Genomic DNA, 57,671 nt, shown 5'->3' with positions numbered 1-57,671 from the left:
CGAGATTCGTCGCCCGGCGCCGCGACTGGGCGAACACACGGACGAGGTCTTCGCGGAGATCGCCGACGAGCAGACGACGCTGGACGAGTGGCGGGCGGGCGGCGCGTTCGGAGGGAGTTCCGGCGATGAGTGACGGGAACCCGGAACGCCCCGACCTCGACCCGCTGTTCGCCCCCGAATCGGTGGCCGTGGTCGGGGCCAGCCCCGACTCGTGGTACTCCTCGCAGTTGATGGACAACCTGCTCGACTACGGCTACGACGGGACGGTGTACCCCGTCAACCCGAGCCGCGAGACGGCGTGGGGGCGCACCTATTACGACACCATCGCCGACGTTCCCGAGGTCGTCGACCTGGCGGTCGTCAGCGTGCCGCGCGACCACGCGGTCGACGTGGTCGCCGCGGCGGGCGAGCGGGGGACTCCGGCCGCGCTCGTCATCACGGCGGGGTTCGCGGAGGCCGACGACGAGGGTGCGCGACTGCAGGACGAACTGGCGACCGCGGCCGCGGAACACGGCGTGCGGGTCTGCGGCCCCAACTGTATCGGACTGGCGAACGCCCGCGAGGGGACCGTGCTGACAAGCACGTGTTCGCGGCACCCCGAACCGGGAGCCGTCGGACTGGTCAGCCACTCCGGAGCGCTGGCGTTCACCACCTTCTTCGAGCGCGCCGCCGACGAGAACCTCTCGTTCTCGCACGTCGTCTCGACCGGCAACGAGGCCGACCAGACGCTGACCGACTACGTCGAGTACATGGCGGCCGATCCGGCGGTCGAGGTCATCTGTGCGTACGTGGAGGGACTCGCCGACCCCCGCCGATTCGTGGAGGTGGCCGAGGCCGCCGTCCGGGAGGGGACGCCGGTGCTCGCGGTCAAGATAGGCGGCTCGACGGCGGCCGAGAGCGCGGCCATGTCGCACACGGGGTCGCTGGTCGGCAACGATCACGCCGCGGCCGCGGCGTTCGAGCAGGCCGGCGTCCAACGGGTTCCGGACATCCCCGATTTGCTCGCGCGGGCGAGCGCCCACGCGGCGTTCGACCCGCCGGCCTCGAATCGAGTGTGCATCGCGTCCACCAGCGGTGGGTTGGCGAGCCTCCTCGCGGACATGGCGAGCGAACGCGGCCTCGCGGTTCCGCCGTTAGAGGGCGAGACGGAGCGCGCGCTGGTGGACATGGAGGGGCTGTTGACCTTCGGCGAACTCCACAACCCCGTCGACATCAGGGGGTACGGCGCGGACCACCTCCCCGAAATCGCTGACGTCCTGTTCCGGGACGACGAGTACGACGCCTACGTGTTCGCGATCGGTCTCTCGGCCGTCGACGAACGCGCCGCCGACATCGCCGACGACCTGCTCGCGGTCGCCGACGCCGCGACCGAACCGGTGTTGTTCCTCTGGACCGGCCGCAAAGAGCCCGGCGAACTCGACGACCCGCAGCCCTACGAACGGGTTCGGGAGGAGGTACCGCTGTTCTACGACCCCGGTCGGTGCGTGGACGCCCTCGCTTCGCTGGTGGAGTTCGGCGCGACCCGGGAGCGACTCGCGAACCGGCGGCCGCGGAGCGACCGACGGACGGCGGGCGTCCGACCGGTCGACGCGCCGTCGGGGCGGGCGTTGTCGTGGCGGGAAGCGGCCGATCTCCTCTCGGAGTTCGGCATCGAAACCGTCCCGACGCGGCTGGTCGACGGCCCGGACGAGGCGGCAGCGGTCGCGGCGGAGTTCGGATTCCCGACCGTCCTCAAGGTCGACTCGGTCGACGTCCCGCACCGCACTCGGGTCGGCGGGGTGAAGACCGACATCCGCACGGCGGCGGACGCCCGCGAGGCCCACGAGGAGATTCTCTCGAACGTTCGGAACGAGGCCCCGGACGCCGAAATCGAGGGCGTGCTGGTGCAACCGCAGGTCGAGGGCGGCGTCGAGGCGTTCGCGGGCGTTTCCACGGACCCCGAGTTCGGCCCGGTCGTGGCCGCGGGAACCGGCGGAACGCTGGTCGAGGAGTTCGACGAGCGCGCGGTGCGGATTCCGCCGCTCACGACCGTGGAAGCGGCGGACGCGATAGCCGACACCCGTCTCGGCGCGCTCCTCGGAGAGTCGGGCGGCGACGCGGCGGCGCTGGCCGACCTCCTCGTCAGCGTCGGCGACCTCGCGGTCGGGGTCCGGTCGCTCGCCGAACTCGACCTCAACCCCGTTCTCGTTCGCGACGAGGGGGTCGCGGTCGTCGACGCCTTGGTTCGCACCCGGTGACCCGGCAACTATACTTCGGCGCGCCGCGTACGCGGAACCGATGGTTCACCGTTTCAGGGACACCGTCCCGCTATCCGAACAGCAGCGGCTGGTGCGTCGAAGTATCAGGGACATCTGCGAGAACTTCGACCGCGCGTACTGGCGCGACCGGGCGCGGGAGGGGGAGTACCCCCGCGAGTTCGTGGACGAACTGGCCGACAACGGTTGGATGGGGGCGCTCATCCCGGAGGAGTACGGCGGCGCGGGCATGGAGACGAGCGAGGTCGTGGTCATGATGGAGGAGATAGCGGCCAACGGCGGCGGGTTCAGCGCCGCGCAGGCGATCCACGGCGGCATCTACAACACGGTTCCGCTCGTGGAGTACGGCAGCGAATCGCTGAAATCTGAGCTGTTGCCCCGGGTGGCCGACGGACGGGCCTCGATACAGGCGTTCGGGCTGACGGAACCGAACGCGGGTTCGGACTCCACGTCGATTCGTACCCGCGCCGAGAAGGACGGCGACGAGTACGTCATCAACGGGCAGAAGATATGGACCTCGCGGGTCGACCAGAGCGATTATCTCGTCCTCGTCGCCCGCACCAGTCCCAAATCCGACGTCGAGAAGGACACGCGCGGTATCTCGATGTTCCTGGTCGACCTCGACGACGCGCTATCGCAGGGCGCGCTGGACATGGAGCAGATTCCCAAGTCGGTCAGCGAGTTCGTCCACTCCTACGAACTGTGGTTCGAGAACCTCCGCGTTACGGACGACCACCTCATCGGCGAGGAGGGGTCGGGTTTCTACCAGGTTCTGGACGGGCTGAACGAGGAACGACTCGTCATCGCCGCCGAGTGCGTCGGACTCGGCGAACTGGCCGTCGAGCGCGCCGTCGAGTACGCCACCGAGCGCGAGGTGTTCGACCGACCCATCGGGGAGAATCAGGCCGTACAACACCCGATAGCGGACGCCCACGCCCGCGTGCAGGCCGCCAAACAGATGACGTACGACGCCGCCGCTGCGACCGGCGAGTCGAGCGCCGAACTCGGGGCCCGCGCCAACATGTCCAAGTACCTCGCCGCGGAGGCGTGTTTCGAGGCCGCCGACGCCGCGGTCCAGACGCACGGCGGGTTCGGCGTCGCGACGGAGTACGACGTCGAGCGATACTTCCGGGAGGCGCGACTCACGCGGTTAGTTCCGATAACCCAACAGCTCGCCCTGAACTACATCGGGGAGAAGGTACTCGGACTGCCGCGCTCTTACTGATTTTCCGCGAAAGGTTTAGTATCGTCTCGGTCAGTTTTGCACCCGATACGATGGTCGACACCGACGACATCGACGACGGGGACGAATCGACCCGGAACGACGGAAACTCCCGACGGCTCGTCCGGGGATGGCAAGGCCGCTACTACGAGGACTTCGAAGTCGGGGATATCTACAAACACCCCTACGGGCGAACCGTGACCGAAACCGACAACGTCTGGTTCACGAACGTCAGCATGAACCTCAATCCGATGCACTTCAACGAGGCGTACGCCGCCGAGACCGAGTTCGGCGAGCGACTCGTCGACGGGACGTACGTCATCGCGCTCGCCGTCGGCATGAGCGTCATCGACGTCTCCCAGAACGCGACGGCGAACCTCGGGTACGACGACGTTCGACACCACGCGCCGGTGTTTCACGGCGACACCATCTTCGCGGAGAGCGAGGTCGTGGACAAACGCGAGAGCGAGTCCAGAGAACACGTCGGCATCGTGACGACCGAACTACGGGCGTACAATCAGCGCGACGAACTGGTGCTGTCGCTCGAACGAACCCCGATGGTGCTGAAACGCGAGCACGCCCGACCGAGCGCCGCGACGCCGCCCGGGTGGGTCGAAGGGGTCGGGACGCAACCAGAGGACCTCGACTGAGAGCTCCATTCGCCGATGCCGAATCGCGGTCACACCGTGCGATTCGGCACAGTCGGCGAGAAATCGCCCCGTACGGCTCCTTCTCCCGATTTTCCGGAACGACGTCGCGTCGAAACGTCGGCGATGGGTCGAATACGATTTATCATGAACGAATCGGCGGAGAGAGCAGTTGAAACGCCCTTTCGACCTATTTTTCACACCACCCATACAGAAACGATCGGGGAATCACCCGTTTCCGCGTTCCTGTCGATTCACGAGAAGTGAATTATAAGTGGGTGGGGCCAGAAGCGTGATATAGGCATGTCACAGCATGGCAAAGGGGGACGAACGGTCAAGGCGACTGAAACGACGTTCGCAATCATCGAAGGGCTCGAAGAGTTAGACGGGGCGCGAGTGACGGAACTGGCCGAGCACTTGGGGCTGGCCGCCAGTACGGTACACAGCCACCTCTCGACGCTGTACGAGATGCGATACGTGGTACGGGAGGGCGATAAGTATCAGATAGGGTCGCGCTTTCTCAAGTTGGGCGAGGCCGCGAAGGAGCGCAAAGAGGCGTTCGACCTGATCGAACCGAAGGTCGAGGAGCTAGCCGAGGAGACGGAGGAGCGATGTCAGTTCATCGTCATCGAACACGGGCGCGGCGTCTACCTCCACAGAGAGACCGGTAGTCGAGCGGTCTGGACGGACTCCGGCCTCGGAAAGCGGATTTACCTGCACGCGACGGCCGCCGGAAAATCGGTGCTCGCTAGCCTCCCCGAGGAACGCGTCGAACGAATCCTCGACCAGTGGGGTCTGCCCGCGCTAACGGAGAACACGATTACGGACAGAGCGGTACTTTTCGAAGAACTAGACGCCATCCGCAAGCAAGGGTTCGCGGTCAACAAAGAGGAGAGTACGGTGGGCCTTCGAGCGGTCGGCGTCCCCATCACGGACAGTTCCGGCAGGATGGTCGGAGCGCTGAGCGTCTCCGGCCCGACTCATCGGATGAAAGGCGAGTGGTTCGAGCGAGAAATCCCGAACCTGCTTCTCGGAACGGCGAACGAACTCGAGTTGAACCTGAAGTACTCCTGAACCGCGTCGGCTTTCCTTCGACGACGCCGCCGAATCGGACCCGTATCCGCGGGCGAGGAGCGAAACGTCGGCGATAGTTTCCGTCGACGTCAAAATTACCGGCCGACGATTCTCGTTACAGGTGTAGTCGTGTAAAGCATAGCCGGTTCCGCGTTCGGACCCTCGCGCTACCCGCCGAACTGCGCGCGAAGCGGGCTTCCGGGCGTAACGCGCCGATTCTACACGATACCTCGCGGTCGCGGACGCGGAAAGCGGGATTCGAAAATCCCCCTCCATTCGTTCAAAATTATTTACTCGATATTTCCACCGTTTCCGTCGATGGCCCGTCGTGGAGAGCGTCTCCCGACCAAACCGCGGGACTGCTCGAGGAGGTCGCTGAGCCCGAAGCGACGAGGCGGCTCGCCGTTGCCGTCGCGTCCGGAGGAGGGCATCGCGCGGACGTAGCCACCGGTGCGGGCTTCTTCGTAAGCCCTCCACGACCGGTTCCGGCGCTTCGGGGCGAACGGCGTTCGAAAGAGAGTCGGCGATACGTCGCATTCCGGTCGACCTCCGATACTCTTTCGGGGGAACGGACGGTAGTCGGTCGCGAGCGTCGCCCGAAAGCGCCGGAGACGATGCTGCGCGCCGGCGTTTCCCGCTCGTTCGACGCTTGCGATGAGGATAGGTCGACGTCGATCGCTCGTCCGCGACCATTTCCACGACTGATCGGGTAATCAGTTTCGTAACCGGTTGGAGCTTCGAGGGTGAGAAAGCCGACTCGATAGCGCGACCGTTCTCGCGTCACGTCCGCCGGAAGGTTCGCGAGGAAAACCGCGACGAGTCGCCGAGAGGACGCTTCGATCGGTCGCCTCTCACCACGCTTCCCGGAGCACCGCCTCGACTTCCTCGGCGGTCGGGTTCAGTCCCGCCGGCGCGCGAGCCATCGGGTGGTCGTCGACGATGAACTCGGCGATAGCCAGCAGATCCGCCCTCCGCGTTTCGGGAAGCTCCCGGAGACGCGTCGGCGCGTCGAGCGCGTCGCGCACCTCGGCGACCGCGTCGACTACCGCGTCGGCCAACTCGGCGTCGGAGTGGTTGGCCGGGTCGATTCCGAACCCCTCCGCCAGCGCGGCCCGGTTCGCGTCGACTCCTTCGAAGAGATACCGGAGCACGTGCGGGACGACGACCGCGTGCGCCGCCCCCTGTTGAACGGCGTATCGACGGGCGAACCCGTGGCCGAACGCGTGGACGACGGAGATTTTGCGGTCGAGTTGGACGAGCAGCAAACCGACCACCGCCCGCTCCGTCGCCGCGGCGTCGGCGGGTTCCTCGTCGCCGGCGACCCGCGGAAGCGCCTCGCTCAGCAGGCGGAGGCCGTGAACCGCCGTCGCGTCGCTGACGGGGTCCGCATCGCGGGCGTACGGCGTCTCGATCCCCTTATCGAATCCGTTCATCGCCGACCCGGCCAGCGCGCCGACGGGGGTCGTCTCGAACAGGGACGGGTCGGCGAAGTCCGATATCGGCATCGCGGACCCGCCGACGCTCACCGGCTGCGCCGTCGGGGACTCCGCCGCGGAGAGTATCTCGACCGACCCGCCGCTCGACACGTCCGCCCCCGCGAACGTCGTCGGAACGACGATCACCGGCGGTTTCTCGCCGTTCGAGTCGAACGAACCGATTTCCCCGTCGCGCGCCTCGTCGCGGAGTTCCGCGAGCGAGCGGTCGTCCGCAGCGAGGACGCTCGCCTGTCGGGCGACGTCGAGACTGCTGCCGCCTCCGACACCGACGAGGACGTCCGCGTCCGTCTCGCGCAACGCGTCGACGACCTCGAACGCGGTTTCGGCCCGTTTCTCCGACGTCGTCCGGTCGAAGACGCCCGTCAGACGTTCGCCGAGTCCTCCTTCGACCGGGTTCATCAGGTCGTCGTTGGCTCCGACGTTCGACCCGCAGACGACGAGGGCGCGGTCGAGGCCGCGCTCCGCGAGGTAGTCCCCCAATCGACCCACGCATCCGCGGCCGTATATCAGGTCGCAGTCGCGGTACTCGTACTCGAACGCATCGACCATCCGGAACATCGTCCGTCGGTTGGAGTGGCTCCGCCATGAAGGTAGCCGTCACGACGCTCTCGGAGCCGAGCAAAAAAGTCGACCGCTACTCGAGACCGCCGTCCGCGACCGTTATCCGACCTCCATGGCGCGGTCCACGACCTCCTCGCCGTACGTGTCTTCGAGTTCGTCCCGCTGATCGGGCCGGGCCTCGTACACCTCCTGGAACAGCGTTATCGGGGTCTGTGCCGCCTGATACGTGGCTTCGTCCCACATCCGGTCCCGCGTCACTTCGACCTCGGTACCGTCGAGAATCAGTCTCGCCGTTCGCGTCATCGAGATGGCACCCTTCCCCGCGGCCTTGGCCTCCTCGAACTCCTCCATCGAGTCGACGTAGTCGTCCATGGCCATGACGTACTGCGTTCGGTCGCGGAGTTCCTTCTGCAGTTCGTCTTCGTCGAGTTCGCGCTCCTCGCCGCCCGCTTTCAGTCGGTATCGCCCGTCCCCCAGGGCTTCGAGTTCGACGTCGTCACCGTCGTACGCGTGACCTCCGTCCTCGGTTCGGTCGAGTTCGACGGTCTCCCCGTCGATTTCCAGCAGGTAGCTACCCGCTTCGGGCGGTAAGGGGGCCGTGTTCGCCTCCACCACCTGTCCGGGCGTCAGCGACCAGATTCCGAGCATCCCCTTCGCCCGGTTGTCGGTCATCCGCTCGTGGTAGCCCTCCACGTCCCTGATGTCGTCGTAGGGCCCGTCGACGGCGATCAGCCCGTTCGCGCTCGCGGCGCGGGAGGTGTTGTGCCGCAGCTCCGGCCACGGAGGGAGGTCGCCCGTCGGGGTCATGGCGCGCATGTCCTTGGTGTAGTCGACCTCGCCGTCGACGAGGAGGAAGAGCCGTTCCAGGTTGTTCGATCGCTTCCCGATCTCCTCGTCGATTCGGGACATTGCCAGTTCGGCTTCCCCGCTCTCGATGATCGGCGACATGGAGAGCGAGCCCTCTTCGAGACCGTGTTCGGCCTCCACGATGGTGATGAACTCGTCGGCCTTCTTCCAGTCGTCGATAGCGCCGACTTCGGGAATCACGAACCCGTCGATGTGCTGAACCGCCCCCTCGTCGGGGTCGGCGAGGCGCATCATGTGCTCGAATCCGCGTCGTCTGGTCTCGGGGTCGTCCCTGTGCCAGACGACGCGGGGATGGATTTCGCCGGGGAAATCTTCGCCGTGCTCCGAAATCACGTCAAGGATGTTCTCGACGCCCTCGTCGCGCATGCTCGGTGCCGTCGCGTCTTCGTTGTCCGGCACCCAAACGTCGGGGGCCTGCATCCCTCGAAGCTGCGAGGCCTTGCGCAACATCTTCGCGGTGTCGTCCTGTTCGACGGCGGTCGGTGACGTGAAAAAAGATCGCACGAACGCTCGTTTGCGCTTCTCCGTTGCCATATGCGTGTGAACCGTCAACCCAGAGCGTGATAAAAATTCACGTATTGGCTAAATTTTCGTGTACGTAATCGCGGAATCGCGCGACTCGAATCGAAGATGCGGGCGCTAGCGGATCTCCTCGACGGCGGTCGTCTCCATTCGGTCGTCCTCGGCTTCGCGGGTCACGCGCAGTCGGATGCCCTCCTCCTTCTCGGTCGCCTCCACGGAATCGACGACTTGCCGCGTGGCTTCCGGGTCGAGCATCACGAGTCGGTCGTCGTCGGTGACGATACCGTACCCGCTCTCGATGCAGTGTCCCATCAGCGCGCAGTCTCGGGTGTGCGTCCGGGCGTTTTCGAGGAGTTCGTCGCGCGCGTTCTTCCGTATGCAACCACCGTCCATGACGTATCCCTCGACCGTTTCGGTGTGCTCTCCCATCGTGATTCCCTTACGGAATCGTGCCGCTTGTGCGTTATCCCCGCCACCTGACGTTCGGGTGACGGGGTGGGCAGGGACCGCGCGGCCGACGGTGCATATCGGAAACGGTCTCGACCGGAGAGGAGATCCCACCCTTATCACCGGAGAACCGGCGTCAGGGAGCGGATTCGGGCGCGGGCGGACTCGTCCGTTAGCGATGGGCGTAGCTCCTCGGTCGATAAATGGAAGCGGGCCTCAAAGTGATACCGACCCACACATCCTTCGTTGGTGAGACCGTACGGTAGCGCACGGGGATAATCCATGGACGAGCACGGAGATTCGAGCGATAGGGAGGAATCGTCCGACCGTCGCGCCGGCCGCGACGGACGCCACGAGCACGGAGAGAGTGGGGACGCGTCCGACGGTGAGCGCGAGGAGCCGCGGGTGGAACGGTCGATGCTCGAGGCGGAAGCGGAGGACGCGGACGAGGCCGAACGCGACGTCCACGAGCGGTACGCGCGCGACGCGGGCCACGGGGGTGGCGACCACGGGGATGGCGGCCGCGGCGGTCACGACCACGGCGACGGCGGCGGGATGCACGCCGGCCACGAACAACTGTTCCGGCGGCGATTTTTCGTCTCGACGCTCCTCTCGGTACCGGTTCTCCTCTACAGCGAGGCGCTCCAAGAGTGGCTCGGATTCTCGGTCCCGTCGTTCCCCGGCAGCGAGTGGATCAATCCGGTGTTCGCGGTGATCGTCTTCGGATACGGCGGCGTGCCGTTCCTCCGGATGGCGGTTCCGGAACTCCGGGAGCGCGCGCCGGGGATGATGACGCTCATCTCGATGGCGATCAGCGTCGCGTTCGTCTACAGTCTGGCGAGCGTCGTCGTCCCGACGACGGCGGCGTTCTTCTGGGAACTCGTGACGCTCATCGACATCATGCTCCTCGGGCACTGGATCGAGATGCGGAGCGTCCGGCGCGCGTCCGGGGCGCTCGACGAACTCGCGCGGCTGATTCCGGACACCGCCGAGCGCCTCGCGTCCGACGGCGAGACCGAAGAAGTACCCGTCGGCGAACTCCGAGAGGGCGACCTCGTGCTCGTGCGCCCCGGAGCGAACGTGCCCGCCGACGGCGTGGTCGAGGCGGGCGACTCCGACGTGAACGAGGCGATGATTACGGGCGAATCCCGGGCCGTTCCCAAGGAGCCGGGGGACGAGGTCGTCGGCGGCACCGTCAACGGCGACGGAAGCCTCCGCGTCCGCGTCACCGCCACGGGCGACGAGACGGCGCTCGCCGGAATCATGCGACTCGTCGAAGAGGCGCAGGGAAGTCGCTCCCGAACCCAGATGCTGGCCGACCGCGCGGCGGGGTGGCTGTTCTACGTCGCCGTGGCGTCGGCGGCGGTGACCGCCGTCGCGTGGACGGTCGCGACGTCGTTCGACGCGGCGGTCATCGAACGCGCCGTGACCGTGCTCGTCATCTCGTGTCCGCACGCGCTCGGACTCGCCATCCCGCTCGTCGTCGCCATCAACACGTCGCTCGCCGCGCGCAACGGGATGCTCGTGCGGGACCGAATCGCCATGGAGCAGGCTCGCAACGTCGATACGGTGATGTTCGACAAGACGGGAACCCTCACGGAGGGCGAGCAGGGCGTCGTGGACGTCGACACCGTCGACGGCGTCACCGAGGAGGAGGCGGTCGCGCTCGCCGCCGCCGTCGAGGGCGACTCCGAGCACATGATCGCGGAGGCGATCCGCGACGCGGCCGACGAACGCGGCGTCGCGACCCCGACGGCGACGGGATTCGAGGCGCTCAAGGGACGCGGCGTCCGAGCGACCGTGAACGACGAGACGGTGTACGTCGGCGGGCCGAACCTCCTCTCGCAGTTCGAGGGCGACGTACCGCCCCGACTCGAGGACTTCGCGGAGCGCGCCGGGGAGAACGCGCAGACCGTCGTGTACCTCGTGCGCGGCGACGAGGTGCTCGCAGCGTTCGCGCTCGCCGACGTCGTTCGCGAGTCGAGCTATCGGGTCGTCGACGCGCTCCACGAACTGGACATCGAGGTTGCGATGCTGACCGGCGACAGCGAGGACGTCGCGACCGCGGTCGCGGACGAACTCGGCATCGACACCGTCTTCGCCGAGGTACTGCCGGAAGACAAGGACAAGAAGGTCGCGGAACTCCAGTCGCGGGGAGCGCTCGTGGCGATGGTCGGCGACGGGGTCAACGACGCCCCCGCGCTCACCCGGGCGGACATCGGTATCGCCATCGGAAGCGGAACGGACGTGGCCGTGCAGTCGGCGGATATCGTCCTCGTGCAGAACGACCCGCTCGACGTGGTGCGACTCGTCAAACTGAGTCGGGCGAGCTATCGGAAGATGCAACAGAATCTGGTGTGGGCCGCGGGCTACAACGTGGTCGCCATCCCGCTGGCGGCGGGCGTGCTCGCGCCGATCGGCGTCCTCCTCTCGCCGGCGGTCGGCGCGCTCCTGATGTCGCTTAGCACGGTCATCGTCGCCATCAACGCCCAGTTCCTCCGGCGGGTCGACCTCGACCTGCCCTCGCTCCCGGGCGTCCCCGCGCGCGCGACCCCCCGACCGGCGGACTAACGCCCGCTTGGACTCGTCCCGGAAGAGCGACGACCGCTCCGCTCGAAAGGGATTGAATCCACCCCACGAATTCAGACAGTATTTCCTAAGTGATGTGAAATTTATGCGAATGGTGTCGATTACCCTTAATGCCATCGCGAAGAATCGTCCACTTCGGCCGGTGGTCGACGCCGACGGAACGCCGGCACGGTTCCCTCGGCCGTAGCGCCCCGCACCGCCGCGTACACCCCCGGGTAGCGTCGGGTCTTCCGATGAGGTTTCGGGGTCGGCATTCGCCGCGACGAGGAGCGCGGTGTCGAGGAAATTCGAGGGGGAGTGCGGGTCCGTCTCGTCGGTTCTCGGCCGTCTCCTCCGCTCGTCTCGTCCTCTCGGCGAACCGATTCACGTATCGAAACACGAGACGGCCGTAGATGGCTTCCGCCATTTCGGTAAAATCATTGCCATTTTATCGTTCGTATCTGCTACAATTCTCTCCTACCGTCGGTCCCGGAGACCACGGGCGCGAGAAGCCGGTGCTTTACCGCCGGCGGCGGTCAGCCGTCGAGATTTCCCTTCGCGTCCCAGATGGCCGTCACGAGGTCGGCGAAGAGCTCGGCCCGTTTGGGGTGACCGGATTCGCCGGACTCGTCGACCGGACAGCGCATCAGGTTCTCGACGAAATCCGCCGAGTACGCGAATTCCACGACGGTTTCGCGAACGTTGAAGGAGATGGCGTCGTCCTCGTCGGTGTTAAGCCAGGACGCCGCCGCCGCTCGATCGTCGTACTCCAGCGTGTAGGTTTCCCCGCCGATCAACTCGACCACGTCGTCCATCGGTGCAATCTTCAGCCATCCGCCGTCGCATTCGACGTGGAGGACGTCCTCTTCGAGTTTCGCCTCGTACCTCGCCCTGGAACGCATCGTGCAGGAGACGTGTGACTGCGAGGGGATAAAACGTTCGGCGCGGTCGCCCCGATTCGTCCGAGCGGTCCCGTCCGGGCGATACCGCTCGGAGAACGCGATCACCGCACGTCGACACAATCTATATTACACGCCTTTGCAAACTGTGGGGCATGGATTTGACGGTGATGCTGCCGCCGCGTCCGGATCGGCGGTGGCGGATAGCTCGACAGCTCGGCCTCTCCAGCGCGGTCGTCCGGTTCTGGGGCGAGGAGGAGTGGTGGACACTCGACTCGCTCCGCGAAACGCGAAACCGCTTCGAAGACCACGGACTCTCGCTCGACGTGGTGGAAGACCGCCCGCCGATGGAGCGGACGGTTCTCGGCGAGGAAGGGCGCGACGAGGAGATAGCGACCGTCAAGCGACTGCTCCGGAACATGGGTCGGGTCGGCGTCGGCGTCTACTGCTGGGTGTGGACGGAGAACCCGGTAGGCGTCCTCCGGACGTCCGACTCGGTTCCGCTCAGAGGGGAGTCGCTCACGACGGCGTACGACCACGACCAATCCGAGCGAGCGCCCGAGCACGAGGCCGCCGGTATCACCGAGGAGGAACTCTGGGAAAACCTCGAGTACTTCCTCGACGAGGTCGTTCCAGTCGCGGAGGAGGCGGGGGTCAAGCTCGCGCTCCACCCCGACGATCCGCCGATTTCGCCGGTTCGCGGCGTCCCGCGACTCGTCACGTCCGCGGAGAACGTCGAACGCATCCTCAACCTCCACGACAGCCCGAACCACGGGCTGACCTTCTGTCAGGGAAACTTCTCGGCCATGGGTGCCGACGTGCCCCAGACGATCCGTCGATTCGGCGACCGCATCCACTTCGTCCACTTCCGCGACGTGGAGGGGACGGCGGACTCCTTCGTCGAGACGTGGCACGAGGCGGGACAAACGGATATGCTCGCCGCGATGGAGGCCTACCGCGACGTCGGGTTCGACGGGCCGATTCGACCCGACCACGTTCCGAAGATGGTCGGCGAGGAAGACCGAGAGGAGGCGATGGCCGGGTACACCGACATGGGGCGGCTGTACGCCGTCGGCTACATGCGAGGGCTGCTGGAGAGAACGGACGCGGTGCAGTAACCGCCGCGGAACGACGGCGCGACGAGTCACCGACGATCCGACCGTCGCGCTGCCCCGTACCGAAGTTTTATTGGCGGCGTCCGAGCAGAAGGAGCCATGGGATTCCTCGACGAGCGGTACCTGTTGGACACCGACACGGCGTACCGGCTCTACCGAAGTATCGCCGACCTCCCTGTCGTCGACCCGCACAACCACATCGATCTCGCCGAAGTCGTCGAGAACGAACCGTGGAACGACGTCTGGGAGGTCGAGGGCGCGACGGATCACTACGTCTGGCAACTCATGCGCAAGCGGGGCGTTTCGGAGGCGAAGATAACCGGCGACGCCGGGAACAGAGAGAAGTGGAACGCCCTCGCCTCGGTGTTTCCGGATTTCGCGGGTAATCCCACCTACGAGTGGGTTCACCTCGACCTGAAGCGTCGCTTCGGCATCGAGACGCCCATTAGCGCCGACACGGCCGATGAGATTTGGGAGGAGACGGCGCGGCAACTTTCAGAACCGCGGATGCGCCCCCAACGGGTGCTCCGAGACATGAACGTCGAGGTGCTGTGCAGCAGCGACGATCCGACCTCCCGACTGAGGTACCACGAGCGCGCGAAGGACGAGGTCGAGGGCGTCGACGTCAGGCCCACGTGGCGACCGGATCGCGCGATGAAGATCGACCGCGAGGAGTGGTCGACGTTCGTCTCGGAACTGGACGACGCGACCGAGAGCCCCGTCGACGATTTCGCCGGATTCCTCGGCGCGCTCGAAGAGACGCACGACTACTTCGCCGATCACGGCTGCGTCGCATGCGATATCGGCACGGGAACCGACCCCGTCTCGAAACCGGTGCGCCGCGAGCGGGCGGGGGAGGTGTACGAGAAGGCTCGACGTGGACGGAGTCCGTCTTCGGCGGAGGTGCGGGACTTCAAGGCGTACGTGCTCGATTTCATCGGCGAACTGAACGCCGAGGCGGGGTGGGTGACCCAACTGCACATCGGGGCCGTCCGCGACTATCGGGAGTCGGTGTTCGAGGAGGTCGGGCCGGACGCCGGCGGCGACGTTTCGACGCAGAACGTAGACTTGGTCGGGGGACTCGACCACTTCCTCGACGCCTTCGACGGCCAGACGGACGTCGTGCTCTACGTGCTCGATCCGACGCACTATCCGAGCGCGACGGTCGTGTCCCGCGCGTATCCCAACGTGAGCATCGGCCCCGCGTGGTGGTTCAACGACAGCCCGTTCGGGATGGCGAATCAACTCGAACGCGTCGCCGCCGTGGATCTACTCGCGAACTTCGCCGGGATGGTCAGCGATTCGCGGAAGATAGTCTCCTACGGGTCGCGCTTCGAGATGTTCCGGCGGACGCTCGCCGCCGTCGTCGGCAAGATGGTCGAACGCGGGCAGATTCCGTTCGAGAACGCCCGACGCCTCGTCGAACGCGTCGCCTACGACCGGCCGAAAGAGCTGTACGGTCTCTGACGGGCCAAAACCCACCCCCGACACCGACAGAATGAAGTGCCGATCGTCGGTGGTATTCGACACGCATGGCAGAGAAACTCAGCGGCCAGACCGCGATCGTCACGGGCTCTAGCCGAGGAATCGGGAACGGAATCGCCGAGCGGTTCGCCGAGGAGGGGGCGAACGTCGTCGTCAACTCGCGGTCGCAGGAGCGCGCCGAGGAGGTCGCGAAAGCCATCGAATCCGCCGGCGGCACCGCCGTCGGCGTCGAAGCCGACGTGACCGATCCGAACTCGATGGAGGCGCTCGTCCGAACCACGGTCGAGACGTTCGGTGGACTCGACGTTCTGGTGAACAACGCCGGCGTCACGACGCTCGACCGAGCGGAGGAGTTCGATCTCGAGGAGTGGCGAACCGTCGTCGACGTCGACCTGACCGGCACGTTCATCGGGTGTCAGGTGGCGGGCCGACAGATGATAAAAGAGGGGGGCGGCGGCGCGATTCTCAACATGTCCTCGCTGATGGGTGGTCGAGGCCTCCAGATGCGCTCGCCCTACTGCGCGTCGAAGGCCGGAGTGAATAACCTCACGCGGACGCTCGCGGTCGAGTGGGCGGAACACGATATACACGTCAACGCGCTCGCGCCGGGGTTCATCTGGACCGAAATCACGGATCAAACGCAGAGTGCAGCGAGCTACACCGACGACGATATCCGCGACCGGACTCCCCTGAACCGGTTCGGGACGGTCGAAGAAATGGCGGAGTGCGCGCTCTTTTTGGTTGGGCGGGACAACTTCGTCACCGGCGAAGTCCTGTACGCCGACGGCGGATGGCAGGCCTACGGGTGGGGTTGCGGCGATCAGTAGTCTCACGGGGCTCGGGTATCGGTTCGCGTACTGACGCTCCGACAGACGCCAGGAGACGATACCTCCACTGCGCCGTGTTGCGGCGTTCGGTGGAACGCCGATTTCGACCACCGTCGGTACCGAGTGAAATCCGTCCGATAGAGTCGACCGAGTCCGGGAGACGAACGGGGGTCGGAGGTCGCGAGGACGGTCGCCGACCGACGGATCAGTCGTTTAGGTCACGACGTCACCAACTTGTTCCGAAATAGAGAACCGGAGGGGGAGAATTGGTGGCAACCCCCTTACCCATTACAGTCTTATACCTGTAAAGCAGAGAAAGAGGTACTGATAACCAATACCAACCTCGTTCCGATTACGTCGACAGCGGATGCCGTTCTCAAATACAGAACAACCCGCGCTCAGTAGTTGATGTTGAGTTCGATGACGTTCGCCGCGTTGAGCACCCGCTTCGGTAGTCCTCCGTGGAGGTCTTCGTCGCTGACCCGGCTCGCTGGGGCCGAGACGCTGATCGCTCCGAGGACGTCGTTCGAGGACGTCTTCACCGGGGCCGCGATGCAGCGGAGACCCTCGAGACGTTCCCCGTCGTCGATGGCGTACCCGCGCTCTCGGACGTCCGCTAGCGTGTCGAACAGTTCCTCTCGCGTTCCGATGCTCTGGGGCGTCTTCCGCTTGAGTCCGTGTCGGTCGATTATCTCCTCGACCCGCTCCTCGGGAAGATGCGCTAGTACAGCCTTTCCAAGCGCCGTCGTGTGGAGGTACGTCCGGAGACCCGCGTACGTGTCGAGGTCGACGGCCTTCGCTCCCTTGGCTCGCATCAGATAGACTCCTTTGCCTTGTTCTTCCACGAGTAGATTCGCGAGCTCTCCGGTTTCGTCGGCGAGTGACTTTACCTCGGGTTCCGCCACCTCGTAGAGTTCCATGGACTTCCGGATGTGCCCGCCGATATCGAGGAACTTTAAGCCGAGTTGATACTCATCGCCGACCTTCAGTGCGTACCCGTGCTTCTGGAGCGTGGTCAGGTGATTGTGAACCATGCTCTTTCCCATTCCGAGACTATCCGCGAGTTCCGTCACCCCGCAGGAACCCCGTATCTTCAACTCCTCGACCAGCATGAGCGTCTTTTCGGTGGTTTGTACCGGGTGTTTTGCGTCCATGATTGAGTTCCTTGAAGGCGGTGATGATAAATGTTCTGCTGCCCAGAACGCTCATTCATCGAGGCGGTAACGCGAAACCGAACGCTACCCGTTCGATCGGTGGAACAGTGGCGCGAGATTCAGCCGACTCCAGACCGAAAACCTCCACCGAGGAGTGAAGAACGACCGTTCGCCGAAGTGGCGGCCGTTGCGGAGCCCCTCCAGGATTGAAACGTCGCTGACGCGGACGTGTTCGGGAAGTCCAACGCGTTCCGACGGACGACTCGGCCCGGGTTCGTGCGAACGCTAAGTTGGTTACTGGTCACGTCTCCAGACGAACAGCCGTGATCGAGATCGGCGTATCCCGTTCCTCCCCGTTCGGCGATCGTTAAATCACCGTGACAGTGATACACAACCAAAAAATATATACGTTATGTATCCACACGGTAGTATGGATACCATATCACATGGATCGAGATAACTATCCTGGTTCCCCAGGGAACCGACACGGTAGTGGCCGGCTTAGCCGGCGTAAGATGCTTCAGGGGGCCGGAGCGGCCGCCGCCGTCTTCGTCGCAGGCTGTTCCAACGGCAGCGAGGCTGACGGTGATACGACGCCGGTCGGCGGAGGAAAGAATCAGGAGTTCCACACGTTCATTCCTGGAGCGATAGAATCGCAGTCCCAGATTCAGAACCCGTGGGGAAACTCGTCGAACTATCACGAGTTCGCGTGGATGATACACCCCCACATCGCTCGCTGGTCGACCAGCGTCGAGTTCAATCAGGGAGAACGACATCAGTACAACCGATTCGTCACCACGGGCGTCGAGAGTCTCGACATCAACGAAAAGAACGGAACGATCACCATCGGGCTGTACGACGATTGGCAGTGGACGTCGGGCGACGAGGTAACCGCCGACGACCTACTCTTGAACCTCAAGATAAACAAGTACGTCGCGCTCGGTGGTTCGGTGCTCTGGGACAACATATCGAAGCTGACCAAAAAGGACGATAAGACGGTCGTCATCGAACTCGGTAAGGTGAACGTTGATTACGCGACGAAACAGCTGTTCACGCAGGATTTCCACCTCAACCCACCGTCCACCATCGACGGGAAGAAAACGGTCTTCGTGGAGTATCTAAACCGCCTGGAGAAGGCGTCAAGCGACAAGGAGATCCAGAAGATCGACCAAGAGTTGAGCAACGACGAAGACTGGCCCATAGCCGAAACGGTGACGTGCGGTCCGTGGAAGATCGCCGACTCCACCGGAACCGTCGTAACCCTGGTTCCGAACGAGGGGTTCCACTCGCCGATCGAGTTCTCCGGAAGAGTCGAGAACTTCGACGCCGCCGGCGGTCGCTCCCAGCCGATATCGGCGGCCCTATCCGGGAAGATCGAGGCCGGTCCGCTTCCGCAACCGGAGCACCTCGCGCAGATCGAGAAGAAGAACAACATGGAGGTCGTCATCCGGAAGGGAACCTCGGTCCAAGGGCTCGCGCTTAACTGGAACACCGACGCCAAAGGGGTTCCGGACGTGTACACCGAACCGAAGTTCCGGCAAGCTATCGCCTACATCCTCGACAACGAGAAGATATCCCGCGCGCATCCGACCCGGACGACCAAGGTCACCCGCGCCGACGGCGTCTTCTTCGATGTAAAGAAGGTTCTGCCGAACGTTCACGACCGTCTGCAGTCGTACGAGACCAACCACAAGAAAGCCGAACGGTTGTTGAAGGAGGTGGGACTGACGAAGAAGGGCGGAACGTGGCACTACGACGGGAGCCCCCTCGTCATCAAGCACATCTCTCCGAATTACCACCACTGGCCGACGACCGGGCAGGCCACCATGAGCCAACTTAACCAATTTGGCTTCAAAACCGAGTTCCGGGTCAACGAGCAGTTCGGCAGCATTCTCTGGGGTCGCTCCGACGATACGTGGAACTCGCTTCGAACCCACTCCAGCGCCCTCTCGCCGGTTTCCTACATGACGGAGATGTTCGGCGAGGAAAGCATGGTTTACTTCCCGAAGACCATCGAAGTTCCCATGCCGGTCGGCGACCAGAACGGCTCCCTGGAGGAAGTAAACGTCCGAAAGGCCATCGACGGGCTTGCGACACTCTCCGGCCGGCAATACACGAAGAAGCTCGAAGAACTCGCGTGGGTGCACAATTACACCTTACCGTCCATCCCGACAAACGTCGAAAATTGGGGTATGATGTACTACACCGACGAGTGGAAGTGGCCGGCCAAAGACGACCCGTTGTGGGGTCTTGACTTCACCAATAGGTCGTTCATGTCGGTTCCCGCAATGAGTTCAAAGTAGGTGTCATGGTCACCGAGCGAGAACGGTTTCGACGTACTCGCGGACGTGAACTGATGCCGATTTCTGGGGACGGAAACGACGAACCGGTGACAATAGAAATATGAGGTATGAGTCAACTATGATAACTACCGTTTCAGCATGAACAACACATGTCTCAGCAAGTAATCAAGCAAGACAACGTCCTCGAAGTCCGCGGAGTCGACGTCACGTTCGACATGGATCGCGGCACTTCGAGGGTACTTGACGACATCTCGTTGGATATCCGACGCGGAGAGGTGCTCGGCGTCGTCGGCGAGAGCGGATCCGGAAAATCGATGCTCGCTTCCGCACTGCTCGACGCCGTCGTTAACCCCGGCGTCGTCGACGGCGAGATCACGTACCGTAACGAGGAGGGCGAGACGGTCAACATCCTCGCCCTCGACGACGACGAACTCAAATCGCTCCGCTGGGAGGAGATCGCCATGGTCTTCCAAGGGGCGATGAGCTTCTTCAACCCGACGCTCAAGATACGCGGTCACTTCCTCGAAACGTTGAAGGCGCACGGTCGGAACGTCGAGCGCGGGATGGAGCACGCTCGCGATTTACTGACCGATCTCCACCTCGAACCAGACCGCGTCCTCGATACGTACCCGCACGAACTCAGCGGCGGGATGAAACAGAGGGTGTTAATCGCGCTGAGTTTGGTCCTCGATCCGGAGGTGCTGGTGATGGACGAGCCGACGGCGGCGCTCGACCTCCTCATGCAGCGGTCCATCCTGACGCTGCTAGACGACATACAGAAGAAGTATAACCTGACGATAGTCTTCATCACGCACGACCTACCGCTCATCAAGAATCTCTGCGACCGAATCGCCGTGATGTACGCATTCGGGGTGATGGAAGTGTTCCCGGCGGACGACCTCGGGAAGTCGAAACACCCCTATACGCGGTCGCTGCTCAACACCGTGCCGAACCTCACGACGTCGCTGGACGACCTCCAGTCCATCGAGGGGTCGAGCCCCGACCCGGTCGACGTTCCGCCGGGGTGTTCGTACCACCCACGGTGTCCGCTGGCCACCGACGAATGTCGACGCCGCGACCCTGAATTGGAGCGGGTCGCCGACAGCCAGGAGGTGGCCTGTTTCCACCACGAGAGCGTCGACGAGGAACTGCCGTTAATTCTGGAGAAAGGGACCGCCGAGGTTCGAGACCGACAGGGGAACCAGTCGAACGAACCCGTGGTGGTCATGGACGACGTCGAAGTCCACTTCGAGCAGTCCAACGGGGGACTCTTAAATCTCTTCGATGATCCGGACGTCGTCCGAGCCGTCGACGGGGTCGACCTCGAAATCTACGACAACGACGTCGTCGCAGTCGTGGGCGAGAGCGGCTGCGGCAAGACGACGCTCGGCAAAACGGCCGTCGGACTACAAAAGCCGACCGGCGGTAGCGTGAAGTATCGAGACTACGACATCTGGGAGGTGAAGGACGGCACGGATAACACGATCGAATTCGGCGAGATTAGGCGGTCGCTGCAGATCATTCACCAAGATCCCGGTAGCTCGCTAAATCCCAACCGGAAGGTGGAGAAGATCATCCAGACACCCATGAAACGGTGGCAGTCGGATCTCGACGCGAACGACCGAAGGGCGCGCGTTCTGGCGATGCTGGAGGCCGCTGGGATGACACCGCCCGAGGACTACGCCGGGCGCTACCCCCACCAGCTCTCCGGCGGCGAGAAACAACGCGTGACGCTCATCCGAGCCTTATTGATGAACCCCGAGCTCATCCTCGCCGACGAAGCGGTCAGCGCGCTGGACGTGTCGATGCGCGTCGACATGATGGACCTGATGATCACGCTCCAGGAGCTGTTCGACACGTCGTACCTGTTCATCTCGCACAACCTCACGAACGCCCGGTACCTGACCGGGCGCGCGGGGGGACGAATCGCCGTCATGTATCTCGGCGAGATCATCGAGATCGGTCCAACCGAGGAAATCGTCCAGAACCCGCGCCACCCGTACACGCAGGCGCTCCACTGGGCGACGACCGACATTCAAGACGAGGACGACGAACTCGACGAGGCACCCATCCGAACCATCGACGTGCCGGATCCGATCAACCCGCCCTCGGGGTGCCGATTCCACCCCCGGTGTCCGGAAGCCCGCGAAATCTGCGCGTCGCAAAAGCCGACGCTTGACGAGGACGCGACACACCGCACGGCCTGCTTCCGCGAACGCCCGGCGGAACATCCCTACTGGGAGAGCGAACCGCTCGACGACGAAACCGTACGTTCGGAGGGCGTCTCCCGATGAACTGGCGCTGGGTGCTACGGCGAATCGGAATGGGACTGTTGGTGCTCTGGACCACGATCACCATCACCTTCGGGATGATCCGGCTAATGCCGGGCAGTCCCATCGATAGGCTGCGCGCGGAGCTGTACCGGAAGTACGGCGCCACGATGTCGGACGCGGCAATAGACCGTCAGGTGCGCCTGTATCTGAACGTCAAGCCCGACGAACCGCTGTGGCAGCAGTACGTCGATTACCTCATCACGGCGCTCCAAGGCGACCTCGGATACTCGTACCTCCAAGGTGCCGAGGTGAGCACGCTGATGGCAGACGTTCTTCCGTGGACCGTGTTTCTCCTCTCGGTCGCGATCACGCTCCAGTACGTCATCGGCATACTACTGGGTGCGATGATGGCTTACACCGAGGGGAGTCGCTTCGATCTATTCTCGTCGACCGTCAGCACGCTCGCCGTCTCGATTCCCTTCTACGCGCTCGCCTTCCTCTTCATCTTCCTGTTCGTGTTCCAGTGGGACGTATTTCCGCAGGGCGGGAAGTACGCGCCCGGTCTCGAACCCGGATCGCTGGCCTACTACAGGAGCGTCCTGTACTACGCGACCCTGCCGATACTGTCTGTCGTGTTGACCTCCTTCGGCGGTATCGCGTTGAGCATGCGCGCGAACAGCATCCAGACGCTCGGATCGGATTACATCCGCGGTGCGCGACTGCGCGGGCTGTCCGACTTCCGCATCTCCTACCGGTACGTGGCCCGGAACGCTATCCTCCCTCTGTACACCGGGCTATTGATCCAAATCGGCTTCATGTTCGGTGGCTCCGTCATCTTAGAACAGATCTTCTCCTACCGGGGCGTCGGCTACCTCATGTTGGACGCGACGCTGCGCCGCGACTATCCGGTCATGATGGGCGCGTTCATGATAATCACGGTCGCGGTCGTCGTCGGCGTGTTCGTGGCCGACCTGACCTACAGTCGACTCGACCCGCGGATCAAAACGGCGGGTGAGAACCGATGAGCGACGCATCGATCGAAGCCGAGGACATCCCCCTCGAAGTGGTATCGGACGTGGAACAGACGTGGCAAGGCACAGCGAGCGACCTCCTGAACGCGTACGTCGTCGTCCCAGGGAAGATACTGCTCGATGATAAGCGCGCGATACTCGGGTTCGGAATCGTCCTGACGTACGTTCTGATAGGAACCGTCGGCGTGTGGCTCCTCGAGCCGACGCAAATGTGGGCGGGCGACAGGCTAGAACAGCCCTTCCAGTCGATGGAGCACCCGCTCGGCACCGACACACAGGGCCGCGATCTGATGAAACTGCTCGTGTTCGGCACCCCTCCGATGCTGCTGCTGATGCTCAGCGGCGGCCTCTTCGTCGTCACCGTCGGCACGCTCGTCGGAACCGTCGCCGGGTTCTCCGGCGGGCGACTCGACGAGGCGCTTTCGACGATGACCGACGTGGCGTTGACGATCCCCGGCCTCCCCCTGATTATCGTCCTCACGGTGACGCTCAAGCCGGAGAACCCGGTACTCATCGGCGTTCTCCTCGGAATTAACGGATGGGGAGGACTGGCGCGCAACCTCCGGTCGCAGGTGCTCGGCATCCGCGAAGAGGACTACGTCGAGGCGTCCACCGCGATGGGCGTCTCCACCGGAGAGATCCTGCTCAAGGACGTCCTCCCGAACGTGATGCCGTACGTCCTCTACAACTTCATGAGTTCGATGCGGGGCGTGCTGTTCACTTACGTCGGCCTGTCCTACCTCTCAGTTCTGCCGTGGTCGGTGGAAAACTGGGGTATCATGATGGATATGGCCTACTCCAACGGCGCGCTGACTAGCGCTGCGATGGTTCACTGGATAATCTGGCCAATCGTAATGGTCGCGGTACTCTCCCTCGGCCTCATCCTGCTCTCCCAGTCGACCGACAAGCTGTTCAACCCGCGAGTGCGCGCTCGCCACCAGGACTGATCGGTCGCCCGACTCCGCAGTCGGGATTCGTTTCTCGCTGAAGGTTCTCGGACGAGGCCTCGTTCACAGATCGCGAGACTGACAGCGACGAATGATCGCGTACAACACGACGATGTTGACCGACAGTATCGCCACGGTGAGCGGAATGAGGGCTCTGGTGCCCGGCGAGGGCGAGTTGAACCACGCGTAGACGGAGAAGAAAAACAGCGCGACCGACACCGCGAGGAACACGTACGCCTGCGATGAGAAGACGCAGATGAAATCCCAGAACCGATCTCGTCGCGCGCTCATACTGCACCGTACCGAAAGCGCCCTTTAGATTGTTACGATACCGACTCCGTCCGGCGGCCCGTCGACCGCATGTTAACGACCGGCACTGTTTTAATCGCGCCCGAGAAACCCCTCGTCACATGCTCACGGACGAGTACGACGACTGTTGGCTCCGGTATGACCGCGTGAGTGACGCCGAACTTCGGTCGTCCTACCGCAAGCGCTGTGCGCACGTCTTCGCCTCCACCGAGGGGCCAGAACTGGACGTGGCTCGCGAGGAACTTCGCATCGGACTCGAAGGACTGCTCGGTCGCGAACCGCATCTGTGGATGCACCCGCCGCGGACGGTCGATGGATTCCTCGCCGTCGGCCGACGCGAGCGGATGGCGGTCGTTCGCGCCGCCGTCGACGAAACCGAAGTTGAGAACCTCCACGACGAGGGGTACATCCTGCGGTCGGTCGAGTGGGAGGACAAGGACTGTTTGGTCGTCACCGGCTCGACCGACAAGGGGATGCTCTACGGTACGTACCACCTACTCCGCCTCCTCGCGACGCACCGACCCGTCGACGATCTGGATCTCATCGAGGAACCGCGAACCGAGGAGCGCATCGTCAACCATTGGGACAACCCTTTCCGCGCCTCCGTCGAACGGGGGTACGCGGGTGCATCCATCTTCGACTGGGAACGGCTCCCCGACCTCCGACCGCGGTACCGCGACTACGCCCGCCTCCTCGCTTCCGTCGGCGTCAACGGTATCGTCCTCAACAACGTCAACACGCAGAAGCCCGACCGGCCGGGCGCGAATGAGGCCGTCGCAGGGATGGAGGGGTGGCAATTGCTCCGGTCGGAGAACCTGGAGAAGGTCGAGGCATTGGCGAGCGTCTTCCGGCGTCACGGCGTCCGAACCTACCTCTCGGTCAACTACGCCGCTCCGATACTCGCCGGCGACCTGGACACCGCCGACCCGCTCGACGACGCCGTCGAAGCGTGGTGGGCCGGCGCGGTCGACGAGGTGTACGACCGCGTCCCCGACTTCGGCGGCTTCCTCGTCAAGGCCGACTCGGAGGGACAGCCCGGCCCCTACGACTACGACCGGGACCACGCCGAAGGGGCGAACGTCCTCGCGCGTGCGCTCGAACCGCACGGCGGTCGACTGTACTGGCGCGCGTTCGTCTACGGCTCGCACGAAGACCGCGCCGTACAGGCCTACGACACGTTCAAACCGCTCGACGGCGAGTTCCGGGACAACGTCACCGTCCAAGTGAAGAACGGTCCCATCGACTTCCAGCCCCGCGAACCCGTCTCGACGCTGTTCGGCGCACTGCCCGGGACGAACCTCGCCTGTGAACTCCAGATCACGCAGGAGTATACGGGACAAGGCGTTCACGCCTGTTACCACGTCCCGCAGTGGAAGGAGGTGTTCGAGTTCGACACCTACGCGGACGGCGAAGGGACGCCAGTCAAGGGCCTCTTCACGCGCAGCGAGGGCGAGGGCGTCGCGGGCGTCTGCAGCGTTGGTGACGACCCCAACTGGACGGGTCACTACCTTGCGCAGGCGAATCTCTACGGTTACGGTCGCCTCGTCTGGAACCCCGACCTCGACGCCGAGACCGTCACCGACGAGTGGGTGCGCCAGACCTTCGATAACGACCCCTTCGTCGTCGAAACGATCGCCGGCATCCTCCACGACTCGTGGCCGGCCGTCCTCGACTACACGACCGGTCACCTCGGATTGATGCACATGATGTACAATCAGGGCGACGTGCTGGAGAACCACTACAACCCGTCGCCAGCGGAGTGGCCCGGATACCACGGCGCTGGCGAGGACGGCATCGGCGTCGACCGCACCGCTAGCGGGAGCGGCTACGCGGGTCAGTTCCCCGACCCGGTCGCGGAGCGCTACGAGTCGCCGGAGACTTGTCCGCGCGAACTCCTGTTGTTCTTCCACCACCTTCCGTGGGAGTACGACCTCGACGGAACGACGGTCCTCCAACACCTCTACGATAACTGCTTCGAGGGCGTCGAGGCGGTTCGCACCATGCGCGACCGGTGGAAAGAATTGGAGGACGCTATCGACGAGAGGCGTCACCGCCACGTCGCCGAACGCTTCGACGAGCAGCTCGACCACGCGAAACTGTGGCGCGACACGTTGGTATCGTTCTTCCACGACTACGCCGGGATTCCGGACGAGCGCGGCCGCGTTCAGTCGGACGACGCCGAGTAATCTCGGTCAGTAGCTGTCGTACACCGTTTTCTCTATCGTGTAGAAGTCCAGTCCCGCGTCGCCCTGTTCGCGCCACGTCTCGCTGGAGGACCGCTTGAAGCCGCCGAAGGGGACGTGGAGTTCGAGGCCTGTCGTTTTCTCGTTTACCTTCACCACGCCGGCTTCCGCCTCGTCGACGAACCGGTTCGCTTCTGCGTGGTCGTCGGTGACGATGCTCGCCGAGAGGCCGTAGGAAACGTCGTTCGCCACCGCCAGGCCCCCGTCAAAGTCGCTCACCTCGATGACGGCGACGACCGGTCCAAAGACCTCCTCTTGGGCGATGCGCATGTCCGGGGACACGTCGACGAACACGGTCGGTTCGACGAAGTAGCCCGACTCGACCTTCGCTCCCGCGGGGACGCCGCCGCCGGCCGCAAGCGTCGCACCCTCGTCCTCGGCGATTCCGATGTATTCGAGCGTCGAGTCGCGTTCGGCGGCGCTGACCTGCGGCCCCATCTCGTGCTCCGCGCCGGGACCGATATCGACCGACTTCGCACGGTCGACGAGTTCGTCGACGAACTCGTCGTAGACGCTCTCGTGGACGATGGCGCGGGAACACGCGGTACACGACTGACCGGTCGTCCCGAACGCGCCGGCTGCGACGATGTCCGCGGCCTTCGCGGGATTGGCCGACTCCGAGACGACGGTCGGATTCTTCCCTCCGAGTTCCGTCTGGACGCGCTTCCCCGCGTTGGTCGCTTGCTCGTACACCAGCCTGCCGACCTCGCTGCTGCCCGTGAACGAGACGGCGTCCACCGCATCGTGTTCGATGAACTCGGTGCCGACCGCGCTCCCCGGCCCCGTGACGACGTTCAGCACGCCGTCGGGAAGCTCAGCGTCGTCGAGCGCCGCCGCGAGTTCGAGGGCTACCCCGGGGGCTATCGACGCCGGCTTCAGAACCACCGCGTTGCCCGCGGCGAGCGCCGGCGCGAGCTTCCACGCGGGGATGGCGATGGGGTAGTTCCACGGTGTGATAAGGGCGGCGACGCCGACCGGTTCCTCGACGGTGTAGAGGTTCTGGTTCGGTGCGCTCGGACTCTTGACCGTCCCGCCGAGGTCGGCCGCCTTCCCGGCGAAGTAGTGGAAGATGTCGATGGCGCGCTGTACCTCCCCGTCGGCTTCGGCGCGGGCCTTCCCCTCCTCTGCGACGAGCAGGCTCGTCAGTTCGTCCTTGCGCTCCGCGAGTCGGACTCCGGCTTCGCGAAGGATTCGGCCGCGTTCGGGGCCCGGCGTCGAGGCCCAGTCGTCGGCCGCGGCGTCGGCGGCTTCGACGGCGGCGGTCGCGTCGACCGCGCCGGATTGCTGGTAGCGCGCGACGACCTCGTTCGGGTTCGCGGGATTCTCGACGGCGACGGTCTCGCCGGTTTCAGATACGATCCACTCTCCGTTCACGTAATTTCGCTTGCTCTCCGTCATCGTACCACGCTTCTCACTAACCCCATACGATTCTTACGGTGCGACGAAGATTCGTCGCCAATCCTCGCGGCGTGAAGTCCACTACACTTTTGCCGGTCGGCTCGAACCACCAATCCATGACAGTCGCTGACTACCTGGACGACGTCAGACAGCGGGACTGGGAGGAATTGGAGTCGGGAACCCTCCGCCTCGCCACGGTGGGGCTCGGCTGGTGGACGCGCGAGCAGGCGATTCCGGCCGTCGGTCGGTCGAAGTTCTGCGAGACGACCGTCGCAGTCAGCGGTCGCCGCGAGAAGGCCGAGGAGGTCGCCGACGAAACCTCGACCGTCACTGCGGCCATCACCTACGACGAGTTCGTCGACGGCGCGGCGACCGACGAGTACGACGCGGTGTACGTCTGCACGCCCAACGCCCACCACCTCCCGTACGTCGAGGCCGCGGCCGACCACGGCAAGGCGGTTCTCTGCGAGAAGCCGATGGAGGCGACGCTGGACCGGGCCGAGGAACTCGTCGCGGCCGCCGAGGACGTGCCGCTGATGGTCGCGTACCGGATGCAGACCGACCCGCAGGTTCGCCGGATGCGCGAACTCGTTCGCGACGGGGCGGTCGGCGACCCGGTCGCCGTCCACGGTCACATGGGCCAGCAGCTGCTCGACGCCGTCTCGACCGACCCCAACCAGTGGCGACTCGACCCCGAACTCACGGGCTACGGCGCGACGGTGATGGATCTGGGTATCTACCCCCTGAACACGTCTCGATTCGTCCTCGACGCCGACCCCGTGAGCGTAACTGCGCAGATGCACTCCGAGAACGAAGCGTTCCGCAAGGTTCCCGACCAGCACGCGACCTTCTCGCTCCGGTTCGACGACGGAACGTACGCATCCTGTACGGCCAGCCAGCACTCCTATCGGTCGGGTTACCTCCGGGTCGTCGGGACGGAGGGCGAACTGGTGCTCGAACCAGCCTTCCTCGGGCAGACGCCGCAGACGCTCAGGCTCAGACGACTCGACGAGCGCGAAGTCGAGATCGACGACGGTCGCCGCGACGTCACGGGCGACGAGATGATCGAGGAGTTCGATTACTTCGCCGACCGCGTCCTCCGCGGCGTCGCGCCCTCCCCCGACGGCGAGCACGCTCTCGTCGACATGCGGACGCTCGCGGCCATCTACGAGGCCGCCGACGCCGGCGAACGCGTCACGGTCGAGTAAGTTCGATTCGACGCTCACCCGCCGATGCACAAGCTTTACTACCGGTCCTGGGAATACCTCGCACGCAATGGTTGACCACTCGAAGCTCCGCGACCCGAACGCGGAGTATACGATGCGCGACCTCTCCGGCGAGACGATGTGTCTCACCAACCGCCGCGGCGGCGTCCGCGACGCGGAGATAACCGACGTACAGACGACGATGGTGGACGGCAACTATCCGTGGATTCTCGTCCGCGTCTACACCGACGCCGGCGTGGTCGGCACGGGCGAAGCCTACTGGGGCGGCGGCGACACGGCTATCATCGAACGGATGAAACCCTTCCTCGTCGGCGAGAATCCTCTCGACATCGACCGCCTCTACGAACACCTCGTCCAGAAGATGTCCGGCGAGGGCTCGATCTCCGGGAAGACTATCTCCGGCATCTCCGGAATCGAAATCGCACTCCACGACGTGGCGGGGAAGCTCCTCGAAGTGCCGGCCTATCAGCTCGTCGGCGGAAAGTACCGCGACGAGGTGCGCATCTACTGCGACTGCCACGCCGGCGACGAGTCGGAACCCGCCTCCAACGCGAAGGAGGCCGAGCGCGTCGTCTCGGAACTCGGCTACGACGCCCTGAAGTTCGACCTCGACGTTCCCTCGGGCCACGAGAAGGACCGCGCGAACCGCCACCTCCGCGGTCCCGAGATAGACCACAAGGTCGAGATCGTAAAGCAGGTCTGCGAGACGGTTGGCGACCGCGCCGACGTGGCGTTCGACTGCCACTGGTCGTTCGCGGGCGGCAGCGCTCGGCGTCTCGCCGCCGCACTCGAGGAGTACGACGTGTGGTGGCTCGAAGATCCCGTGCCGCCGGAGAATCACGACGTCCAAAAAGAAATCACGAGATCCACCACGACGCCAATCGCCGTGGGGGAAAACGTCTACCGCAAGCACGGCCAGCGCACCCTCATCGAACAGCAGGCGGTGGATATTATCGCGCCCGACCTGCCCCGCGTGGGCGGAATGCGCGAGACGCGGAAGATCGCCGACCTCGCCGACACCTACTACATTCCGGTCGCGATGCACAACGTCTCCTCACCCATCGGTACGATGGCGTCCGCGCAGGTCGCGGCGGCCATCCCGAACTCGCTGGCGGTGGAGTACCACTCCTACCAGCTCGGCTGGTGGGAGGATCTCGTCGAGGAAGACGGTCTCATCCGGGAGGGCCGGATGGAAATCCCCGAGAAACCCGGTCTCGGTCTCACGCTCGACTTAGACGCCGTCGCCGAGCACATGGTCGCGGGCGAGACGCTCTTCGACTGACCGACGAACGGTCGGAACTAGTTTCCGCGCCCTCTGAACCACCGCTTATTTATAGAAAGAGTGCGGAATTCATGCCAATGTCTGTCAATCTCAACGAGCGGCGCAACGCCGGGATTCTGCTGGCGCTGATCGTCGCGACCGTCGTCGTTACGGCCGCCGGCATCGCGTGGCTCCGCGGACAGCAGGAACCGCTCATCGTGGAAGTGGCGTACGCGGCGTCGATACTTATCGTCGCGCTGGTCGCCTACGATAAACTGCTGGTTCGGTAGTTTGATGATCGGCAGCAGTCCCGAGGCGATTACCACGCACTACTCGCATCGAAACGATATTCAGTTCCAGAAGACGCCATGACGAACGAACTGTACACCGGTTGGAAGAGAGTACCGTCCTCCGAGACGCGCCGGATGATCCGCGACGCGGCAGTACAAATGGGCGATCTCGTTCGGAGCACGCTCGGACCGTGGGGGATCGATAAAATGATCGTGCGGCGAATGGCCGACGGCGAACTCCGCGGATTCGTCAGCAACGACGGCAGCGCCATCATGGAGGAGTTCGAGGGGGAGACGAGCCACCCGATCGCACGACGCTTCATCCGAGCGACGGAGGATCACGAGACCGACTACGGCGACGGTTCGACGACTATGGTGCTGTTGGCGTCGGAGCTGTTGTCGACGGCGATGGATCTTGTCGACCGGGGCGTCCACCCGACCGACGTGATCGAGGGGTTTTCGATCGGCGGACAACGGACGCTTGAGCTGTGGGACGAAACGTCGATTCCGCTGGCGAACTCGGCCGGAGAACTCGACCGCGCTCGGTTGCGCGCCGTCGCGATGACCGGGATGACGAACGGACGGAGCGGGTCGTGGCCCCTCGACGAGTTTGCGGACACCGTCGTCGACGCCGTCCTTCGCGTCTCCGATCCGGAGACGGGGAGCGTCCGACTCGACCACGCAAAGACCGTCGCCGTGCCGGGCGGAAGCGTCGCTGACTCGACGCTCGTCGAGGGCGTCGTGCTTCCCGAGAACGTCGTGACCGCCGAACGCCTCCTCCCGGCGACGGGGGCGGTGCTGCTCATCGAGGGAGATCTCCGGTGCCGGAGTCCCGCGGCCGACGTGAGCGTCACAGTCGAGGGCGCGACCGACGCCGAGCGAACGGTTGGCGGACTCGACGAGAGCGAGAAGATCGCCGCGAACATCGGACTGACGGGTGCCGTCGCCGTCGTCGCGACCGGCGACGTCGACATGGCCATCGCCAAGGAGCTGGCCCGACACGGGGCGGTTCTCCTCCGGAACGTCAAGCGAACCGATTTCGAGTACATCGCTCGAGCGACCGGTGCGACCCCTCGCGGCCCGGTTCGACCGAGCGGCCGAATCGACGCCGACGCGCTCGGAAACGCCACCGTACAGCTCCGCGATACGGGTCGTGACGACGACTGGGTGGCGTTCCAGCCCTCCGAAGACGTGGAGGCACCGGCGGTCACTCTCGTCGTCCGAGGCGGAACGCAGACTGCCTCCGAGGAGGCCGAACGGCGCGTCAGGGACGGTAAGAACGCGCTGCGCGCCTGCATCAAAACCCCCGCGGCGCTCCCGGCCGGTGGCGCCGCCGACGTGGCGGCGGCCCGGGCGGTTAGATCGCTGGCGATGCGCTTCGACGGGCGCGAGCAACTCGCCGCGGAGGGGTTCGCGGACGCGCTCGAATCGATCCCGAAGACGCTGGCCGCCAACGCCGGTCTGAACCCGCTAGACGCGCTGCTCGAACTGCGAGTGCGCCACGACGCGGGCCACCGTCGAGCCGCCGTCTCGAGCGACGGAACCGTCGTCGACGACGTGACCGCCGACGGGGGCGGACTCGACCCGTTCCAGATTCGGGTCTCGGGGCTCGTTCGGGCCATCGAGTTCGTCAACGCCCTCACCCGCATCGACGGTGTCCTCCTCGACGAGCGTGAACCGACGGTCGATCGCGCGCTCGAAGAGCCGACGTACTAGCCCGGTGGGACGCCGGACGGGAATCAGAGGAGCTGCGTCGCGGTCACCGCGACCAGGGTCGCCGGGAGCACGGAGAGGACGCTCGCCCTGCCGTCGACGTCGTAGAGTTCGCTCACGACGGGGAGCATCAGAAACCCGACGAGGACCCATCCCCCTGCCATCATCGCGCCGACGATCCGCATCTGAAGGGTGTTCGCCACCGCCTCGTGCGTTCGTGCGACGGCGGGAGCCGGAGCCGCACCCGCGACGACCGGCTCCGGTGCCGGAATCGTCAGGACGAGAGCCGAGCCGACGGCCACCGCGGGGACGAAAAGCACCATCAGGTATCCGCCGACGCTGAATATCGTCGTCTCCATCTTCGTCACCTCGGAAAAGTAGCCAGCGAAGCTACCGATAACGCCGAAGTACAGGAACCACGAGAATGCGACGAAGAAGAACCCGTAGCAGAGGTTTATCCCCAGGGCCAGTTGCCATCCCGAAAAGACGTACCCGTGGGACATGGCAAACGGTTCCGCGAGGTGCTCGAAGACGCCCCTCGCGACGCCGGACAGGAGCAGTCCGAAGAGCGGCGGTATCCAGCCGTACCGCTCGACCGTTCCGACCAAATCCGAAACGCTTCGGGCACTCGTTAACTCGGCCGCTAGCCGACGCCACGGCCGCCGGGTGGCGTCGCCGCCTCCCGTCGCGCGAGGGTCGGAGTTGGAATCGACGTCCGTGTCGTACCCGTACTGGGGGGTGTCGTCCGCGCTCATACGCGCACGAGGACGGTCGCCGACCGGTCGAACTGCCTCCGTCGCCACCGGATGTCGACGTTCTGTGTTCGCATGGAGTTCATCACGTCCGTTAGTCGCCGGCCCCTCTGGCGGATTCAGGCCGAGATTCGGTAGTAGCGGGTCGTCCATCGTCGAGGTTCTCGCCGGTTCGCGGATCGAACACGTGTACGTGGTTCGTATCGAACGTCAAGTGGACGGGCGTGTCACCGCTCTCGTATCGATTCGGGATCGATTCGGGTTCTATGAACGCCTTGTACTCCTCCTCGTCGCCCTCCTCGTCCGCGCCGATATCGACGTCCTCGGCCACGACGCGGTCGACACCGACGCCGTCCTCGAGTTCGAAGTACAACAGGTCGTTGCTCCCAAGGGGTTCGATGATGTCGACGTACGCCGGCACCGACTCCGGAGTTGGCGATTCGTGAACCGCGATGTGCTCTGGGCGGATGCCGAGCAAGAACCGGTCGGCGTCGCTCCGGTTATCGATCGACTCGGCTCGCTGCTCGGAAACGTCGACCTCCACGTCCCCGGTGAACCGAGGTCGGTCGCCGGTTCTGTCCAGTTCCGCGACGAACATGTTCATGGACGGGCTGCCGATGAACTGCGCGACGAACGTATTCTCCGGTTGGTTGTACACCTGACGGGGGGTACCGACTTGCTGGAGCATCCCCTCGTTCAAAATGGCGATGCGGTCGCTCATGGTCATCGCCTCCTCCTGGTCGTGTGTGACGTAGATCGTCGTGGTTTCGAGCGTCTGGTGGAGGCGCTGTAGCTGCGTCCGCATGTGTTTTCGGAGCTTCGCGTCGAGGTTCGACAGCGGCTCGTCGAACAGAAACACCGCCGGATCGCGGACGATGGCACGGCCGGTGGCGACGCGCTGGCGCTGCCCGCCGGAGAGGTGTTTCGGCTTCTGATCGAGCAGGTTCCCGATACCCATCAACTCGGCGGCCTCCTCGACCCGTTCGTCGATCTCCCCGGGGGGAAGCTCCGTCGAACGCTTGAGGCCGAACGCCATGTTCTCGCGCACCGTCAGGTGCGGATACAGTGCGTAGTTCTGGAACACCATCGCGATATCCCGATTACGCGGCGGCAGTCGGTTGACGGTGGTGTCGCCGATCCGAATTTCGCCACCGGTTATCTCCTCCAGACCGGCGACCATCCGGAGCAACGTCGACTTCCCGGAACCGCTCGGGCCGACGAGCGTCAGGAACTCTCCGTCGTCGATTCGAAGGTCGAACTCCTCGACGGCGAGGATGTTCTCGTCGTAAACCTTCGTTACGCTGTCGAACAGGATTCGACTCATGCTGGGGGGAGATTCCTATCGTACCTATTTATTACTTTGGTTGGTCGCACGGGAAAGATCACCGTGCTCGCGTTCGAACGCCGCCGAACCGTAACGTGGGGTGGTGCGTCCCGCGAACGTCGTCGAGGGCGACGACGCGTGGCGGCGACGGGCAGCGAGTCAGGGTCAGGTCTTGACCGCGCCCTCCGCCAGACCGTTGATGATGTACTTCTGGAGGAAAAAGAGGATGACGAACAGCGGGAGCGTCGCGCCCAGTGCGCCGGCCATCAACAGATCCCACTGGAGGGTGTACTGGCCGACCCACGTTCCAAGTCCGGGGGGAAGCGTCATCTTCCCGTCGTCGTTGATGAGAATGAGCGCCATCACGAACTCGTTCCACGCGAAGATCCACGCGAAGATGGCGGTCGTCGCGATGGCAGGGGCCGACAGCGGGACGATGACCCGCACGACCGCGCCGATGCGGGTACTGCCGTCGATCATCGCCGCCTCCTCCAGGGACTCGGGGAGGTTCTCGTAGAAACCCCGCAGCATCCAGATCGAGAACGGCAGCACGAACGCGACGTACGCGATGGTGAGCCCGAGGAGGCTGTTGAACAGGCCGATGCTTCGGAAGATGAGAAACAGCGGCACCGCCACCAGGATGAGGGGGAACATCTGCGTGAGGAGGAGGAAGGTCGCCACCGCCTTGCGACCCTTGAAATCGAGTCGGCCGATGCTGTAGGCTCCGAACGTACAGATGAGGATACTCAGTGCGGTCGACGCGACCGTGACGATGACACTGTTGCGGAACCAGATGAGGAAGTTCGTCTGGTACAGCATCCGGCGGTAAGCGTCGAAACTGACGCCCTCCAGCCAAGCGCCAGGATTGCGGATGAACGTGTCGAACGCGACCTGGTTCAGCGATACGACGACCATCCAGAAGACCGGCAACAGCACCACGAAGATCGACGACCACAAAAGCGCGTGGAAGCCGACTTTCTTGGCCCACTCTGCGGTTTTCGGGGATACTTCGACGCCGAACGGTTCGATCGTGTCTCGCGTTTTACTCGCCATATTACTTCCCTCCGACTTCCTCTTGGTAGAACCGCAGGTACACCATTCCGTACGCCAGCATGATGACCAACATCACGACCGCTATCGCGGCAGCGATACCGAAATCGTTCTGGATGAACGCCTGCCGGTAGACGTACACCGGCAACACCATCGACGAGTTTCCGGGGCCGCCGCTCGTCATCACGAAGACGAGCGTGAAGTGGTTCAGCGTCCACAGGCTCATCAGCAGCGTCGTCACGACGCCGATGGGCTGGAGGAACGGTAGCGTGATGTGTCGGAACAGATCCAGTCGGGTCGAACCGTCGACCCGAGCCGCCTCGTAGAGGTCCTGCGGAACACCCTTCATCGCCGCGAGAAAGGTGATCATGAAAAAGGGGAAGTTGCGCCAGACGTACGCCAGCGTCACGGAAAACAGCGCGTACCGCGACCGACCCAGCCACTCGATTCCGTTTCCGAACCCGAGAACTTCGAGGAGACCGTTGAACATCCCCAGTTCGTAATTGAACAGCAGCTTCCAGTTCAGCGAGACCGCGATAAACGGAATCGTCCACGGGAGCAACAGGAGCGTGGTGGCGACGGAGCGGCCCCTGAACTCGCGATTGAGGAGGACGGCGAACGCCAGTCCGACCGCCGCCATCAGAACCACGGCGGCGAACGACCAAACGAGCGTGTTCTTCATGACCACCCAGAAGTCGGGCAGTCCGAAGACCTCGACGTAGTTGTCGAATCCGACGAAGACGTCCTCTCGTAGGCCGCCGTACTCGTAGAAGCTCAACGCGATTCCCCGCAGAATCGGGACGACGCTGATGAGCGCGAGTGCAGCGAGCGACGGCAACAGGAACAGCCATCCCCAGAGGCTCTCCTTCGAGAGCCAGTACTGGTACTCATTCGGAACGGTAATGCCACCGATCGACGAGGTAGCCTTTGACATGCTCTATCGTGAGAGTGGGGCACAGGTACTTTAATTTATGTGCATCTCGGCCGCACCTATCGCCGAAAAGCCGCCGCTACCGAAGGCGGCGTTCCGGCGAGCGCGGCGGACCCTGTCGTTACGCGTACGGGTTGTGTATCTTCGGCACGCCGTCGCCCCGAATCCACGGCTGGACGGCGTCCGGGGCGTCGTCCAGCGAGGGCCCCTCGGTTTTCTTTTTCAACTCGTAGTCGATGTAGTCGGCGTCGTTGATCGTCGAGCGGGCCTTGTTGGCCATGCTGCGGAGCGCCGTTTTAGGATCCTTGTTAGATCCGATCATCCCCGATATGGCGGTCGAGTAGCCCGACGTGCTTCCCTCCAACGAGCCCATGAACGGGGCGGCGCGTCCGGCACCGGTAATGCCGTACCGAACGGCGTTCGGGGCCTGTTTCAGGCGGGCCTTGAGCCAGGAGTCGGGAATCTTGGTCGGGTTGTCGGTGAACAGCTCCATCTCCTCTTGCCCGCGCCGAACCGGCAGAAAGTTCGGCGCGGAGACCGGGAAGTACTTGTTCAGCGTGTCCGGCTGCGTCATGTAGTCCATGAAGCCGAGCGATAGCTTATCTTCGACGTTGTGGCGGGTGACGTTCTTTTTGAACGTCGTCAAGCAGCTTCCGCCCATGAAGGACTGTCGCTTTCCGTTCGGGCCGGCCGGCATCGGGGTCAGCTCCGTGGCCTCGGCCAGCTTCTTGTTACCGTCGGAGACGCCGTCCTGCGGATCGATGAGGCTCCGGGCCAGATCCGTCGGGTTGTGTGCGATCGCCGTCCGCTCCTTTCGGTACAGCTCCTCGGCGGCGGTCGTGTCGATGCCGCCCCAACCGCCGGGGGCGACGTTCCACTTTTCGCGCAGGCTCAGCGTCCAGAGGTGGGCGAACAGCGATCCCGGACTGTCGATTTCGACCGTGAACTTCCCGTCGGAGTAGTCGTACATCGACGCGTTGGACTGGTGGGCGAACGCGGTCACGTTCTGGCCGGTCACGAAGTCCTGTGCGCCGGCCGTGGTGAACCCGGAAGCGTCGGTGTTTCTGGAGACGACCTTTCCGGTCTCGATGAGCTCCGCCCACGTCTCCGGCGGTTTCGACACGCCGGCTTTCTCGAGGAGATTCATGTTGACGTGACTGGTGCGAAGCTCCATGAACCACGGGAGCCCCCAGAACTCGCCGTCGAATTTGCCCCACGACGCAATCGTGTCGTACCAGTCGTCGTACTTGTTGAACAGTTCGGAGTTGGGGCGGGCCGCGCCTCGGTTGCCGAAATCGACCGCGTGCTCGCACGCCATCTCGGAGACGTTCGGCATCGAACGTCCCTCGATGGAGGCGCTCCACTCCTGGAACACCTGATCCCAGACGACGACGTTGGTGGTCACGTTGACCTTCCGGTCGGCGGCGTCTTCGTAGCCTTTGGCCGCCTTTTTGATGGCCTTCGTCTCCGCGGGGATGTAGCCTCGCATCGTCCACCACAGGAAGTCCCCTTCGCCGTTACCGTCGGTGCCGCCGTCACCGCCGAGACCCTGACACCCTGCCAGACTCGCCGATGCGGCGACTCCGCACATGGTGGCGGCCGTTTCCACGAACTCCCGGCGCGAATATTCTTCCGTCCGATCGGTCGTACCCTCGACGGATTCCGTCTCGGAATCCTCGATACCGTCATCTCTCGACGACATATCGCAATTGTCGCAAAGGAGCATTATATAATTACCGGGGAATATATCGCAATACCGTTGTCGGGTGTGAATCTCGCCCCACCACGGTCGACATCCGGACGTCAGAACGCGCCCGACCTTCGCGACGGATCACTCGGTCGGCGAACCGGTCACGGACAGGCTCGAATCGAGATGCGGACTCTCCGAAGCGCCGTCCGCTGGACGCCTGATCGCCGGCGCGATCTCCGGTATCCGTCCGGAAGAATAATCACCGGCGGGCGAATCTGGACGCATCATGGACGATTGGATAGATCCGCGGATCATCGGTCGCAACCGACTCTCACCGCACGCGGACGTGTTGCCGTATCCCGATTCGAAGACGGCACGAACCGGCATCCGGAGCGCATCGCCGTGGGTGACGCCGCTAAACGGCGAGTGGGCGTTCCACCTGGCGTCGACGCCGAGCGACGCGCCCGATCGATTTCACGAGCCGTCGTTCGACGCCGACGAGTGGGACGGCATCGAAGTACCGCTGAGCTGGCAGGCGGGCGGCTACGGCACTCCGCACTACACCAACGTCGTCTACCCCTTTCCGGCGGACCCACCCAACGTCCCGACGGAGAACCCCACGGCGTCGTACCGCCGAACGTTCCACGTCAGCGAGGAGTGGGACGGGCGTCGAATTCGGCTGCGGTTCGAAGGCGTCGACTCTGCGTTTCACCTCTGGGTCAACGGCGAGCGGGTCGGTTACAGCGAGGGTGCCAGGCTGCCCTCGGAGTTCGACGTCAGCGACTACGTCGAGCCGGGCGAGAACGCGGTCTCGTTGCGCGTGTACAAGTGGACTAACGGCAGCTACATCGAGGATCAGGACATGTGGTGGCTCAGCGGTATCTTCCGTGACGTGTACGCTTACGCCCTGCCCGAGGTGCACGTCGCCGACGTCGACGTTCGAGCGGAGTTGGACGACGAGTATGCGGACGGTCGGCTCGGCGTGGCCGTCGACGTGTTGAACGCCGGAAGCGACGCGGAGACCGCCTTCGTCGAGATAACGCTGCTCGACGAGTCGGGAGCGACCGTGGCCGAACTCGACGGCACCGCCAGCGTCGGGTCCGGGGAAACGAAGACGATCACCGCCGAGACGGCGGTCGAACGGCCCGACAAGTGGACCGCGGAGACGCCCGCCTGCTACACACTGTTACTCACGCTTCGGAACGCGGACGGGAGCGTGACGGAAGTCGTCCCGGAGACGGTGGGATTCCGCGAGGTCGAGGTCGCGGACGGTCGGCTTCTGATCAACGGCGAGGCGGTGACGATTCGGGGAGTGAACCGCCACGACTTCCACCCCGACCGCGGCCGTGCGGTTTCCTTCGAGACGATGCGCGAGGACGTCGAGCTGATGAAGCGCCACAACATCAACGCGGTTCGGACGGCGCACTACCCGAACGACGCGCGCTTCTACGACCTCTGCGACGAGTACGGACTGTACGTGCTCGACGAGACCGATATCGAGTGCCACGGGATGGAGTACGCCGACGACGTTCGGCACGTTAGCGACGACCGCACCTGGGAGGACGCCTACGTTGACCGGATGATTCGGATGGTCGAGCGGGACAAGAACCATCCGAGCGTAGTCATCTGGTCGTTGGGCAACGAGTCGGACTTCGGCGTAAACCACGAGGCGATGGCCGAGGCGACGCGGAAGCGTGATCCGACTCGACCGATCCACTACGAACCGGACGTCGAGCAGCGAGTCTCCGACATCGTCGGGCCGATGTACCCTTCCCTCGAGCAACTCGAAGCGTGGGCGACCGAAAGCGATCCGGAACATCCCGTCATCGCCTGCGAGTACGCGCACGCGATGGGTAACGGACCCGGAAACCTCCGCGAATACTGGGATCTGTTTTACGAGTACGACCGTCTGCAGGGCGGGTTCGTCTGGGATTGGATCGACCAAGGCCTCCGGCGGACGACCGACGACGGTGAAGAGTGGTTCGCCTACGGCGGCGACTTCGACGACGAGCCCAACGACGGGAACTTCAACATCAACGGTCTCGTCTTCCCCGACCGCGAACCTTCGCCTGGTTTGACCGAGTACAAGAAGGTCATCGAGCCCGTCGCGTTCTCGGCCCAAGACCTCGAACGCTGCGTCCTGACCGTCGAGAACCGCTACGATTTTCGGTCGCTCGATCATCTCCGGGCGGCATGGCGCGTCGAAGCCGACGGGCGAGTGGTGCGGAGCGGCGCGCTCGACCTGCCGAACGTCGGTGCTGGCGAGAGCGGATCCGTGTCGGTGCCGTTCGAGTTCGACGAGTTCGAGCGCGACGCGGAGTATCTGCTCACGATCGAGGCGTCGCTCGCCACGCGGACGCGGTGGGCTCCGGCGGAGCACACCGTGGCGACCGGACAGTTCGAACTACCCGGCAGCGGCGAATCGGCGACGCCGTCGACGGGTATTTCGGCTCCGCTCGATTGCGAGGCGACTGACGACGAGATCGTCGTGTCGAACGCACACTTCGAACTGGTGTTCGACGCGACGGACGGGGTCGTCGACTCGCTGGCGTACCAGGGACGAGACCTGCTGGTCGAGGGGCCGCGGATCGGACTCTGGCGGGCACCGACGGACAACGACATCGGATTACCCCCCTCCCGACAGCTCCTCTCCCGGCTGACGGAGCTGTACGAGAACGGGAAGCCGCCCGAGGAGGCGGACGTCAGGAGCGTCGGGTTCGAACAGCTCTGGCGGGAACACGGCCTCGACGAACTCCGGTTTCGAACCGACGCCGTCACGCACAAGACGAACCGCGACGGGAGCGTGGAAATCTCGGTCGAGGGACGCCTCGCTCCGCCGATATTCGACCACGGCTTCGCCGCGGAGCAACGGTACACGATACGCGACACCGGCGTCGTCGAAATTGATACACGACTCGAACCGGAGCACCTGTCCGCGCTGCCGTCGCTCCCACGCGTCGGCCTCGATTTAACGCTCCGCGACGACTTCGATCGGGTCGCTTGGTACGGTCGCGGCCCGGGCGAGTCGTACGTCGATAGCAAGGAATCGGCGCTCGTCGGGCGGTACGAGAAGACCGTGGACGAACTCCACACGCCGTACGTTAGACCGCAGGAGAACGGTAACCGAACCGACGTCCGGTGGGTGACGTTCGCCGATGCACAGGGTCTCGGCGTCCACGTCTCGGGCGACTCGTCGTTCGACGTCAGCGCCCATCGCTACGCGATCGAGGAGCTGGACGACGCCGAACACGTACACGAACTCCCCCGACGCGACGAGATCGCGGTGTCGCTAAATCACACTCACTGCGGACTCGGCTCGGGGAGCTGCGGTCCGCCGACGCTAGAACGGTACCGCGTTCACCCCGAGGCGTTCGAATTCGGAATCGAATTCCGTCCCGTCTCGCGGTAACTACCGTGGCGATACTCTTTTAACACCGTCCGCTCATCACCATGTATGCGCTATTACCGACTCCACGGCGGAGAGCGTGCAGCCACGGATTCGCTCATCGCGGTAGCTGACGACGAAACCGCGTATGATTTGACCTCCGCCTCGCCCGACCTCGGCTCGTTCCGGGCGCTGGCACGCGCCGCGAACGCGAACGACGAGTCCATCGACGCTATCGCCCGCAAACGTCTCGACGACTCCGACCGCATCGATCGGAGCGTCCTCGACGAGAACGTCCTCCAGCCGGTCATCGCGGACGAGGTATGGGCGGCCGGCGTCACCTACCGCATCAGCGAGGAGGCCCGCGAGGCCGAAAGCGGAAAGCCGGAGGTGTACATCGACGTCTACGAGCGGGAACGTCCGGAACTGTTCCTGAAGGCGACGCCGTCGCGGACGGTCGGTCCGCTGGAGGAAATCGGCGTACGCGGCGATTCCAGTTGGAACGTTCCTGAACCGGAACTGGGCGTCGTCCTCCACCGCGGCGACGTCGTCGGTTACACCATCGGCAACGACGTTTCCAGCCGGGATATCGAGGGAGAGAATCCGCTCTACCTCCCGCAGGCCAAGGTGTACGACCGCTGCTGCTCCATCGGTCCTTGCATCGCCACTCCGGAGACCATCCGCGATCCCCACGACCTTCAGATGTCGCTGTCGATAGAGCGCGACGGCGAGATGGTTTACGAGGGGTCGACCTCGACGGGCGAGATGGCGACTTCCTGCGAGGAACTCGTCTCCTACCTCCGCCGCCACAACAACCTGCCCGAGACGCTGATTCTGCTCACCGGTACCGCGCTCGTCCCTCCGGAGACGTTCACCCTCCTCGAAGGCGACAAGGTCACCATCGACATCGACCACATCGGACGCCTGGTGAACAAGACGGTGACCGTCTGAATCCCCGATTCCGCGAGCAGGTCAGTTCTTTCGACGGCGATCCACGCGAAACGAGAACCGTCTCCGAAGGGTGGCTATTCGCCGTCCTCGACTCGCGTCTCCGTGAAGTACGTTCGGCCGGTCGCCGGCACGTCCTTTGTCGCGGTCACCTCGAACGCCGCCGCCGCAACGATATCGCTCGCCGACCGGCCGATGCGGAACTCGTAGGGACCCGCCTCGACGGCGAGGTTCATGTCGCGGTCGTGGAACGCCAACTGCGAGGCGTCGACGGTGAAACAGACGCGCTTCGATTCGCCGGCGTCAAGGTACACGCGTTCGAACCCGACCAGTTCCTGCACCGGCCGGGCTTGGCTCGGATTCTCCGCGCTGACGTACAGTTGGGCGACCTCGTGTCCGCCGCGGTCGCCCGCGTTCCGAACCGTGATTTCGGCGGTGATGCTCCCGGCCGGAGCGAGCGCATCGGTCGACAGTGAGAGGTCGCCGTACTCGAAATCGGTGTAGCTCAACCCGTGACCGAACGGGTAGAGCGGCTCGCTCCCCGCGTAGACGTACTCCTCGTTCGCGGTGTTCGGTTTCCGGTCGTAGTGAACCGGCAGTTGGCCGACCGACCGCGGGATAGAGACGGCGAGGCGACCGCCGGGGTTGTGTTCGCCGAACAACACGGCCGCGATACCCTCGCCGCCACGTTCTCCGGGAAGCCACGCGTGGAGAACCGCTGGCACTTTCTCCGCGATCCACTCGATGGAATGTGGCTTCCCGCTCACGACGACGACGATCAGCGGCGTCCCCGTCGCGCGGACGCGCTCGACGAGCTCCTGTTGGACGCCGGGGAGATCCAGGTCGACCACGTCGCAGCCCTCACCACTGGTGGGCACGCTCGGGCGGTCGACCTTCTCCTCGTCGAAATCGGTGAAATCGACGGCAGAACGCGCGCCGACGAACGCGACGGCGACGTCGGCGTCGGCGGCAGCCGATTCGGCCGCCTCGAAACCTTCGGTCGAGGGACCGGTCGTCGTGCACCCCGGCTCGTGGACGACTTCGAATCCGGCCGATTCGCCGCGCGCTCGGACGGCGTCGAGCGGCGTCGTCGCGTCGAGTTCGACCTCCTCTTCGGGGTAGTGGGCGGCGTAGGCGTAGTCGCCCATGAGCTCCTGCGCGTCGTCGGCCTTCGGCCCGACGATCGCGACGGACGCCGTCTCCTCGCCACTCAAGGGTAGGAGGTCGTCCTCGTTCTTCAGGAGGGTCATCGATTCACGGGCCGCGCGCGCGGTGAGTTCATCCGCCTCGGCGGTGTTAAACGGGCCGTCGGCGGCGTCGACGTCGACGGTCGCGTCGTCGAACAACCCTTTCCGAACTTTAGCGCGGAGGACGCGGCGAACCGCCGCATCGAGCGTCTTCTCGGCCAGTTCGCCCTCCTCGACTGCGTCCACGAGGTGTTCGCCGTAGCAGTCCGTGTAGGGGAGTTCGACGTCGATGCCAGCCTCGACAGCTGTTACGCCGGCTTCACGCTTCGACGCTGCGACGCCGTGTTCGCTCCGGAGGAACTCGACGCTGTAGTAGTCGGAGACCACCGTGCCGTCGAACCCCCACTCGTCGCGGAGCACGTCCGTCAACAGCCACTCGTCGCTCGCGCACGGGATGCCGTCGATGTCGTGATATGCGTTCATCACGGACTCGGCGTGGGCCGTCCGGACGGCGGCCTCAAAGGGGAACAGGTGGGTTTCGCGGAGCTCCCGCCGACCGACGTTGACCGAACTGCGGTTCTTCCCGCCCTCGCCAGCACCGTGCCCGGCGAAATGTTTGAGCGTCGCCGAGACGCCGTCTCCAGCGCCCTGCAAACCGTTCACGTAGCTGCAGGCCATCGTCGCGACCAGGTACGGATCCTCGCCGAACGTCTCCTCGACGCGGCCCCACCGAAGATCGCGGGCGACGTCCAGAACGGGGGAGAGCGCGTGAGCAGTGCCGATCGCTTCCAGTTGACTTCGGATCGTGGACGTGACCTCCTCGACGAGCCCCGGCGACCACGTGCAGGCGAGTCCCATCGTCTGAGGGAACGTCGTCCCCTCGGGGCCCATGTATCCGCTCAGACATTCCTCGTGCGGGATCGCGGGAATGCCGAGTCGCGTCTCGTCCTGAAGGAACGCCTGGAGTTCGTTCGTCCGTGCCGCGGCGTCGCGCGGGGAGAGACTCCCCTCGCCGCCGATTCGGGTCAAGTGCCCGATACCGTTTTCGAGGTGCCGTTCCGCCGCCTCCCGATCCACGTTTCCGTCGTCGTCGAGCAGTTTTTCGGCGTTCACCGACCCCAACTGCGCGGCCTTCTCATCCAGGGTCATCCGATCGAGAAGCGCTTCTACGCGCCATTCTGCGGAGGTTCGATCGCCTCCGCGGTCTGATCCGACTTGCATCACTCGAGTTCTCGCAACCCCGTCTCTTAAGGATTCGGACGATGGTAACCCGTCTCACATCGATACCTCCTTCGCGCGCTCGTCCAGGACGGGCGTTTCGTGGAAATCGTTCCCTTTTTCAGAACCGCTCCCGAGCGTTCGGTCGAGCGGTGACCGCGAGAATCGCCGAAAATATCGGCCGCAACCGGAAGCCGAAGTTAGGACGGTTCGGCAGAACGGTCGTCGAAACGACCGGTCGACCGGTTCCGTGATAGGGAACAACAAGGGACCGGTATCCCGACCGAACCATCCGCGAGCGTCGTTCGGAACCACCGAGCGATAACCTTTACAACCGTATCGTTGTAATGGTTTAGCCGAATCGGCGTCGCTCGTTCCGAGCTACCGGAGAGGAACGGTTCGTCCTACGAGCCACGGACAACCGCCTCTCGTTTTCAAATTGAGAACGGTCCTGCCGGCCGGCGTTCCCAGTCGGCAACCGTCACAGTCCCGCGGTCGTTCCGGTGGTCGTCCAATACCGGTGCGACCGTCACTACCGGACGTATTGACCCATGTGCCGTCAGTTTCGTTCGACGGAAACGGCTCGTACCCGGAGCGACGACGGGCGAGAAGGTGTATTCAAGAACGTTGAACGGAGCGACCGGTGAGCGACCCGCACCCTCCGTCCGACGGCCTCGGTGACGTCCGTTCACGCTGCTCCAACAGCGTTCGTCCACCGTCTACGGGAGCGAAATACGGCGCCGGAGGCGATTTCATACGGTCATACGAAGGGGAACGTATCGGAACTAAGATTACACCGTTAGTTATGTAATGCCTCTCGCGAGAGCGCTACACGTTCCGGCGTATAGAACTTTGTTCAAGAGTGTCGAACACGTCTCCCTTCCGTTGCATCCAAGTGTCGGAAAACGAACGTATCGCAGCTAGTAGTGGGAGTAGCGAAGTTCGATGACGTTCGCCGCCTTCTTGACGGCTGCGACGAGGTCGTCGATTCGCTTCGACTCGTCCACGCGGCTCTTCGGCCCCGAAACCGAAACCGCGCTGATGACTTCGTCCGTGCTCCGGTTCATGATCGGCGCACCGATAGTGAGGACGCCCTGCCTTCGGTCCTGGTCCTCGACGGAGTATCCCCGCTCTCGAACGCGCTCCAGTTCGGCGAACAGTTCGTCGGCGTCCGTTATCGTGTACTCGTTCGCTCGCGGCAACCCGTGCGTCTCGACGATGGACTCCACGCGCGCCCTCGGAAAGTGGGCCAACATCGCTTTTCCGAGCGCCGTCCAGTGCATGTTCGTGTACTCGCCGATGGGGGCATTGTCGTGGATGGCTTCCGGACCTTCCGACTTGTAGATCAACACCCGCAGTCCGTTCTCCTCCACGCCGAGGTTCGCGACCTCGCCGGTGTCCAGCGCGAGTTTGTCCACCTCCAACCGCGCGGCCTGGTAGAGTTTCGACTGGTTGCGGAAGCTCCCGCCGTATTCGAGGAAGCGGAAGCTGAGGGTGTACTCGTCGCCGTCGCGCACGATGAAACCGCTCTTCCGTAGCGTCTGGAGGTAGATGTGAACCGTGCTCTTCGGAATATCCAACTGGTTCGACAGCTCCGAAAGACCCGCTCGCTCCACCGTCTTGAGCTGTTCGAGAATGGTGAACGCCTTCTCGATCGACCCGAGCGTGTTTCCTGCGCCTGCTTCGGACGAATCGTCGCTCATGTTCGTACCGACAGCCCTCGTTGTTTTAAATGTGCGCCTTCCGCCGGCGATTCCGGTCGTTCAATAATCTTGACCGACCCTTCGCGAGACGAAGCGTTTCGGAAGCTCCGCGGGAAGTCGAGACGTCCAAGTCGTCACCGAGTCGCCGCCGAACCGTCGAGCGCGGGACTCCGAACCTTCGCCCACGAACGAGACCGAAGGGGGCGTCAGGACTGAACGACGTTCTCCAGTTCGTCGACGGTACCCGTCTCGGCGAGCAGTTCGACGTTGCCCGCGACGATGTCCGCCAGCCTGTCCCAGTGTTTCGGGCTGTGGCCGGCGTTGTGCGGAGTGATGGCGACGTTTTCGAACCGCCAGAGCGGGTGGTCGGCCGGGAGCGGTTCGGGGTCGGTCACGTCGAGCGCGGCACCGTCGATCTGGTTCTTCTGAATCGCCGACAGCAGCGCGTCGGAGTCGATTATCTTCCCGCGGCCGACGTTGATGACCGTCGCGTTCGGCGGCAGCGTCCGGAACTCCTCGTCCGAGACGAGCTTTCGCGTCGCGTCGGTCAGCGGCGCGGCGACGACGAGGTAGTCCGTCCGCGAGAGGGCCTCATGGAACGCCTCCCGTTCGAATCCGATGACCTCGTCGGTCGGGCCGCCCTTCTCCGGCGTGTATCGGACGCCGACCGTGTGGACGTCGAACCCGCCCAACCGCTCGACGACGGCCTCGCCGATGGCACCCAGGCCGACGACGGTGACGGTGCTGCCCTTCAACTCGCCCGCCTGATAGTGCCGCCACTCGCGGCGCTTCTCGCGCTCCCACCCCTCCCGAAGTCGGCGCGAGAAGGTCAACACGTATCCGAGCACCTGCTCCGCGATGTTCGGCGCGTGGATTCCCGACGCGTTGGTCACCGCGACGTCCATCTCCGCCAGCGTCTCTAAGGGCAGGTGGTCGTAGCCCGCCGCCACGCCCGCGAACAGCCGGAGGTTCTCCGCGCGTTCCAGGAGGCTCTCGTCGATATCGACGCCGGAGACGACGCGCGCACCTCGGATGAGTTCCCGCTCCTCCGCGGGCGTCCGGGCGAGCCGGACGCGGTGGTTCGGCAGTCGGTCGGCGAGCAGGTCGGCGTACGCGTCCGCCGGCAGTCCGTGCGTGTCGCTTCGCAGTACGAGGATATCCGGTGTTTCATCGGTCATGGTTTGGGTCCGCCGACGGGCGTGAGCAACGCTCTTCCCGCGGCACAGTTTAAAATTCCGAAGGCGCGTTATTAGTGTTTCCCCTAGCGGGCTACGTGTCAACCGTTCTTCGCGGGTGATTATCCGACGAGTTCGATTAGCTGAACGCCGCCCGCCAAAGATTTATATACCTATGTTCGCGTGTGTCACAGTATGCCGGGCGAGACACGAAGACGGCAGTTTATCAAAGCCGCAGGTATCGGTGGAGTTACGGGCCTATCCGGCTGCATCAGCAACATAACGGGTGGAAACGGCTCCGGCGGAGGCGGAGACAGCTTCGAGTACTGGGAGTACTTCCACTCGCAGTCGGAAGTCGCCAAGACGTTGATGGAGTCGTCGGTCAAGGAGTTCGAGAAGAACCACGACGTCCAGATGAAGATGAACTGGTCCAGTTGGGACGACATCAACGGCGGTAAGTGGAAGAACAACATCCAGAACGGAAACCGTCCGGTCATCTACGATTCGACGAACTCGCTCAACGGACAGTTCATCGAACCGGGCTGGGTGAAGCCGGTCGACGAGTACAAGGATCGGCTCAGCGACGACGCGCTGAAGAACGTCAAATGGGCGTTCGACAAGGCCCAGAGCTGCTATCGCGGATTCGACGCGAAGCTATACGAGATCCCCGTCGGAATGGAGGTCGGCGCGCCGTTCATCGCGCGCGCCGACCACTTCGAGAAGGCCGGTCTCTCCATCGAGGACGACTTCCCGCCGAAGAATTACCAGGACCTCCTTCGAGTCGCGAAACGGCTCCAGGAGAAGGGGCCGGGCGACCACGGCTTCCAGATTTACGGCGCGCAGGGCGACGTGACCGACGAGGCGCTCGTGACGTGGACGGCCTCCGAGGGGGGTTACGACGGCATGTACCTCGACAAGGACTGGTCGGACGTCACGTACGATAACGACGTGTGGAAGAAAGCGACCAAGCGGTACGTCGACATCTACCGAAAACACGGCCTCTCGTCGGACAAGGCTCCGACGGCGTCCAACGAGGGGGTCGCCCAGATGCTCATCGACGGGTCGGTGAGCATGTACCAGGGGAGCACGAAGGACTTCGGCCTGTTCCGGAGTCGCGCCGAGAAGATGCTCAAGGACGGAACCATCGTCTTCGGACCGTCCTGGAAGGGCAAGGCCGGAAACCGCGGCGAGTTCTTCACCCAATGCATCGCGCTCATGCGGAAACCCGACGGCGTTAAAGCGAACGTCTGGAAGAAGCACGAGGACACCGCCATCAAGTGGATAAACAAGCTCCTCTCGAAGGAGTTCCAAAAGGAGGTGCCGCGGTCGCTCGCGACGCTCCCCGTCAGGAAGGACGTCTGGGGCAGTTTGAAGAACGACAAGGCGCTCGGGAACAGCAACTTCATCTCCACGCTGGAGACGACCGTCGAGGGGATGGAGCACGGGTGGGCGAGCCATCCGAGCATGAACGCCATCCAGTACAACATCGCCGGACCGCTGTTTCAGGAGGCCGTTCGCGGGAAGATAACCGCCGAGGAGGCCTGCACCCGGTCGGCGAAACAGCTCCGGAACCAAATACAGCTCTGAGATGTCCACGCAGAACATCCTGAGCGGGGAGCGAACCGCGCGGTATCGGGAGACGCTCTCGGAGAACTGGTTCTCCTATCTCCTGATACTCCCGGTGCTCGTCTTCCTCGTCCTGTTGATGTGGATTCCGTTCGTGCAGGGAATCTACATGAGCTTCAACAACTGGCCGTTCGGCGGCGAACCGACGTGGGTCGGGCTGGCGAACTACGAGTTCCTGTTCGGGTGGGAACCGTTCTACACGTCGCTGAAGGCGACCCTGTTGTTCACCCTCACCACGCTGTTTCAGCTCGTCGTCGCCATCGCGGCGGCGCTCGCCGTGCGCGAACTCCGGCGAGGGAAGAGTTTCGTCACCGGGATGTTCCTCATCTCGTACACGGTGCCGCCGCTGGTGACAGGAACCATCTGGGCGTACTTGCTCGAACCCGACCTCGGCCCCATCTTCGGCTACCTCACCAAGTGGAACGTCCTGGAGGAGACCATCTACTGGGGCAGTCACGGCGACACGGCGCTCGGAGTCGTCGTGTTCGTGACGACGTGGACGTTCTGGCCGTTCATGTTCCTCATCATCTCCGCCAATCTTGAGAGCATCCCCGAGGAGATGTACGAGAGCGCCAGAATGTACGGCGCGAACCGCGTCCAGACCTTCCTCCGAGTGACGCTCCCTCAGCTGAAAAGCGCCATCCTGGTCGCGGTGAGCATCAGGCTCATCTGGAACATGACCAAAATTTCGCAGGTGCTACAGCTCACGAACGGCGGCCCGGGCTACGAAACCTCCGTCCTGGCGGTGTTGCTCTACCGGTTCGCCTACGGGCAGGGTCGGATGGGCGTCTCCTACGCGGTCGGCGTCATCCTGCTCCTCCTGACCATCGGCTTCGTGTTCGTGTTCATCCGCGAGTTCGAACGCGCGAGCGAGGAGGCCGGAGCATGAGTTTACAGGAGTACGACGCGGCGGGAGTGACGCTGAAGGCGACCACCTACGGCATCGTCGCGTTCCTCGTGCTACTGAACCTCATCCCCCTGCTGTTCATCGTGTCGGTGTCGTTCATGCCGCCGACCGAGTTCTTCGGCGCACCGCACGTCGTTCCGCACGAACCCACGCTGGAGGCGTGGACGAGCGGCTTCGCCGAACTCAAAGACAATCTCGTGAACAGCTTCCTCATCGGCGCCGGCACCGCGCTGTTGGCGCTGGCCATCACCATCCCCGGCGCGTACGCGTTCGCCCGCAAGGAGTTCTACGGGAAGACGGCGGGGTTCTACGCCATCGTCTCGGCGATGATGTTCCCGTATATCTTGCTGGTCATCCCCATCATGGACCTGTGGAACGACCTCGGGCTGTACAACACCATCCCCGGGATGATTCTGGCGTATCAGGTGTTCGTCACCCCGTTCGCCATCTGGATCCTTCGGGACTTCTTCTCGAAGCTCCCGGCGGACATCGAGGAGGCCGCCCAGGTGTACGGCTGCACGCAGTTCTCGGCGTTCCTGCGGGTCATCCTCCCGCTGGCCGCGCCGGGCATCGTCGCCGTCGGCTTCCTCGCTTTCCTCACGGGGTGGAACGACTTCCTGTTCGCCAACCTGCTCACCACCGGCACGGGGCCGGTTCCGGCGGTGCCGGTGCTGTACGGTACCATCGGCGGCGGCTCCGGCGAGCGCGTCTACTGGGGGAAGCTGATGGCCGAGACGCTCCTCATCGGCACCCCGCCGACGGTCATCTACCTCGTGGCCCGGAACTACCTGGAGAACGCATTCACCGTATGAGCCGAGATACAATGAACCAAACAGACGGCAACAGTTCGACCGGACGAACCCGGCCGGTAGAATCGAGTACCGAACGAGACCGCGCGGGTGCGAGCGAAGCGGGAAAGCACATCCGCATCGACGACCTCCGCAAGACGTTCGACGACGGCGCGATCGTCGCCTGCGACGACGTGAACATCGAAATCGACGAGGGCGAGTTCGTCGTGCTGGTCGGCCCATCGGGGTGCGGCAAGACGACGACGCTACGGTGCATCGCCGGGTTGGAGGACCCCGACGAAGGGAGCATCCTCGTCGACGGCGAGGACATAACGGGCCTGAAATCGAAAGACCGGAACCTCGCGTTCGTCTTCCAGAGCATCGCGCTCTTTCCGCACATGAGCGTCCGCAAGAACATCCGCTTCGGCCTCGACATGAACACCGACCTCTCGAAAGCGGAGAAGAATCGACGCGTCGAGGAGGTGGCCGAGACGCTCGGCATCGCCGAGATGCTCGACCGCAAGCCGGCGGCGCTCTCCGGGGGACAACAGCAGCGCGTCTCGCTCGGGCGCGCCATGGTGATGGAGCCGGCGGCGTTCCTGCTCGACGAACCGTTCTCCGCCCTCGACGCGAACCTCCGCGACCACATGCGCGTCGAGGTCAAGAAGATTCAACGGGAGCTGAACACGGCGATGATATTCGTCACGCACGACCAGGAGGAGGCGATGACGCTCGGGGACAAGATCGTGGTGATGAACGACGGTCACGTCCAGCAGATCGGGAGTCCGTACGACATCTACAACGACCCGGACAACCTCTTCGTCGCGGACTTCATCGGTTCGCCGTCGCCGAATCTGATAGAGTGCACGGTCGAACGCACGTCCTCGGGTCTCGCGTTCGTCTCCGAATTCTGTACGATTTCTGCGACCGAAGAGCAGGCTGCGCGGGTCGAAGACCGCGTCGGGGACACCGTCATCTACGGCATCCGACCGGAGTATCTGGACCTCGGAAGCGAGCGCGGCGACTTCGCGGCCGACGTCGACGTTATCGAACCGCTCGGCGACAGGGACGCGGTCCACCTGTCGGCGAACGGAACTCCGCTGTCGGCGGTCACCCCGCAGGGAGAGATATCGAGGGAAATCGACCGCGTTCGCATCGACGTTCGAACCGAGGAGGCGTGGCTGTTCGAGGAGGGCGGCGCTCGAATCGTCTGACCGTCGCCCGCGACCGCTTTCGGCGATCCCGACGGTAAAGACTAACACGCGCGGGGCCGAATCGTTCGAAACGAACCGATCGCCATGACACGATACGACACCGCGTTTCGAGCCGCGGTCGAGGGGGCCGAAGTCGCGCAGCGCCTCTTTCGTACCGAGTTGGACGTCGAAACCAAGAGTTCGAAGATGGACTTCGTCACCAGAGCGGACACCGAGACGCAACGACGCGTCATCGAACGCATCCGCGACGACTATCCCGACGCGACGATCGTCGGCGAGGAGGAGGACGAACTAAAGTCGGTTCCCGAGGACGGGAACGCGTGGGTCATCGACCCCATCGACGGGACGACGAACTTCGTCCGCGGGGCGCAACTGTGGACGACGACCGTCGCGGCCGTCCGCGACGACGAGACCGTCGCGGCGGCGACCGTGGCTCCGGCGCTCGGCGATACGTACGCCGCGGACTCCGACGACGCGACGCTGAACGGGGAGCGGATATCGGTGAGCGGACGAACCGACTTAGACCAGTTCATCGTCGCCCCCGTCCTTCGGTACGGTTCCGAACGCGACCGGGAGTTCGGCGAGCTTCTCCGGGAGCTGATACTGCGGTTCGGAGACCTGCGCCGCTTCGGCTGCGCGCAGGTGACGCTTGGAATGGTCGCCTGCGGCACGCTCGACGCCGCGGTTTCGACGCAACCGAATCCGAACCCGTGGGATACTATCGCGGGGGTCCACTTGGTCGAGCGGGCCGGCGGGACGGTAACGGACGTGGAGGGGTCGCCGTGGGAACCCGGCTGCGAGGGTATCGTCGCGTCGAACGGGACGCGCCACGACGAGGTCGTCGGCCGCGTCGCGCGAGCCGTCCGGTAGACGAGTTCGGCTCTGCTCCGCGCGTTCGGTTTCGCTCTGCGACGAGTCCCCGCTCTGACGGTCGTCGTGCCACTAAGTACCGTACATCACGGCGTCGGCGGCACATAAAAGTACGGTTCCGAGCACCGCCTTCGAACCTCGGAGACGGCCTCAGATTTCGGTCACTCGCTCGTGCTCGTCGTCGAGAGCCGCGGCGTCCTCCGGGAGGAGCGCGGCGACGAGGTAGCCGGCGTATTCGCTGAAGTACTCGACGATCTGCGCGATGCGGTCGGAGTCTATCGCTTCGAGCGAGTCCAACAGGATGAACGGGACCCGGTCGTAGACTTCGTGGACGAGGTAGCCCGCGAGCGCGAACACGAGGCCGGTGACCTCCCGCTCGCTCTCGCTAAGGTGGTCGATGGTGTCCTCGTATGTCGTTCCCGACTCCGTGCTTCGGACGACGTGCAGGTTGAAGACGCTCTTCGTGACTTTCCGCCGCCCCTCCCGAACGTCTCGTTCGGTGCGGTCGATCCAGATGCGTTCGAGATTCTCGTAGTCGAGCAAGTCGAGAACGGTCGCCATGTGCTCGTTGAACTGTTCGACCGCTTGCGCTTCGATCTGTTCGATGCGGGTGCGGAGGTCCGCCAGCTCCTCCTGAATCTCCTCCCGTCGCGCTTCGCGCTGCTCCTTTTCGTCGAGTCGAGACTCGATGGTGGTGAGCTCCGCCTCGACGTCGTCGAGGTCGTCTTCGAGCCGTCCGAGTTCGAACTCGAGCTGGTTCGCTTCCTTGTGGATGTCCAGCACGTCGCTGTACTCTTCTTGCTCGAGTTCCTCGACCTCCCCTTCGAGCTGTTCGATTTCGTCGGTGAGTTCGGTTCTCGTCTCGCGGAGTTCTTCGAGGCGGGTCTCGCGCTCGTCGAGTTCCGATTCGAGTTGGCGAAGTCGCTGTTCCGCCTGCTCGCGCTGGCGTCGCGTCGCCTCGAGTTCCTGCTTCTCGTCCTTCAGATCGGAGATCTCCGAATCTATCGTGTTTCGCTCGGCGAGCTGTTCTTTTCGGAACTCGCGGAGCTGTTCGACCGTCGCTTCGATTTCCTGTTTTTCGACCTCCGTTCCGCACGTCCAGCAGACCACCGTCTCCGCGTCGGCCACGAGTTGGTCGGTGATGGATTCGGTCGAGTCCGACGCGGCTTCGTCGCTCGACCGGAGTGCGCTCACCACCTCGGGACTCGTCCCCTCCAGCATCTCTTCGTTGAACTGGATGACCGTCTGGAGTTCGGTCATCGTCGAGTCGAGCCGTTGTTTCTGGTCGCGCAGCTGCTGGATTTGATCCGCGAGCCGTTCGGCCTCCCCTTCCGGAGTGTCGGAGCGTTCGGCTTGCTCTTCTTCGAGCGTCGAAACTTCGGTCTCCAGCGCGTCGATGCTGTCTTCCTCGGTTTCGATGTCGAACCGAACGTCTTCGAGACGCGACCGAGTGTCGCGGAGCTCTTCGAGTTTCTCCTCGAGTTCGGCTTTTTCCGCGTGCGTCTCGCCGATGTCGGCGTCGGCGGCTTCCAGTTCGGCCTCCTTCGCCCGGAGTTCGGACTGTTTCTCCTCTATCTCCTTCTCTAAGCGCGTTCGTTCCTCCTCGAGATCGGGAAGACGCTGTTTGAGCGATTCGAGCTCGTCGAGCTCCTCGTCGAGTTGGTGCTTTTCGGCTTTCGCCCGTTCGATCTCGGCCTGAATCGCGTCCGTGTCCACGGGACGCATGATGAGTTCGCGCAGGTCGTCGCCGCGCGCGACCGCGCGGCGAGCCTCGTTCGATTCCAGGAGGAACGCGAAGAGGTCCGCGAGCTCGGGGTCGTCGAGATACGGATCGCCGCTCGTTACGACCGTCCCGTCCTGTCGCGTCAGCGTTCGCGTGTACGTCTCGTCGCCGACGGTCAGTTCGACCTTCCCTTCGTCCGCGTCACCTTTGAGCGACGACTGGTTACTCCCGAGCGCCGCCATGACGGCTTGGAGCAACGACGTTCGATTCGTCGCGTTCCGTCCGGTAAGGACGGTCACGCCCGGAGTGAGCGTGATGTTGGTTTCGTCGATCCCGCCGATGTTGCGGACATCCAATTCAGCCTGAGCGAGCTTCTCCGACGCTAGTTCCATACCGACTTCTTACCGTTCCACAGATATAAAAGGTCAATATTCGGCGTCGAGGAGTTACAGTATTAGGTATGTAATCCGAGCGCGGGACTCCGAAGGGACGGCCGGACTTTTCTCAATCGGTTTCGGCGGCGCAGTCACAGCCGCCCTCTCGAAGGAGTTCGTCGACGGCGTACGACTGGCCGCACGTATTGCAGACGACGCGAAGGTCGACGAACAACTCGAAATCGCCGAGCGTGATTCGGTCGGTGTTTCGGAGATTGTCGAGCGTCGTCTCCGTTACCGCCGCCGTGCGATTGCGCAGTCGCTGAATCGTGCTGGCGCCTTTCTCGAGCTGCGCCGCCGGCTCGTCGGCCTGCGATTGGTAGCTCACGCTCCGATACTTCGTGAGATACGTGTGAACGGCCTGATGAGAGACGAAGTCCTGCTTGAGTCGTTCGATGTCGATTCCGTCCCGCTTGAGCGCGTTCTCCGTCTCGGTTCGAACCCCGCTGCTGACATCGTCGCTCGTCAGCAAACGGTGCGTGTTTTCGATTTCTCCGTCGAGCGTCGACACTCCCGCGTTCGTCAACGCCGCGCGCAACACTTCCTGATTGAAGAGATCGGCGAGTTGGCGGAGGCTGTACTGTTCGTCGTCGTCTCCCAGCCAATGCGCTTCGAGTCGGTCACCGAGACCCGCGAGGCCGTACTCGTCGATCACTCGTTGGACTTTGCTCGTCTTTCTCGAACTGCGATTGTCGCTCATGATATCTCGACCGTGCTTCCGTTACCGTTTTTTATCGGTTGGAGGGACAAGTTGCTTTCCCTTCCGTCGATGCGCGAGGCGGGTCAGAACCGTTCCCGAGCGACGGTCGCCGGCGAAGCTTCAGCTTCGTATAGCGACATGGAGTGTACAACGAGTGCACAGCGCCGCCTCGTTCGTCCATGCGTTCACTTTGACGCCCAGTAGTACGCTTTCGACCGTAGCAGGGGGATGAGAGTACGAGACGACCGAGAGGCGATTACAGGTCGTACCCCCACTCGCGGAGGATGGTCGCCGCGTCGTTCAGATTTCGCATCCCCGCGAGGTAGATCGCTTCGCGAGCGTCGAGGCGGTACACATCCTCGCCGATCATCGACTCCAAGTCCCGTTCCGCGTCCTTCGCGCGGTTGTCCGTATCGTCTTGGACGAACAGTTGATGGACGTTTTCGCGTTCGTCCTTGACGTTATCGCGACGAAGCGTGAGCGGTAAGTCGGCTCGGCTAATCTGATGAGTATTACTGTCCCGTGTTACTGATTCGTCAGACTGCTCGGTTAGGCTACCGTCCTGCGTGTCTTTCTCGGTCGGCTTCGCTGCGTCGGCGTGAGACTCGTCGGCGGTCGGCGTACCGGAAGGTGTCTCGCTGGCGGAGGACTCGGCCGATTCGTCGGCGCCCGATTGGTCGGACGCGTCGTCCGCGAACGGGTCCGAAGCGCCGGATTTCATGCCGTAACCTCCGGCTGGTCGAACTGCTCGCTGATGAACGCTGCAAGCTGGTCGAGTTTCGCCAACGTTTCTTCCTCGTAGTCACGGAGGTCGCGATACGCGTCGTTCTCGGCGAGTTCGAAGATACTAACCTGGCTGTCCCACGCGTCTCCGAGCATCGAACCGCGTTCCCTGATGGAGACCGGCGCGATGGGAAGGTCCTGTTCGTCCAGTTTCTCGCGGTAGTCCCGCTGAACGTTCGTGTTCGCCACTTTGTTCGGAATGACGCCGAGAACGCCGACTTCGATATCGCCGAGCGTGGATTCGATGTTCGTAACCACGTCGCGGAGACCATCGACGCTCTGTGACCCCTTCGCCGAAAGTTCGGCCGGGATCAGGAGATTCGACGTGGCGTAAATCGAGTTGTAGATGTGCTGGCCGACCGTCGCGGGCGGGTCGATTATCAGGACGTCGTAGCTCGCCGGAATGTCCGCGTCGGCCAGAACGCGCCGGAGCTGCTTTTCTTTCGGCCAGCGGTAGTTCGCGTCGTGCATGTCCTCTTCCATCTGCGCCGCGCGCGTTAGATTACGTTCGAGCGACTCCAGCATGTTATGCCCGGGAACGAGGTCGAGGTTCGTCTCGACTTCGACGATGAGGTCGGCGAAGTCGCCCTTCGGTCGTTCGACCATGTGCCGAACCAGATTATCGATTTCGGGGTCGTCACGGTGGCCCTCGACTCCGAAGTGGTGCGTGAGTCCACCGTTCTGCGGATCCATATCGATTACGAGCACTTTTTGACCGCGGCGAGCGTGCGCCGCCGCGAGGTTCACCGAGAGCGTCGTCTTTCCGACGCCCCCAGCCTCCGACCAGATCGTGTACGAAATCATGTACGGGGTACATGGAACAGCATGTATAAAAATACTCGTCAGACGGTCTGGCCAGTAATACTGTGTAACCATACTGGCTAGTAATACTAGATGGTATGGCTCGACGGCGGTGAAGGCGAGGTTCCAAGATGGCGGTGCGGCAATATCGCTCGTTCCTCAAAGTTGGGGCTTACCGGACGACAACTCCGAGTTACGGTGGGGGCATCGCAGCGACAACTGCTCGGCTGAAGCGAACCGGCGTGCCACTTGACCGAGCGCTCCGCTCGGCCCTCATCAGCCATACTGTTCGGTGTGACTGGACGGTGTTTTTGACAGGAGGATGTGAC

General features: G+C 63.8%; 44 protein-coding genes (1 of these 44 running past the window's edge). 25 read left to right on the top strand and 19 right to left on the bottom strand.

The window, feature by feature from the left end; all coding sequences use genetic code 11:
- The 5 genes from LIX00_RS18325 to LIX00_RS18305 form a co-directional block, all read left to right on the top strand.
- Positions 1–133: the end of a CaiB/BaiF CoA transferase family protein gene (locus LIX00_RS18325; RefSeq protein ID WP_227356450.1), read on the top strand. 1,085 nt of this gene lie to the left of the window's left edge; the window shows 133 of its 1,218 coding nt (coding positions 1,086–1,218); its start codon lies off the left edge, out of view; the stop codon is at positions 131–133.
- The gene (locus LIX00_RS18320; protein WP_227356449.1) at positions 126–2,237 is read left to right on the top strand and encodes an acetate--CoA ligase family protein; all 2,112 of its coding nucleotides are present in this window, start codon (positions 126–128) and stop codon (positions 2,235–2,237) included. The genes LIX00_RS18325 and LIX00_RS18320 overlap by 8 nt, the downstream gene beginning before the upstream one ends.
- Positions 2,238–2,277: 40 nt before the next feature.
- Positions 2,278–3,480 (top strand): acyl-CoA dehydrogenase family protein, encoded by a 1,203-nt coding sequence (locus LIX00_RS18315; protein WP_227356448.1) that lies wholly within the window; start codon positions 2,278–2,280, stop codon positions 3,478–3,480.
- A 50-nt stretch (positions 3,481–3,530) separates the two neighbouring features.
- Positions 3,531–4,127, top strand: a complete 597-nt coding sequence (locus LIX00_RS18310) for a MaoC family dehydratase (RefSeq protein WP_227356447.1) — start codon at positions 3,531–3,533, stop codon at positions 4,125–4,127.
- Between the two features lie 300 nt (positions 4,128–4,427).
- Positions 4,428–5,198, top strand: coding sequence for an IclR family transcriptional regulator (locus LIX00_RS18305; protein WP_227356446.1), 771 nt, complete (start codon positions 4,428–4,430; stop codon positions 5,196–5,198).
- Positions 5,199–6,049: 851 nt separating this feature from the next.
- Here LIX00_RS18305 and LIX00_RS18300 read toward each other — a convergent pair.
- From LIX00_RS18300 to LIX00_RS18290, 3 genes are all read right to left on the bottom strand, one after another.
- The gene (locus tag LIX00_RS18300; RefSeq protein ID WP_227356445.1) at positions 6,050–7,252 is read right to left on the bottom strand and encodes an iron-containing alcohol dehydrogenase family protein; all 1,203 of its coding nucleotides are present in this window, start codon (positions 7,250–7,252) and stop codon (positions 6,050–6,052) included.
- Between the two features lie 102 nt (positions 7,253–7,354).
- Positions 7,355–8,656, bottom strand: a complete 1,302-nt coding sequence (aceB, locus tag LIX00_RS18295) for a malate synthase AceB (RefSeq protein ID WP_227356444.1) — start codon at positions 8,654–8,656, stop codon at positions 7,355–7,357.
- A 105-nt stretch (positions 8,657–8,761) separates the two neighbouring features.
- Positions 8,762–9,073 (bottom strand): hypothetical protein, encoded by a 312-nt coding sequence (locus LIX00_RS18290; RefSeq protein ID WP_227356443.1) that lies wholly within the window; start codon positions 9,071–9,073, stop codon positions 8,762–8,764.
- A gap of 300 nt (positions 9,074–9,373) precedes the next feature.
- Here LIX00_RS18290 and LIX00_RS18285 point away from each other — a divergent pair, with 300 nt between their 5' ends.
- A complete protein-coding gene (locus LIX00_RS18285; protein WP_227356442.1) occupies positions 9,374–11,662 on the top strand; it encodes a copper-translocating P-type ATPase in 2,289 nt (762 codons plus the stop codon).
- Between the two features lie 533 nt (positions 11,663–12,195).
- Here LIX00_RS18285 and LIX00_RS18280 read toward each other — a convergent pair.
- The gene (locus LIX00_RS18280; RefSeq protein ID WP_227356441.1) at positions 12,196–12,561 is read right to left on the bottom strand and encodes a hypothetical protein; all 366 of its coding nucleotides are present in this window, start codon (positions 12,559–12,561) and stop codon (positions 12,196–12,198) included.
- Positions 12,562–12,713: 152 nt separating this feature from the next.
- Here LIX00_RS18280 and LIX00_RS18275 point away from each other — a divergent pair, with 152 nt between their 5' ends.
- The 3 genes from LIX00_RS18275 to LIX00_RS18265 all read left to right on the top strand — a co-directional run bounded on the left by LIX00_RS18275 (position 12,714) and on the right by LIX00_RS18265 (position 15,985).
- Positions 12,714–13,676: a mannonate dehydratase gene (locus LIX00_RS18275; protein WP_227356440.1), complete on the top strand. Its 963-nt coding sequence runs from the start codon at positions 12,714–12,716 to the stop codon at positions 13,674–13,676.
- 96 nt (positions 13,677–13,772) lie between these two features.
- Positions 13,773–15,140, top strand: coding sequence for a glucuronate isomerase (uxaC, locus tag LIX00_RS18270; protein WP_227356439.1), 1,368 nt, complete (start codon positions 13,773–13,775; stop codon positions 15,138–15,140).
- A 65-nt stretch (positions 15,141–15,205) separates the two neighbouring features.
- Entirely contained in the window at positions 15,206–15,985 is a 780-nt protein-coding gene (locus tag LIX00_RS18265; RefSeq protein WP_227356438.1) for an SDR family NAD(P)-dependent oxidoreductase, read from the top strand.
- A gap of 398 nt (positions 15,986–16,383) precedes the next feature.
- Here LIX00_RS18265 and xacR read toward each other — a convergent pair whose 3' ends face one another.
- Positions 16,384–17,139: an HTH-type transcriptional regulator XacR gene (gene xacR / locus LIX00_RS18260; protein WP_227356437.1), complete on the bottom strand. Its 756-nt coding sequence runs from the start codon at positions 17,137–17,139 to the stop codon at positions 16,384–16,386.
- 377 nt (positions 17,140–17,516) lie between these two features.
- Between xacR and LIX00_RS18255 the strand changes: the two genes are divergently transcribed.
- From LIX00_RS18255 to LIX00_RS18240, 4 genes are all read left to right on the top strand, one after another.
- Positions 17,517–19,442, top strand: a complete 1,926-nt coding sequence (locus tag LIX00_RS18255; RefSeq protein WP_227356436.1) for an ABC transporter substrate-binding protein — start codon at positions 17,517–17,519, stop codon at positions 19,440–19,442.
- A gap of 149 nt (positions 19,443–19,591) precedes the next feature.
- A complete protein-coding gene (locus LIX00_RS18250; protein WP_227356435.1) occupies positions 19,592–21,736 on the top strand; it encodes an ABC transporter ATP-binding protein in 2,145 nt (714 codons plus the stop codon).
- Positions 21,733–22,740, top strand: coding sequence for an ABC transporter permease (locus LIX00_RS18245; RefSeq protein WP_227356434.1), 1,008 nt, complete (start codon positions 21,733–21,735; stop codon positions 22,738–22,740). Before LIX00_RS18250 ends, LIX00_RS18245 begins: the two co-directional genes overlap by 4 nt.
- Entirely contained in the window at positions 22,737–23,693 is a 957-nt protein-coding gene (locus LIX00_RS18240) for an ABC transporter permease (RefSeq protein ID WP_227356433.1), read from the top strand. Before LIX00_RS18245 ends, LIX00_RS18240 begins: the two co-directional genes overlap by 4 nt.
- A 63-nt stretch (positions 23,694–23,756) precedes the next feature.
- On the opposite strand, the gene LIX00_RS18235 is transcribed toward LIX00_RS18240, so the two are convergent.
- The gene (locus LIX00_RS18235; RefSeq protein ID WP_227356432.1) at positions 23,757–23,984 is read right to left on the bottom strand and encodes a hypothetical protein; all 228 of its coding nucleotides are present in this window, start codon (positions 23,982–23,984) and stop codon (positions 23,757–23,759) included.
- A 119-nt stretch (positions 23,985–24,103) separates the two neighbouring features.
- On the opposite strand from LIX00_RS18235, the gene LIX00_RS18230 reads away from it, so the two are divergent.
- Positions 24,104–26,188, top strand: coding sequence for an alpha-glucuronidase family glycosyl hydrolase (locus LIX00_RS18230; protein WP_227356431.1), 2,085 nt, complete (start codon positions 24,104–24,106; stop codon positions 26,186–26,188).
- 6 nt (positions 26,189–26,194) lie between these two features.
- On the opposite strand, the gene xacF is transcribed toward LIX00_RS18230, so the two are convergent.
- Positions 26,195–27,643, bottom strand: a complete 1,449-nt coding sequence (gene xacF, locus LIX00_RS18225) for a 2,5-dioxovalerate dehydrogenase (RefSeq protein ID WP_227356430.1) — start codon at positions 27,641–27,643, stop codon at positions 26,195–26,197.
- Positions 27,644–27,759: 116 nt separating this feature from the next.
- Between xacF and gfo6 the strand changes: the two genes are divergently transcribed.
- The 4 genes from gfo6 to LIX00_RS18205 all read left to right on the top strand — a co-directional run bounded on the left by gfo6 (position 27,760) and on the right by LIX00_RS18205 (position 32,136).
- Positions 27,760–28,851: a D-xylose 1-dehydrogenase Gfo6 gene (gfo6, locus tag LIX00_RS18220; protein WP_227356429.1), complete on the top strand. Its 1,092-nt coding sequence runs from the start codon at positions 27,760–27,762 to the stop codon at positions 28,849–28,851.
- Positions 28,852–28,918: 67 nt separating this feature from the next.
- The gene (locus tag LIX00_RS18215; RefSeq protein WP_227356428.1) at positions 28,919–30,151 is read left to right on the top strand and encodes a mandelate racemase/muconate lactonizing enzyme family protein; all 1,233 of its coding nucleotides are present in this window, start codon (positions 28,919–28,921) and stop codon (positions 30,149–30,151) included.
- Positions 30,152–30,228: 77 nt separating this feature from the next.
- Positions 30,229–30,420, top strand: coding sequence for a hypothetical protein (locus tag LIX00_RS18210; protein WP_227356427.1), 192 nt, complete (start codon positions 30,229–30,231; stop codon positions 30,418–30,420).
- Positions 30,421–30,498: 78 nt separating this feature from the next.
- Positions 30,499–32,136, top strand: coding sequence for a TCP-1/cpn60 chaperonin family protein (locus LIX00_RS18205; RefSeq protein ID WP_227356426.1), 1,638 nt, complete (start codon positions 30,499–30,501; stop codon positions 32,134–32,136).
- Between the two features lie 23 nt (positions 32,137–32,159).
- On the opposite strand, the gene LIX00_RS18200 is transcribed toward LIX00_RS18205, so the two are convergent.
- The 5 genes from LIX00_RS18200 to LIX00_RS18180 all read right to left on the bottom strand — a co-directional run bounded on the left by LIX00_RS18200 (position 32,160) and on the right by LIX00_RS18180 (position 37,892).
- Positions 32,160–32,888 (bottom strand): hypothetical protein, encoded by a 729-nt coding sequence (locus tag LIX00_RS18200; RefSeq protein ID WP_227356425.1) that lies wholly within the window; start codon positions 32,886–32,888, stop codon positions 32,160–32,162.
- 91 nt (positions 32,889–32,979) lie between these two features.
- A complete protein-coding gene (locus tag LIX00_RS18195) occupies positions 32,980–34,209 on the bottom strand; it encodes an ABC transporter ATP-binding protein (RefSeq protein WP_227356424.1) in 1,230 nt (409 codons plus the stop codon).
- Positions 34,210–34,374: 165 nt separating this feature from the next.
- A complete protein-coding gene (locus LIX00_RS18190) occupies positions 34,375–35,262 on the bottom strand; it encodes a carbohydrate ABC transporter permease (RefSeq protein ID WP_227356423.1) in 888 nt (295 codons plus the stop codon).
- 1 nt (position 35,263) lies between these two features.
- Positions 35,264–36,193: a carbohydrate ABC transporter permease gene (locus LIX00_RS18185; RefSeq protein WP_227356422.1), complete on the bottom strand. Its 930-nt coding sequence runs from the start codon at positions 36,191–36,193 to the stop codon at positions 35,264–35,266.
- Between the two features lie 118 nt (positions 36,194–36,311).
- Positions 36,312–37,892, bottom strand: a complete 1,581-nt coding sequence (locus tag LIX00_RS18180; protein ID WP_227356421.1) for an ABC transporter substrate-binding protein — start codon at positions 37,890–37,892, stop codon at positions 36,312–36,314.
- 274 nt (positions 37,893–38,166) lie between these two features.
- On the opposite strand from LIX00_RS18180, the gene lacZ reads away from it, so the two are divergent.
- Complete coding sequence (gene lacZ, locus LIX00_RS18175; protein WP_227356420.1) at positions 38,167–41,289, top strand: beta-galactosidase, LacZ type; 3,123 nt, start codon at positions 38,167–38,169, stop codon at positions 41,287–41,289.
- Between the two features lie 45 nt (positions 41,290–41,334).
- Positions 41,335–42,216 (top strand): fumarylacetoacetate hydrolase family protein, encoded by an 882-nt coding sequence (locus tag LIX00_RS18170; RefSeq protein ID WP_227356419.1) that lies wholly within the window; start codon positions 41,335–41,337, stop codon positions 42,214–42,216.
- Positions 42,217–42,290: 74 nt separating this feature from the next.
- On the opposite strand, the gene LIX00_RS18165 is transcribed toward LIX00_RS18170, so the two are convergent.
- From LIX00_RS18165 to LIX00_RS18155, 3 genes are all read right to left on the bottom strand, one after another.
- Positions 42,291–44,621 carry a glycoside hydrolase family 3 N-terminal domain-containing protein gene (locus LIX00_RS18165; protein WP_438267105.1) on the bottom strand — a complete coding sequence of 777 codons (2,331 nt, stop codon included), beginning with the start codon at positions 44,619–44,621 and terminating at the stop codon, positions 42,291–42,293.
- 917 nt (positions 44,622–45,538) lie between these two features.
- Entirely contained in the window at positions 45,539–46,321 is a 783-nt protein-coding gene (locus LIX00_RS18160) for an IclR family transcriptional regulator (protein ID WP_227356417.1), read from the bottom strand.
- 206 nt (positions 46,322–46,527) lie between these two features.
- Entirely contained in the window at positions 46,528–47,499 is a 972-nt protein-coding gene (locus LIX00_RS18155; RefSeq protein ID WP_227356416.1) for a D-2-hydroxyacid dehydrogenase, read from the bottom strand.
- A 192-nt stretch (positions 47,500–47,691) separates the two neighbouring features.
- Between LIX00_RS18155 and LIX00_RS18150 the strand changes: the two genes are divergently transcribed.
- From LIX00_RS18150 to LIX00_RS18130, 5 genes are all read left to right on the top strand, one after another.
- A complete protein-coding gene (locus LIX00_RS18150) occupies positions 47,692–49,083 on the top strand; it encodes an ABC transporter substrate-binding protein (RefSeq protein ID WP_227356415.1) in 1,392 nt (463 codons plus the stop codon).
- Position 49,084: 1 nt separating this feature from the next.
- Positions 49,085–50,011, top strand: a complete 927-nt coding sequence (locus LIX00_RS18145; RefSeq protein ID WP_227356414.1) for a carbohydrate ABC transporter permease — start codon at positions 49,085–49,087, stop codon at positions 50,009–50,011.
- Positions 50,008–50,841 (top strand): carbohydrate ABC transporter permease, encoded by an 834-nt coding sequence (locus LIX00_RS18140; RefSeq protein WP_227356413.1) that lies wholly within the window; start codon positions 50,008–50,010, stop codon positions 50,839–50,841. Before LIX00_RS18145 ends, LIX00_RS18140 begins: the two co-directional genes overlap by 4 nt.
- Before the next feature lie 11 nt (positions 50,842–50,852).
- Positions 50,853–52,031 (top strand): ABC transporter ATP-binding protein, encoded by a 1,179-nt coding sequence (locus tag LIX00_RS18135; RefSeq protein WP_227356412.1) that lies wholly within the window; start codon positions 50,853–50,855, stop codon positions 52,029–52,031.
- 84 nt (positions 52,032–52,115) lie between these two features.
- A complete protein-coding gene (locus LIX00_RS18130; protein ID WP_227356411.1) occupies positions 52,116–52,901 on the top strand; it encodes an inositol monophosphatase family protein in 786 nt (261 codons plus the stop codon).
- A gap of 150 nt (positions 52,902–53,051) precedes the next feature.
- Here LIX00_RS18130 and LIX00_RS18125 read toward each other — a convergent pair whose 3' ends face one another.
- From LIX00_RS18125 to LIX00_RS18110, 4 genes are all read right to left on the bottom strand, one after another.
- Complete coding sequence (locus LIX00_RS18125) at positions 53,052–55,016, bottom strand: archaea-specific SMC-related protein (RefSeq protein WP_227356410.1); 1,965 nt, start codon at positions 55,014–55,016, stop codon at positions 53,052–53,054.
- Between the two features lie 112 nt (positions 55,017–55,128).
- On the bottom strand, positions 55,129–55,758 hold the full coding sequence (rdfA, locus tag LIX00_RS18120; RefSeq protein WP_227356409.1) for a rod-determining factor RdfA: 630 nt from the start codon (positions 55,756–55,758) through the stop codon (positions 55,129–55,131).
- 256 nt (positions 55,759–56,014) lie between these two features.
- Positions 56,015–56,479, bottom strand: coding sequence for a DUF7970 domain-containing protein (locus tag LIX00_RS18115; RefSeq protein WP_227356408.1), 465 nt, complete (start codon positions 56,477–56,479; stop codon positions 56,015–56,017).
- A complete protein-coding gene (locus LIX00_RS18110; RefSeq protein ID WP_227356407.1) occupies positions 56,476–57,345 on the bottom strand; it encodes a ParA family protein in 870 nt (289 codons plus the stop codon). The genes LIX00_RS18115 and LIX00_RS18110 overlap by 4 nt, the downstream gene beginning before the upstream one ends.
- Between the last annotated feature and the right edge of the window lie 326 nt (positions 57,346–57,671).

This window comes from Haladaptatus salinisoli, assembly GCF_020614375.1.
In the GTDB taxonomy this organism is placed as follows: Archaea; Halobacteriota; Halobacteria; order Halobacteriales; family Haladaptataceae; genus Haladaptatus; species Haladaptatus salinisoli.
The sequence above is the reverse complement of the archived record's forward strand: the minus strand, read 5'-3'. Positions and strand labels throughout refer to the sequence as shown.

Coding starts and splice junctions, on each gene's coding strand:
- rdfA (WP_227356409.1), bottom strand. CDS start 55,758: ATGAGCGACAATCGCAGTTCGAGAAAGACGAGCAAAGTCCAACGAGTG.
- LIX00_RS18230 (WP_227356431.1), top strand. CDS start 24,104: ATGCTCACGGACGAGTACGACGACTGTTGGCTCCGGTATGACCGCGTG.
- LIX00_RS18210 (WP_227356427.1), top strand. CDS start 30,229: ATGTCTGTCAATCTCAACGAGCGGCGCAACGCCGGGATTCTGCTGGCG.
- LIX00_RS18285 (WP_227356442.1), top strand. CDS start 9,374: ATGGACGAGCACGGAGATTCGAGCGATAGGGAGGAATCGTCCGACCGT.
- LIX00_RS18160 (WP_227356417.1), bottom strand. CDS start 46,321: ATGAGCGACGATTCGTCCGAAGCAGGCGCAGGAAACACGCTCGGGTCG.
- LIX00_RS18125 (WP_227356410.1), bottom strand. CDS start 55,016: ATGGAACTAGCGTCGGAGAAGCTCGCTCAGGCTGAATTGGATGTCCGC.
- LIX00_RS18240 (WP_227356433.1), top strand. CDS start 22,737: ATGAGCGACGCATCGATCGAAGCCGAGGACATCCCCCTCGAAGTGGTA.
- LIX00_RS18300 (WP_227356445.1), bottom strand. CDS start 7,252: ATGTTCCGGATGGTCGATGCGTTCGAGTACGAGTACCGCGACTGCGAC.
- LIX00_RS18150 (WP_227356415.1), top strand. CDS start 47,692: ATGCCGGGCGAGACACGAAGACGGCAGTTTATCAAAGCCGCAGGTATC.
- LIX00_RS18215 (WP_227356428.1), top strand. CDS start 28,919: ATGGTTGACCACTCGAAGCTCCGCGACCCGAACGCGGAGTATACGATG.
- LIX00_RS18315 (WP_227356448.1), top strand. CDS start 2,278: ATGGTTCACCGTTTCAGGGACACCGTCCCGCTATCCGAACAGCAGCGG.
- LIX00_RS18145 (WP_227356414.1), top strand. CDS start 49,085: ATGTCCACGCAGAACATCCTGAGCGGGGAGCGAACCGCGCGGTATCGG.
- LIX00_RS18320 (WP_227356449.1), top strand. CDS start 126: ATGAGTGACGGGAACCCGGAACGCCCCGACCTCGACCCGCTGTTCGCC.
- LIX00_RS18235 (WP_227356432.1), bottom strand. CDS start 23,984: ATGAGCGCGCGACGAGATCGGTTCTGGGATTTCATCTGCGTCTTCTCA.
- LIX00_RS18280 (WP_227356441.1), bottom strand. CDS start 12,561: ATGCGTTCCAGGGCGAGGTACGAGGCGAAACTCGAAGAGGACGTCCTC.
- LIX00_RS18110 (WP_227356407.1), bottom strand. CDS start 57,345: ATGATTTCGTACACGATCTGGTCGGAGGCTGGGGGCGTCGGAAAGACG.
- aceB (WP_227356444.1), bottom strand. CDS start 8,656: ATGGCAACGGAGAAGCGCAAACGAGCGTTCGTGCGATCTTTTTTCACG.
- LIX00_RS18130 (WP_227356411.1), top strand. CDS start 52,116: ATGACACGATACGACACCGCGTTTCGAGCCGCGGTCGAGGGGGCCGAA.
- LIX00_RS18185 (WP_227356422.1), bottom strand. CDS start 36,193: ATGTCAAAGGCTACCTCGTCGATCGGTGGCATTACCGTTCCGAATGAG.
- LIX00_RS18250 (WP_227356435.1), top strand. CDS start 19,592: ATGTCTCAGCAAGTAATCAAGCAAGACAACGTCCTCGAAGTCCGCGGA.
- LIX00_RS18135 (WP_227356412.1), top strand. CDS start 50,853: ATGAACCAAACAGACGGCAACAGTTCGACCGGACGAACCCGGCCGGTA.
- LIX00_RS18275 (WP_227356440.1), top strand. CDS start 12,714: ATGGATTTGACGGTGATGCTGCCGCCGCGTCCGGATCGGCGGTGGCGG.
- uxaC (WP_227356439.1), top strand. CDS start 13,773: ATGGGATTCCTCGACGAGCGGTACCTGTTGGACACCGACACGGCGTAC.
- LIX00_RS18115 (WP_227356408.1), bottom strand. CDS start 56,479: ATGAAATCCGGCGCTTCGGACCCGTTCGCGGACGACGCGTCCGACCAA.
- xacF (WP_227356430.1), bottom strand. CDS start 27,643: ATGACGGAGAGCAAGCGAAATTACGTGAACGGAGAGTGGATCGTATCT.
- gfo6 (WP_227356429.1), top strand. CDS start 27,760: ATGACAGTCGCTGACTACCTGGACGACGTCAGACAGCGGGACTGGGAG.
- LIX00_RS18305 (WP_227356446.1), top strand. CDS start 4,428: ATGTCACAGCATGGCAAAGGGGGACGAACGGTCAAGGCGACTGAAACG.
- LIX00_RS18310 (WP_227356447.1), top strand. CDS start 3,531: ATGGTCGACACCGACGACATCGACGACGGGGACGAATCGACCCGGAAC.
- LIX00_RS18140 (WP_227356413.1), top strand. CDS start 50,008: ATGAGTTTACAGGAGTACGACGCGGCGGGAGTGACGCTGAAGGCGACC.
- LIX00_RS18205 (WP_227356426.1), top strand. CDS start 30,499: ATGACGAACGAACTGTACACCGGTTGGAAGAGAGTACCGTCCTCCGAG.
- LIX00_RS18190 (WP_227356423.1), bottom strand. CDS start 35,262: ATGGCGAGTAAAACGCGAGACACGATCGAACCGTTCGGCGTCGAAGTA.
- LIX00_RS18265 (WP_227356438.1), top strand. CDS start 15,206: ATGGCAGAGAAACTCAGCGGCCAGACCGCGATCGTCACGGGCTCTAGC.
- LIX00_RS18195 (WP_227356424.1), bottom strand. CDS start 34,209: ATGAGTCGAATCCTGTTCGACAGCGTAACGAAGGTTTACGACGAGAAC.
- LIX00_RS18180 (WP_227356421.1), bottom strand. CDS start 37,892: ATGTCGTCGAGAGATGACGGTATCGAGGATTCCGAGACGGAATCCGTC.
- LIX00_RS18245 (WP_227356434.1), top strand. CDS start 21,733: ATGAACTGGCGCTGGGTGCTACGGCGAATCGGAATGGGACTGTTGGTG.
- LIX00_RS18165 (WP_438267105.1), bottom strand. CDS start 44,621: ATGCAAGTCGGATCAGACCGCGGAGGCGATCGAACCTCCGCAGAATGG.
- lacZ (WP_227356420.1), top strand. CDS start 38,167: ATGGACGATTGGATAGATCCGCGGATCATCGGTCGCAACCGACTCTCA.
- LIX00_RS18170 (WP_227356419.1), top strand. CDS start 41,335: ATGCGCTATTACCGACTCCACGGCGGAGAGCGTGCAGCCACGGATTCG.
- LIX00_RS18290 (WP_227356443.1), bottom strand. CDS start 9,073: ATGGGAGAGCACACCGAAACGGTCGAGGGATACGTCATGGACGGTGGT.
- LIX00_RS18200 (WP_227356425.1), bottom strand. CDS start 32,888: ATGAGCGCGGACGACACCCCCCAGTACGGGTACGACACGGACGTCGAT.
- xacR (WP_227356437.1), bottom strand. CDS start 17,139: ATGGACGCAAAACACCCGGTACAAACCACCGAAAAGACGCTCATGCTG.
- LIX00_RS18155 (WP_227356416.1), bottom strand. CDS start 47,499: ATGACCGATGAAACACCGGATATCCTCGTACTGCGAAGCGACACGCAC.